The following is a 57,671-nucleotide window of genomic DNA, read 5'->3' on the forward strand; positions in this document are numbered from 1 at the left end:
CCGGATAGTCTGGCCTGATTCTGATCTTCTGTTGGCGCCGATGGCCTCTTCGCGGGCAAGCCTCGCTCCTACAGGAGTATGCGATCAACTGTAGGAGCGAGGCTTGCCCGCGAAGGGAGCAACTCGGTCTCACGCCGATTCCTTGCATTCCCCGCAACACAGAATTGCCGTCAAACACATTGATCGCGTTCCAACCCGAGGTGCATGCTAGAGGGCTCGCCCGGCGCTTATATCATTCCGAATGATAGTTACCTTCGCTTCATTCGATTCGTGCGATACCACCCCCGCCGAGCATCATCCGCCCATCTCAATACATTGGCGGATGCATCCATGGAACAGTCACTCAAACATTTGCGCTTCCCGTTGGCCCTGCTGGCCGTAGTGGTGATGAGCGCTTGCGGCAAGGCTCCGGAGTCTGCCGCGACCATGCCTGCGGCGAAAGTCAGTGTCGCCAAGGTGCTGGAACAACCGGTCAATGAGTGGGACGAATTCACCGGGCGCCTTGAAGCGCCGGAAACGGTAGAGATTCGTCCACGGGTCTCCGGTCAGATCGATGACGTTGCCTTCACCGAAGGCGCGCTGGTCAAGAAAGGCGACTTGCTGTTCCAGATCGATCCGCGTCCCTTCCAGGCCGAAGTCCGCCGTCTCGAAGCGCTGGTCGCTCAGTCGCGCGCCAATGCGACCCGCAGCGAAAACGAAGCCCAGCGCGGTGAGCGTCTGCGTACCAGCAACGCGATTTCCGCCGAGCTGGCCGATTCGCGCACGAGTGCCGCACAAGAAGCCCGCGCTGCAGTCGGTGCCCTTCAGGCACAACTGGACCTGGCGAAACTGAACCTGAGCTTCACCCGCGTCACCGCACCGATCAGCGGCCGTGTCAGCCGTGCCGAAATCACCGCCGGCAACCTGGTGACCGCCGATACCACTGCGCTGACCAGCGTCGTGTCTACCGACAAGGTCTACGCCTACTTCGACGCTGACGAGCGTGTGTTCCTCAAATACACCCAACTCGCTCGCCAGGGCAAACGTGGTGCAACCACTCCCGTTTACCTCGGCCTGTCCAACGAAGACGGCAACCCGCACCAGGGCGTGATGAACTTCGTCGACAACCAGGTCAACCCGAAAACCGGCACCATCCGTGGCCGCGCCGTGTTCGACAACAGCGACGGCGCTTACACCCCGGGCCTTTATGCGCGTCTGAAACTGGTCGGCAGCGGCACCTACTCCGCCGTTTTGATCAACGATGAAGCGGTCGGTACCGACCTCGGTAAAAAGTTCGTGCTGGTGATGGATGCCGACAACAAAACCGCCTACCGCGCGGTCGAGCTGGGTCCGAAAATCGAAGGGCTGCGCATCGTGCGCAACGGCCTGAACAAGGACGACACGATCATCGTCAAGGGCCTGCAACGGGTACGTCCCGGTTCGCCAGTCACCCCTGAAGTGATCCCGATGGCCAGCGAGCAAACCCTCGCGGCACTCGCACAACAACGACAAGCGCTGGAAGCCAGCAACCTGCCCCAAGTCGCACCTGCCAAGGTCGCGCCGGGTTCGGTTGTGAAACTGGCTGCTGCAACCCCACGCGGTTAAGGGATAACGACTCCGATGAATTTTTCCCAATTCTTCATTTCAAGGCCGATCTTTGCAGCGGTGCTGTCGCTGCTGATCCTGATCGCCGGTGCCATCTCGCTGTTCCAGTTGCCGATCAGCGAATACCCGGAAGTCGTGCCGCCGACCGTTGTGGTCCGTGCCAACTTCCCGGGCGCCAACCCAAAAGTCATCGGTGAAACCGTGGCCGCTCCTCTGGAGCAAGCCATCACCGGCGTCGAGAACATGTTGTACATGTCCTCGCAGTCCACCGCTGACGGCAAGATCACCCTGACCATCACCTTCGCGCTGGGCACCGACCTGGACAACGCCCAGGTGCAGGTGCAGAACCGCGTGACCCGGACCGAGCCGAAACTTCCAGAAGAAGTGACGCGCATTGGTATCACCGTGGACAAGGCATCGCCCGACCTGACCATGGTCGTGCACTTGACCTCGCCGGACAAACGCTACGACATGCTCTACCTGTCCAACTACGCCTTGCTCAACATCAAGGATGAGCTGGCGCGTCTGGGCGGTGTCGGTGATGTGCAGCTGTTTGGTATGGGCGACTACTCGCTGCGGGTATGGCTCGATCCGAACAAGACCGCTTCGCGCAATCTGACCGCGACCGATGTCGTAACCGCGATCCGCGAACAAAACCGTCAAGTCGCTGCCGGTGCCTTGGGTGCCCCGCCTGCGCCGAATGCCACCGCGTTCCAGCTGTCGGTCAACACTCAGGGTCGTCTGGTTTCCGAAGAAGAGTTCGAGAACATCATCATTCGCTCCGGCGACAACGGTGAAATCACCCGTCTGAAAGACATCGCGCGCGTCGAGCTGGGTTCCAGCCAATACGCCCTGCGTTCCTTGCTGAACAACCAGCCGGCGGTGGCGATCCCGATCTTCCAGCGTCCAGGTTCCAACGCGATCGAAATCTCCAACGAAGTGCGCGACAAGATGGCGGAGCTGAAGAAGAGCTTCCCGGAAGGCATGGATTTCAGCATCGTTTATGACCCGACGATCTTCGTGCGCGGTTCCATCGAAGCGGTGGTACACACCCTCTTCGAAGCACTGATCCTCGTGGTTCTGGTCGTGATCCTGTTCCTGCAAACCTGGCGTGCCTCGATCATTCCGTTGGTGGCGGTTCCGGTTTCGCTGATCGGTACGTTTGCAGTGATGCACTTGTTCGGCTTCTCGCTGAACGCCTTGTCATTGTTCGGCCTGGTATTGGCCATCGGTATCGTGGTGGACGACGCCATCGTGGTGGTGGAAAACGTCGAGCGAAACATCGGACTCGGGCTGACGCCGGTCGAAGCGACCAAGCGCGCTATGCGTGAAGTAACGGGCCCGATCATCGCCACGGCGCTGGTGCTGTGTGCGGTGTTTATCCCGGCGGCGTTTATCTCCGGGTTGACCGGGCAGTTCTACAAACAGTTCGCCCTGACTATCGCGATCTCGACAGTGATCTCGGCCTTCAACTCGCTGACCCTGTCGCCGGCACTGGCCGCCGTGTTGCTCAAAAGCCACGACGCGCCGAAAGACCGTTTCTCCAAGGTGCTGGACAAGATCTTCGGTGGCTGGCTGTTCCGTCCGTTCAACCGCTTCTTTGACAAAGCCAGCCACAGTTATGTCGGCACCGTCGGCCGGGTTATCCGCAGCAGCGGTATTGCCCTGCTGTTGTATGCAGGCTTGATGGTACTGACGTTCTTCGGTTTCTCCAGTACCCCGACCGGTTTCGTACCTGGCCAGGACAAGCAATACCTGGTGGCCTTCGCGCAATTGCCGGACGCATCGAGTCTGGACCGTACCGAAGACGTGATCAAACGCATGTCCGACCTGGCCCTGAAACAGCCTGGTGTAGAAAGTGCGGTAGCGTTCCCGGGCCTGTCCATCAACGGCTTCACCAACAGCCCTAACGCCGGCATCGTGTTCGTGACCCTGAAACCGTTCGACGAGCGTAAAGACCCGAGCATGTCCGCCGGTGCGATTGCCGGTGCATTGAACGGCCAGTTCGCCGGGATTCAGGAAGCCTACATGGCGATCTTCCCGCCGCCGCCGGTACAAGGCCTTGGCACCATCGGTGGTTTCCGCCTGCAGATCGAAGACCGGGGCAACCTGGGCTACGACGAGCTGTACAAAGAAACCATGAACATCATCACCAAGAGCCACGGTGTGCCGGAACTGGCAGGCCTGTTCACCAGCTACACGGTGAACGTGCCGCAAGTCGATGCTGCCATCGACCGGGAAAAAGCCAAGACTCACGGCGTGGCCGTCAGCGACATCTTCGACACCCTGCAGATTTACCTGGGTTCGCTGTATGCCAACGACTTCAACCGCTTCGGTCGTACCTATCAGGTCAACGTCCAGGCCGAGCAGCAGTTCCGCCTCGAACCGGACCAGATCGGTCAGCTGAAAGTGCGTAACAACAAAGGCGAGATGATCCCGCTGGCGACCTTTATCAAGGTCAGCGACACCTCGGGCCCGGACCGCGTGATGCACTACAACGGCTTCATCACCGCTGAAATCAACGGTGCGGCAGCCCCAGGCTACAGCTCCGGCCAGGCCGAAAAAGCCATCGAGAAATTGCTCAAGGAAGAACTTCCGAACGGCATGACCTACGAATGGACCGACCTGACCTACCAGCAGATTCTGTCCGGCAACACCGCACTGTTCGTGTTCCCGCTCTGCGTATTGCTGGCGTTCCTGGTACTCGCGGCGCAGTACGAAAGCTGGAGCCTGCCACTGGCGGTAATCCTGATCGTACCGATGACCCTGCTGTCGGCCATCACCGGTGTGATTGCTTCGGGAGGCGACAACAACATCTTCACTCAGATCGGCTTGATCGTACTGGTGGGACTTGCCTGCAAGAACGCGATTCTGATCGTCGAGTTTGCCAAGGACAAACAGGAAGAAGGCATGAACCCGCTGGCTGCGGTGCTTGAAGCTTGCCGCCTGCGTCTGCGGCCGATCCTGATGACCTCCTTCGCGTTCATCATGGGTGTGGTGCCACTGGTGTTCTCCAGCGGTGCTGGTGCCGAAATGCGTCACGCCATGGGTGTGGCCGTGTTCTCCGGGATGCTCGGGGTGACCTTCTTCGGTCTGTTGCTGACGCCAGTGTTCTACGTGTTGATTCGTAACTTTGTGGAGCGCGGTGAACAACGCAAAGCGGCCAAGGCCCTGAAACTGGAGGCGCAACAATGAGCCTGAAAGCCTTCCTGCCGAGCCTGCTGGTACTGGCCCTGAGTGCCTGTGCCGTCGGCCCGGACTACAAGACCCCGGCCACCGAACCGGCGAACATCACCACCGCTACCGATGGCGCTGCCGGTCAGAAAAACTTCGACCGCTCGCGTTTCGAAGGCATCTGGTGGCAGCAGTTTGAAGACCCGACCCTCAACCAGTTGGTGACGCAATCGCTGCAAGGCAACCGTGACTTGCGCGTCGCCTTCGCTCGCTGGAAGGCGGCCCGGGCGATCCGCGATGACGTCAGCAATGACGCCATGCCGACCATCACCAGCCGCGTCAGCAGTGATCTGGGCAAAGGCCAGATTCCGGGCGAGACCACCAAACGGGTCAATAGCGAACGCTATGACCTGGGTCTGGACATGGCCTGGGAACTGGACCTGTTTGGTCGCATCCAGCGCAACCTGGAATCCAGCGACGCCGAACAGCAAGCGGCCGAAGCGGATCTGTACCAACTGCAAGTCACCATGATTGCCGAACTGGTGGACGCCTACGGTCAGCTGCGCGGTGCGCAACTGCGGGAAAAAATCGCCCTGGCCAACCTGAACAACCAGCAGGAGTCGCGCAAGATCACCGAAAGCCTGCGCGATGCCGGCGTCGGTGATCAGCTCGATGTGGTCCGCGCCGACGCACGCCTGGCGTCTGTCGAAGCCAGCGTGCCGCAATTGCAGGCCGAACAGGTTCGGCAGAAAAACCGTATCGCCACCTTGTTGGGTGAACGTCCGGACAAACTGACCGTTGACTTGAGCCCGAAAGACTTGCCGGCGATTGCCAAGGCACTGCCGATCGGTAATCCGGGCGAACTGCTGCAACGTCGCCCGGACGTTCTCAGCGCCGAGCGCAAACTGGCTTCGGCCACGGCGCGTATCGGTGTGGCCAAGGCGGACCTGTTCCCGCGGGTCAGCCTCAGCGGCTTCCTCGGCTGGACCGCCGGACGTGGTTCGCAGATCGGTTCCTCGGCGGCCAACGCCTGGGCGCTGGGCCCAAGTATCACTTGGGCGGCGTTTGACCTGGGCAGTGTTCGAGCCCGTATCCGCGGTGCCGACGCGGATGCCGAAGGCGCCTTGGCGACCTACGAGCAACAAGTGCTGCTGGCCCTGGAAGAATCGGAAAACGCCTTCAGTGATTACGGCAAACGCCAGCAACGCCTGATTTCGCTGATTCGTCAGAGTGAATCAAGCCGCGCGGCAGCCGACCTCGCTGAAATTCGCTACCGCGAAGGCACGGCGGACTTCCTTGTCCTGCTCGATGCCCAACGCGAACGTCTAGCGGCGGAAGACACTCAGGCCCAGGCCGAAGTCGATCTTTATCGCGGCATCGTCGCGATCTACAAGGCTCTGGGTGGCGGTTGGCAACCAGAGACGGTCGCCAGCAAGTAACACGTTATAGAGCTCTTTTGGCTGGTCGCAACCAACCACTTTTTTAGCCCTGCGCCTCATTCGGTCGCGGGGCTTTTTTTGGGGGGGCTTAAGGATTACTTCATTTTCAGCCTCAACACAGTCCATTGTAGGAGCCGGCTTGCTGGCGATGGTCTCAAGTGCGCCGCAGTGAAACAATCCGTACGCATTATCGTTAACGACCATCGCCAGCAAGCCGGCTCCTACGGGGGATCAGGGGTGATTTTGGGAGGTGCGGGTTTCCTGCACGGTCACAGTGGCCGTTGTCCCCGCACGCAGTTTGTCCTTGCCGGCATAGTCAGCGTCGATTTTTATCCGCACCGGCACCCGTTGCGCCAGTTTGACCCAGGTGTAACTGGGGTTGATGTTGGCCAGCAGGCGGCCGCCGGGCAGGTTCTCGCGGTCGGCGATGGCGAAGGCAATGCTTTGCACCGTGCCGCCGAAGGTTTCGCCGCTCATCAATTCGATCCTGACCCGATCACCCTCCCCGATTCTCGGCAGCTTGGTTTCTTCGAAATAACCGCTGACATAAAACGAATCGCTGTCCACCAACGCCAACAATGCGCCCCCGGCCGCGGCATAGTCGCCCTGTCGGGTCAGCAGGTTGGTGACGTAACCGCTGACGGGCGCTTCGACCCGGGTACGCTGCAAATCCAGTTCCGCCTGGGTCAAGGCCGCGACGGCCAATTGCACATTGGCCTGCGCCAGCCCCAGGTTGGCCTGGTTACGCAGCAACTCGGCCTGTGCTACCGCCACCTCTGTGCTGGACTTTTCCCATTCTTCGCCCGAAATCGCGAAGCGTTGCTTGAGCGTGCGCCGCCGGCGCTCTTCACTCTGACGCTGGCGCAGCAGCGCTTCGCTGGCGACAATCGCTGCTTCGGATTGGCCGAGAGTGGCCTTCGAAACCTCCACCGAACGCTTGGCATGCTCCACTGCGAGGACGTAGCGAGCCGGGTCGATCTCCAGCAGTAACTGGCCCTTGTCGACATGCTGATTGTCCTGAACCCTCAACGTGACAATGCGCCCCGAGACATCGGCGGACAAGGTCACCACATCAGCCCGCACCCGTGCATCGCGAGTCCAGGGGGCGCGGGTGTAATGCTCCCAGGCGAACCAGCCGAGCACAAAGGCCAGCAGCACCACCGCCACTGTTGTGAGCCGGGCAAGGATCTTCTTCAAGGCATCAGGCTCCCATCACCAGAATCAGCGTCGCGCAAACGCAGGCGTACAACGCACCTTCAAACAAGGCTTCGTGCCAGACGAACCGCAACACACCGAGACGGCGCAAGGTCCAGTCCAGTAGCAGGAAAATCGGCAAGGCCAGCAACAGCGCCTGCGCGATCGGCGGCAAATAGACGCCGCCTACTTCCAGGTCAATGGGCAAGGATGGGGTCTCCTTCCTGTTCGGCGGGTTGAAACCAGGCGCGATATCGCTCCAGAAACGACACCACAATCAATAGCGCCACGCGCATCCTGAAGACCGACCACAGGTGTTCATGAACGTCCAGATGCAAATCGTCCATTTCATCACCCAGGACATGCAGGTTCTCCAGCAACCGTTCAAGGTCGATCCCGGCGCGCCCGGCAATCAATCGCCCTGTCTCGCGGACCGCCGCCAGCAAACGGTTCAATTGATCGGTACTGAGCAACGTGTTGTCTTGCGCCTGTTGCCTGAGCTGATTCAACGCCACGCCCAGTGCCATGCACCCGAGGCTGACTTCAAACAGGTCTCTGGAATGCTTGTCACTGATCGCCGGCAACAACCCCAACATCATGGTCAGGCGGTCGACCATGCGGCTTTCAAACGCAAATTGTTGCTCGTCGGTGGCCGGGGTCTTCAGCAAAGCGTAGACCTGCTGGCAGTTCTCATTGAACAGCCGACGCATCCGCAAAACGGGTCGGAACGGGAAGATCAACGCATAGACACTGAGTGCAAGTGCGGTGGCACTGATATAGGCACCGGCAAACTCGAACCACTGAATCGCGGTGTTTTGCCCGACGCCGACGTTTTGCGGGCCCAGCAACAGCATCGTCGTCAATCCGAGGCCGATGCCGGTGCCCGTGGTTGGCGGGCTCGACAGCCCCACCGCGACGGCATACAGCAACGGAGCGAGCAGCAAGGCCAGCAGCTCGAAGCCATTGATCATCGGAATCAGCAAGAACAGATAGAGCGCCGACACCACCAACGACAGACCCAACCCCCTGGCAAAGCTTTGGCTGGCCAGTAATGGCCGAGGGAAAGTCGCCATCAGCGAACAGAGAATCCCCACCACAATCATCCCGCCCCGAGCCCCGTCCCAACCGGCATCGATCCAGATGAACCCGGCCACCACCAATGCAGTAAAGGCGCGGATTGCGTTCATTGCCGCCAGCGTATAGTCCAGATGCAACGGATTCTCCTGGCCGCGGAATACGCTACTGGCCGCCCGCTCTTCCTGGATTGCGTCACTCAGTTCCAGCATCTGTCCCAGTTGCTCCAGCATCCGGGCCTGCTCCCAACGCAGTGCCCAGGCCAGGGAGCGCAACGTGGCAGGCATCGTCTCGGTGAGTTGTTCAGCCTTGTAGGCCTGATCATCGAAACGCTGTTGCAGCGCCGCGAAATGGTGCCGCGCCTCGCTCGACAGCGAGCGCCCTTGCAGGGCCAGTTGATCGAGGAAGGCCAGCTCTTCGGCGCGCAAACGCTGGATTTCCTCGGGTAATGCCCCTTGCCAACGCTCGGTCAGCAGTTCTCGCTGGTGACGCAGCGCCGTCAGGCGCGAGGTCAGCAACACGAGCTGATTGCCCAGTAACTGCACGAGACCATTGGCGCTGCGTAACCGTGGCGCGTCGAAATACAAATGCCTGCGCACACCTTCAAGCGCACTGATTTCCCCCAGCAGTTGCATCTGCCGACGGTGAAAGTCAGCCTCGCTTTCTTCGGTACGAATGACCGCCGCGGCATGGGTGGCCAGCAGCTTGATGACTTGATCGATTTTGGCGAAATAGTCCCGGGCCACGGTTTCCGGGCGCGCGGTGAGCAGGCTGACCACACACACGCAGGCCACCGCCAACAAGGTTTCGGTGACGCGGGTCACGGCCAACAGGAACGTGCCGTCCTGATCAGGTACTGCCAGCAGTGCCACGACCACCGCCGTGTAGCCGCTCAAGACAAATGCCTGGGAACTGGTGTAGCGCAACAAGGTGCCGCCGGCGGTACACAACGCCAGCCACAAGGCCAGGGTCACGATGAAAGGCAACGGCGCCTGGGGAAAAATGGCCATGATCACCACCGCGACGACGGCCCCGAGTGTGGTGCCGATGACCTGACCGAAACTGCGGGCCAGGGCCATTCCGCCCAATGGTTGACTGACGATGACCACCGCCATGATCGACCACTTGGGTTGGTCGAGGTCGAACAGGAACGCCAGGTACAGCGTCAACAGCCCGGCCGCAATGGTTCTCAAGGCGAACAACACCACCCCTGGGCCAGGGTTGAATATTGCCTTGAAGTATTGAAGCAGCGGTTGCATGGGAACGCTCATCGGGTCATCTCCAGCAAGCGTAGTCACTGCTTCGGCGGCTCGACAGGGTTTCAGTGTCGACAGCACTTGTAGGAAAAATACTGACTATTCGCCGCGCAATGGCCTCAGGGTTTGACTCACAGCCCGGCCTGACCGAAGCTGGCAACCTTGCAAAAGCTTGCCTGCTACCGGATTCCTGCATGCCCCAGTCCCGCCGTTACCTGATCATCAGCCTCTGTGTCCTGTTTGCCATCGGCCTTGCGTGGCTGTTGCTGCGCAGTACAACGCCCGTGGTGCCGGAGGCGATCAAGCGCGGTTTCAGCGAAGCGCTGGCCCAGGCGCGGGCCGGGCAACCGGGCGCAGCGCGGGTTTTGTACCAGCAATTGGGGCGCCCTGACATTTCGCCCAAACGCCGTGTCTGGCTGCATGCCGAACTGCCCAATTATCCCAGCCCGCTCGCCCTGAAACTGGCAGACGCAGACCTGCAACACCCGGCCGTCGAGGTGCGCATCGCTGCGATCAAAAGCATCAGCGGTTTAGTCCCCAGCGGGCAGCGCAGCCTGCTGTTGGGCCCGTTGCTCGATGACAGCGAACAAAGCGTGCGGTTTGCCGCCGTGAACGCATTGCTGGGACTGTCGCCGGACGACCTTGGTTTGTACTTTGGGCCGTTGCAGCAGGCGATCGACGCGTGGGAGCAAGTGCTCACGAGTGCGCCCGACAGCGCGGACAACCAGTACCAATTGGCCCGGCTGCATCTGCACAACGGCGAATTCAAGGCGGCGCAACAGGCGCTGGAGAACACGTTGCGCCTTGCACCTGACAATCTGCCTGCACTGGTGATGCAGATCGAGGTGCTGGACAAACAGGGCCAAGGCGAAGCCGCCCGGCTGCTATTGGCCAAACAATTGAAGGCTCAACCCGATTCCGCCTACCTGCAACATGCCCTGGGGCTCTGGTTGCTGCATCACGGGCAAAGTGAGTTCGCCCTGCTCGGCCTGTCCAAAGCCGTGGAGCTGGAACCGGACAACAAGGATTACCGCTACGACCTCGCCACCACGCTGCATGGCGAACAAGAGCTGGAAGCGGCGCAGAAACAGTTGCAGGAAATCGTCCAGCGCCATCCGGCCGACCGCAAGGCACGGGTGTTGTTGATCAACTACTGGAAAGAAAGCGGGCAACTGCAAAACGTGCAGATTCTGTTGGCGCAACTCGAACAGCTCAATCCGGATGATCCCGCCCTGCAGCAAGGGCTTTGAATCATCGCTGATCTTGTGGTCGCCATCGCCAGCAAGCTGGCTCCTACAGGATCGGGGCAACACGACGCAGCATTGTAGGAGCGAGGCTCGCCCGCGAAGAACGATAACGCGCAGTGTCAGAACTTACGCCATCGCCGGCAAGCCGGCTCCTACAGGTTCCGGGACAACCTGTCGAGCCATACTCAGGACAGCATGTCCTGCATTATTTCCTGCAACACATCCAGATCAAACGGCTTACCCAGAATCGGCGCCGTGCGCGTGATCGGACTGTCGGTCTCGCGGATTTCCTGCGGGTAGCCGCTGATGAAAATCACCTTGAGCTCCGGTCGCAGTTTCACGGCAGGTTCGGCGATCTGCACGCCGGAGATCCCGCCCGGCAGGCGGAAGTCGGTGATCATCATGTCCAGATGCGGCTTGCTCGCCAGAATCTCGAAGGCCTGCTCGCCGTTTTCGGCCTGCAATACCCGGTAACCCTCACCCGACAGGTAGGCCGACAGCACCATCAGGATCGAAGGGTCATCCTCGACGATCAGTACGACATCTTGTGCATCTTCACTCATGGGTAGCCTTTGTTCGGTCAATAGCTGCTGATACGACCGTGAGGTCGATCAGAGGTTGCGTTTAAATGGCTGTTTTCCTACAGCGGCAGACAAACGCGAAACAAGGCGCCTTCGCCAATCCGGCTCTCGACGGTAATGGTACCGCCATGGGCGGTCACAATCTGTTCTGAAATAAACAACCCCAGGCCCAGCCCGGCGACGGCGTGTTTGGCCGAAACCCGTTCGAACTGCTGAAAAATACGCTTCTGGTTTTCTTCACCAATGCCGATCCCCTGATCGCGTACGTCCACCCGCGCCTGACCGCTCTCACTGTACACCTTCACGGTGATCGGGCTCTTCGCGCCGTATCGCAAGGCGTTGGTCAGCAGGTTGGAAATCACCTGCTCTATGCGAAATTCGTCCCAATTGCCCTCCACCGGATGCTCGGCGTCCAGGGTGACCGAGGATTCGGCGGCATCGATCTGCGGGGCGAAATTTTGTAACAAGTTGCGCACCAGCGCCGACAGATCGAAGCGTGTCGGTCGGATCGACAACTTGCCAGTGCGAATGCGCGACACATCGAGCATGTCTTCGATCAGGCGAATCAGGCTTTTGATCTGCCGCTCGTCGCGGTCGACCATCGCGTGCATCTTTTCCAGGGTGAACGCTGCGGCGTTGTCGCGCGCCAGGTGCATCTTGCGCAGCTGGGTTTCGAGGATCAGGCCGTTGAGCGGCGTACGCACTTCGTGGGCGACGATGGACATGAAGTCATCGCGCATGCGCACCGCCTGCTCCAGTTCCTGCTGGGTGCTCTGCAACTGTTTAAGCAGCGCTTCCTGCTCGCGGCGGCTCTGCTCCAGCGCTTCGACCTGCTGCTTCATGGCCTTGCTCTGGCGGAACAGATCGACGAACACGTTGACCTTGCTCTTGACCGCGTGGATATCCAGCGGCTTGTGCAGGAAGTCCACGGCGCCGCTTTCGTAGCCCTTGAACGCATAGTTCAGCTCACGGCCGGCGGCACTGACGAACACAATCGGGATGTTCTTGGTTTTTTCCGTGCCGCGCATCAACTCGGCCAGTTCGAAGCCATTCATGCCAGGCATCTGCACGTCGAGAATGGCCATGGCGAATTCGTGTTGCAGCAGCAGCGACAAGGCTTCGTCGGCGGACAAGGCTTTGTAGACGATGCGGTCTTCGCGTTTGATCAGCGCTTCGAGCGCCAACAGGTTCTCCGGCAGATCGTCGACAATCAGCAGTTTGGCTTGGATGTTACTTAGCATGCTATTCGTTCCAGCTCGACAAGCAGACGGCCGATGTCGTTGATAGGGAGAACATGGTCTGGCTGGTGAACATCCAGCGCCGCCAGGGGCATGGTCGCGACTTGGGCTTCTTTCGGATCCTGGACGATGGTCAGACCACCACGCTGTTTGACTTCGGCCAGACCGCTGGCGCCATCGCGGTTGGCGCCGGTCAACAGCACGGCGGCCAGGGCGGGACCGTAGGCATCCGCCGCCGACGAGAACAGAAAGTCGATGGCGGGCCGCGAATAATGCACGCGGTCTTCCAGGCTCAGGGAAAAGCTGCGGTCCTGCTCCACCGACAAGTGATAGCCCGGCGTGGCGAAATACAGCGTGCCCGCTTCAATCAGCGTCTTGTCATGGGCCTCGACAACGCGCATGGCGACTCTTCGGGAAAACACGTCGGCGAGATGGCTGCGACGCTCGTCCGGCAGGTGCAGCACCACGATGATCGGCAGCACGAAGCCTTCGCGCAGAGGGCTGAGGATGCTCAGCAACGCCTCCACGCCACCGGCCGAAGCCCCGATCACGATAGCCTCCACAGAAGGCAAATCCGCTGCACTGTTCATGATTTACGGTAGATCCGTTCTTGTTTGACCAACGGCTCGAACTGGTTGCCGAAGGCCGAAAAATCCGGGGTTTCCTTGCTGCCCAGCACCAGAAAACCGCGATGACAAAGGGATTCGTGGAACAACCCGAACGCCCTGTCCTGGAGCTTTTTATTGAAGTAAATCAAAACATTACGGCACGAAATTAATTGAGTTTCTGAAAAGACACTGTCGGTCGCCAGGCTGTGGTCGGCGAAGGTCACGTTCTCACACAAACTCTTGTCGAATATCGCGTAGCCATACGCCGCCGTGTAGTAGTCGGCGAATGAACGCTGGCCACCTGCCTGCTGGTAGTTATGAGTGTAGGCCCGGACATTCTCCATGGAGAAAATCCCCTGCTTGGCCTTGTCCAGGGAGCGCGGATTGATGTCGGTGGCATAGATGATGGTGCGATCGAGCAAACCTTCCTCGCGCAGCAGAATCGCCATCGAGTACACCTCTTCTCCGGTGCTGCAACCGGCGATCCAGATCTTGATCGAGGGGTAGGTCTTGAGCAGCGGCACCACTTCCTGGCGAATGGCGAGGAAGTGCGAAGGGTCGCGGAACATCTCGCTGACCGGGATCGTCAGCAATTGCAGCAACTGCATGAACGCGGTTGGATCGTGCAGCACCTTTTCCTGCAGCGCCGAAATGGTCGCGCACTCGAACTGGCTCAACGCATGCTGGACGCGGCGTTTGATCGACGCGCCGGAATAATCACGAAAGTCGTAGCTGTATTTGAGGTAGATCGCCTCGATCAACAACCGCAATTCGATTTCGCTACTTCGCTCCACTGAATAATTGCGTTCCACTAAATGCGTTCCATCTTCGGTAACCACACGCGAATCAGCGAGAACAGGCGATCCAGGTCGATGGGCTTGGCCAGGTAATCGTTGGAGCCGGCCTGCAGGCAACGCTCCTGATCGTCCTTCATGGCCTTGGCCGTCACCGCAATGATCGGCAGCTTGCGCCAGCGCGGGTCCTGACGGATCAGGCTCGTCGCCTCGAAACCGTCCATCTCCGGCATCATCACGTCCATCAACACCAGATCGATGTCCTCCACTTCATTCAGTCTTTCAATCGCCTCACGACCGTTCCGGCCGATGACCACGATTGCGCCCTTTTGCTCCAGCGCGCTGGTGAGGGCGAAGATGTTGCGCACATCGTCGTCCACCAACAGCACTTTGCGACCCTCGAAGACCTTGTCGCGGCTGCGCGCGGTCTTGAGCATCGTCTGCCGTTCATGGGACAACCGCGATTCGACTTTGTGCAAAAAGAGTGTGACCTCATCCAGCAGACGCTCCGGTGAGCGTGCACCCTTGATGATGATCGAGCGCGAATACTTGCGCAGTTCGGTCTCTTCGTCGCGAGTGAGGTTGCGCCCGGTGTAGACGATCACCGGCGGGAACGAACAGATGTCCTCGGTGGACATGCGCTTGAGCAGATCATTGCCCAACATGTCGGGCAGTTTCAGGTCGATGATCATGCAGTCGAAAACGGTGGTGCGCAGCAGGTCCAGCGCATCCTGCGCGAGGCCGACAGCAGTAATCTCGATGTCATCGTCGCCGATCAACCGGGCAATGCTGTCGCGCTGCAAGTCATCGTCTTCCACCAACAGCACGCGTTTGACCTTCTGGGTCAGCTTGGCTTCGAGGCGGGCAAACACGTCCTTGAGTTCTTCACGGGTGGTCGGCTTGACCGCGTAACCAATGGCGCCCATGTGCATCGCGGCTTCGACCCGGTCTTCGACCGAGATGACGTGCACCGGGATGTGTCGGGTTTCGGCGTGTTCCTTCAGGCGCTGCAACACGGTCAGGCCAGAGTGGTCCGGCAGGCGCATGTCCAGCAGGATGGCGTCGGGAATGTATTCCTTCGCCAGGTCATAACCTTCGTCGGCGCCGTGGGCCACCAGGCACTGATAACCCAGTTCGTGGGCCAGATCGTAGAGGATGTGCGCGAAGTTTGACTCATCTTCCACCACCAGAATGCAGCGAGTGGTGAAAGGTGCCTTGCCTCGATCATCGTCGAAACGCGGGATATCGACTTCGGCGATCAGCGGCACCAGGGCAGGTGCCGGTGCTCTCGGCGTCAGCGCAACCGGTGAGGCCTGCATCGGCTCGAGCGGTGTCTCGCCCGGTTCAACGTATTGCTGCGGCAAGACCAGGGTGAACACACTGCCCTGCCCCGGTTCGCTGGTGACGCTGATGGAACCGCCGAGCAGTGCCGCCAGATCGCGGGAAATCGACAGGCCCAGCCCGGTGCCGCCGTAACGGCGATTGGTGGTGCCATCGGCCTGGCGGAACGCTTCGAAAATGCTTTCCTGCTGCTCTTGTGCGATACCGATCCCGGAATCGCGGACGATAAAGGCAATGCCGTCGCCGGGCTGGCTGGCGACGGTCAGGCTGACCGCGCCTTTCTCGGTGAACTTCACCGCGTTGGACAGCAGATTCTTCACCACCTGCTCCAGACGCTGGCGGTCGGTGAAAATCATCATCGGTGCGCCGGGCTGCACATCGACCTGGAAATCCAGCTGCTTGTCCGTCGCCAGTGGCTGGAACATCCCGCGCAAACCGTCCACCAGACGGGCGACGCTGGTGTTTTCCGGACGCATATCCAGCTTGCCGGCCTCGACCTTGGAGATGTCGAGAATGTCGTTGATCAAGTTCAGCAAATCGTTACCGGCCGAATAGATCGACTCGGCGAATTTGACCTGTTCGGCGCTGAGGTTTTCCTGCGGGTTTTCCGCCAGTAACTTGGCCAGGATCAACGAACTGTTCAGCGGCGTGCGCAATTCGTGGGACATGTTGGCGAGGAATTCGGACTTGTACTTGCTAGAGCGCTGCAACTCTTCTGCGCGCTCTTCGAGCTGGGCCTGGGCCTGATTGAGTTCGGTGTTCTTCAGGTCCATGGCATCGCGTTGCTCGGCCAGAGTCAGGGCCTGTTCGGCAAGCTGTTCGTTGGTCTGCTCCAGCTCGACCTGTTGGGTTTCCAGGTGCGCCTGGGATTCCTTGAGAACCCTCGATTGTTCTTCAAGCTCTTCATTGGCGGTCTTGAGTTCTTCCTGCTGGACTTGCAGTTCTTCGTTGAGTTGCTGGGTTTCGGCCAGCACTTCCTGCAAGCGTTGACGATAGCGCGCGGCCTCGATGGAAGTGCCGATGTTGCCGGCAATCAGTTCGAGCAGTTCGATGTCGCGGTCGTTCAACGGGCGCAGGAAGCCGAGTTCGATGACCCCGTTGACCCGATCGTCATCGCTGGTCGGCACCACCAGCACGCTGTGCGGCAAGCCTTCACCAAGGCCGGAACTGACCTTGAAATAGTTGCTTGGCACATTGTCGAGGCGTATCAGCTTCGCCTGTTGCGCCACTTGCCCGACAATCCCTTCGTCGCTGTAAATCTGTTGTTCAAGGGCTTCCTGCTCACGGGAAAAACCGTAAGAGGCAATGCGCTTGAGGCCGCCATGTTCTTCACGTACATAAATAGCCGCCACCGCCGTGCCGAGGTATTGCGCGCAAAACTGCAGAATGTTGCGCCCCAGCAGATTGAGCGACAGTTGCCCCAGCACTTGCTCGGCCAGCTCGGTCTGGCCATTGCGCAGCCAGGCCTGCTGTTCCAGTCGATGAGCACTGGCCTGCTGCGCGGCCAGGTTGGCGCTGTAGCTTTGCGAAAGGTTGAGCAGATCCCGACGGCCAATGTAGGCGAGCAACCCGCTGATGCCGACAATGAACAGCAGATAAAGGCTGATGCTCCAGATCGTGCTGCGGCGCACTTCTTCGTTACGCGTGGCGCGTAACTGCTGCTCCATGTCGATCACGTCTTCGAATTGCTTGCGGATTTCATCGGTCAGGCGTTTGCCGCGTCCGGCCTTGATGACGCTGCGGTAGTCACCGCCCGCATGCTGCAAGTCGATCATGTTCTGCGCGTAAGCCGCCCATTCATTCTGCAGGGCCTGGAGCCGTTGCAGGCGGTCGGTTTGCACCGGGTTGTCCGCCGTCAGTTCGAGCAAGGTCTTGACCGCTACCGCGACTCTCGGCTTGGCGGTTTCGTAGGGTTCAAGAAATCTCTCGTCGCCACTGAGCAGGAAACCGCGCATGCCGGTCTCCAGATCGACGGTCAGCTTGACCGCTTCATTGGCGTTATTGATCACCCGGTCGGTGTGCTGGACCCACTGGATCACCGACAGCAGATAGGTGATCAGCGAGACAAAGAACACCGCGCTGAGCACACCGACACCCAACGGCAGGCTGACGTTGCGGCTCAGGAGTTTACGAAATCGTTGCTCGTCAACCGAAGACGCAGTGGTCATGGGAGGGCCTTGTCGAACTGTTGGAATGCAGGGAGTCTGCCTCAAATCTGCCGCTTTGATCCAATTTTCTGACGTGATTGTGCGCTAAATCCTACATTCAACTGCCCCAGCGCAAAGGAGCGGTTATCCTTGTCCGCCCTGGTACGGCTATTCTTTTTCCAGTGGGGTCGGGAACTTGTCGGGGTCCGTTACTTACTCATGCTAGAGCCCGGCGTTTTTGATCGGCCGGTCACTGCGAATTCAACTGTTGAGAACCCCCATTATGTCCGCTGAAACATCCATCATCCTGGTCGTTGAAGACGACGACATTGTGCGCATGCTGATCGTCGATGTGCTGGAGGAGCTGGAATTCAAGGTTCTGGAGGCGAACGGATGCGAGCAGGCGCTGGAATTTCTCAATGATGAAGATCAATACATCGATCTGATGATGACCGACGTCGGTTTGCCGGTCATGGATGGCCGCGAACTGGCCACGCAGGCGCGCATGGTTCGCCCGGAACTGCCCGTCCTGTTTGCCAGCGGCTACGCAGAAAATATTGAGGTGCCCGCCGGAATGCATGTGATCGGCAAACCGTTTTCCATTGATCAATTGCGCGACAAGGTCAAAGGCATTCTCGGTAATGCCTAGCCGTCGTTGAGCGGGCTGAGGAATCGTCCTCGGCTGTGGTTTAATTGCGCCCCGCTTTTATTCCCCTGCCCGCTTCAAGGAATCTCCCTGCATGAGTCTGCCCCGCGCCACCAAAGTCCTGGTTATCGGCTACGTCTGGCCCGAGCCACGCTCTTCCGCGGCGGGTGGGTATGTGATGCAACTGCTCGGGACGTTTCTGCAACAAGGCTGGGACGTGACCTTCAGCAGCCCCGCCGGTGCTGGCGAACATCAGGAAGACCTGACGGCGCTGGGCATTCGTGAAGTGCCGATCGAACTGAACAACAGCAGTTTCGATGTGTTTGTCCGCGAACTGGCGCCGGACATCGTGCTGTTCGAGCAATTCATGATGGAAGAACAGTTCGGCTGGCGTGTCGAGAAGCACTGCCCCGATGCCTTGCGCGTGCTCGGAACGCAGGATTTGCAAAGCCTGCGCCATGCCCGGCATCAACGGCTCAAGGACCGGTTGAAGGCCAGCGACGACGACAATGACTTCAGCGGGCTGTTCGCACCGGCCTTGCGTGAAGAGTTCGAACTGATGGCCGACACCGACCTGGCGAAACGGGAAATCGCTGCGCTGTATCGCTGCGACTTGAACCTGATGATTTCCGAAACGGAAATCGAGTTGCTGGTCGAGCAGTTCAAGGTGCCGCGCAGCCTGCTGCACTGGTGCCCGTTGATGGTCGATCCACCGAGCGCGCCGCCGGCGGGTTTTGAGGAGCGCGCGGACTTCCTCAGTATCGGCAACTTCCGTCACGCGCCCAACTGGGATGCGGTGCTCTGGATGAAAACCACCATTTGGCCATTGATTCGCGAGCAATTGCCCACCGCTCGTTTGCTCATCTACGGAGCCTACACGCCACCCAAGGCGACCGCGCTGCACAATGCGGCGCAAGGTTTCCATGTAATGAACTGGGCAGAAGACGCGTTGCAAGTGATGTCGGCCGCTCGCGTGTGCCTGGCGCCGTTGCGTTTCGGTGCGGGCATCAAGGGCAAAATCGTCGATGCGATGATTTGCGGTACGCCGAATGTCACCACGCCGATCGGTGCCGAAGCGATGTATGGCCAAGGCCCCTGGCCGGGCGCCGTGACCCGCACGGCACGCGAGTTTGCCGATAGCGCGGTGCAACTCTATAAAGACCAGGCCCAATGGTTGAACGCCCAGGCTGTTGGCCTGGAACTGCTGGCCGAACGTTATCAGCTGCACACCCACGGCCCGGCGTTGATTGCAAAACTCGAGTATTGCCAACAGCACCTGTCGACACTAAGACGGGACAACTTTACCGGCAGCATGTTGCGCCACCACCAACATAAAAGCACTCAATACATGGCGCAATGGATTGAAGCGAAAAACAGAACTAAAGATGACACTTGATCGTTAGAATCGTCTCCTCTGACGATTAACCTACTGTGCAAGGACGCACAATGAATAACGATCTAACAGCAACTAAGCTTAATTTCATCTACAACAACCAATCATTTACAACCAATAGTTGGATGACCCAACTTCCGGTCATTGATTCACTCTCGCTTGCGGAACTGGTTTTACCTGGCGCGCATAATGCCGGCGTGGACAAAAAGGCCTCGTATGCGGCGCCGGGCATCAGTCACTGGGCCGCTTGCCAGACTCATACGTTCTATTATCAATTGACCCAAGGCGCCCGCGCGCTCGATGTCAGGCTGGAGTATGAAATCGGTCGCAATGGCGTCGGAACCTTCTGGTGCCAGCACAACGGTTTTCGCTCCTCCCGCTCCCTGGAAGACCTGATCACGAGCGTGATCCGGTTTCTGCAGGAAAACCCCGATGAATTCATCGTGCTGGATTTTCATCAGTTGAATGCAGGCAACCAGGCCTTTGACCATCGGGAGTTCAACCGCCTGCTGATGACTCATTTGGGTGACCGGATAATTCCTTACAGGAATGCGGACCTGACACTCGGTCAATTGAAACGGGCCAGTCATGCCCGGCGCGTGCTGGTTGCCGCCGAATATCACCCGAGCTTCGATGCCACCTTGTTTTGCCGGTACATTCCGCACGAATGGAGCGGAATCGGGACGACCAGCATCAGTGATCTCAACGCGCATATCACGCAGGTCATGCGATACCCGCCAACCAGCGACATGCCATGGTCGCTCTCCGCCACCAGTTACCACGCCGTAGGCGGTCCGGTGAACATCGGCGAAGAGCTTGATCAATGGTTTGACCCGGCCGTCAGCGAGTGGATTCTAAGGTGCAGCATTATCAATGCAGACTTTTTTGAAACATCGAATCTGGTCAGCCATTGCCGGATGGCCAATCTGATCAAAGCCAACGCCTGACACTATTAATTTGTGCAGATGTTTCCGTCACTGGCAATGCTGGAACGCACCCCTATGCTTGAAACTACATATATCCACTTCATCCCACGGATGGGCTGAAGCCACTATCAGGAATGACAATGACCCAATCTTTACAAGGTACGTTCGACAAAAAGAAATGGATGAGTAATGTGCTCGACATCGATCGCCTGAAGTTGACTGACTTGATCTGGCCAGGCACTCACAACAGCGGCATGGACAAAAAAGCCCCCAACTATGATGTTGTCATTGGTAACTGGACCACGTGCCAAAACGATTCATTTGCGTGGCAACTGGCCAATGGTGCACGGGCATTTGATATCCGACTTGGTTACACCGAGGGGCGCGATCAATCGATCTTCTACTTTCATCACAATGGCTTTCAGTCTCATCGTGTCCTTGATGAGCTGATCGACGCGACAACCGCGTTCCTTGATCAAAACCCGGACGAGTTCATCGTCTTCGACTTCCACCAAATGGGCGACGGTGCCAAGCGTTTTGACCACAAGAAACTCAATGACCTGCTGGTGAGTCGACTCGGGCACCGAGTCATACCGTCCTACGACGCGTCGAAAACGGTGGGCCAACTCAAACGCATGAGCACCCGCCGCAGGCTGGTGCTGGCAGCGCACGTTGTGGCGGGGCTGGAGGATGATTACTTCTGGCCACGCATCCCGCACAAATGGAGCGGCGAAACCTTCACCGACACGGCGGAACTGGAACGGCACATTGCCAACGGGCTGCAAGACGCACCATTCGAGAGCTTTCTCTGGTCGTTATCGGCCACCAGCTACGGTTTTCTGGGCGGGCCTCAGGACATCAAGAACCAGATCAACGCCTGGTTCAACCCGACCCGGGACTGGGTGACGCGATGCAGCATTGTCAGCACCGACTTTTTCGATGAGTCAGACATCGTGCGTTACTGCTGGAGCGCGTCGAGCATGAAGGCGGTTTATGGCGGCGACCTGCATCCGTAACCGGGCGCATGACGTCGGTCGACATGCCCCAGGCTGGCAATGTCGGCCGGTAAAGAGGCATGATCAGGGCGCAATAACAATAAAAGCGCCCTGATATGACCCGGACTGCCAGAGTCACCGATCCTTCCTACGAACTGATGGACGACCATAACGGGTTGTCGATCATCTATCGCCAGCACGGTTTCCCCTGCCCCTTGGTACGCTGGCATTTTCACAAGGAATACGAACTGCACCTGATCGTCGCCAGCTCCGGCAAGGTGTTCATTGGCGACTACATCGGCAACTTCTATCCGGAAACTCTCTTCCTCACCGGCCCCAACCTGCCCCACAACTGGATCAGCCAGGTCGCCGAGGACGAAGTGGTGCCCAAGCGGGACATGCTGGTCAATTTCACCGACGAGTTGTTCGAGAGCGGCCATCAGGTGTTTGCCGAACTCAAGACACTGGCGCCCTTGCTGGAGCGCGCGCAGTACGGCATCGAATTTCGCTGCAAACACACCATCCGCCAGGCGATGACCTTGATGCAGCGGATCGCCGACACCAAAGGCATGACCCGCCTCGGGCACTTTTTCATTTTGCTGGAGCTGCTCGCAGCCACCGACGACTACCAACTGCTGTCCGGTGCCACAACGCCGCAACTGGCGGATGAACACAATATCGATCGCACCAACCGCGCGGTGGATTACATCTTTGCCCACTACGCCCGTGAACTGCCGCTGGAGGAAGTCGCCGAGCACCTGGGCATGAAGCCGACCTATTTCAGTCGCGTGTTCAAGCAAGCCACCGGGCGCTGCTTCATCGAGTTCGTCAACCGGCTGCGCATCAGCAAATCCTGTGAACTGCTGGCCGACGGCGACAAACCGGTGACCGATGTGTGCTTCGAGTCGGGCTTCAACAATATCTCCAATTTCAATCGGCGTTTTCAGCAGTTGAAAGGCATGACGCCATCGCATTATCGGCGGTTGGCGGTGCAGCGGTTGACTGAGCAGAATCTGGGTTAATCCATTCGGGTCATGCGTTGATTTCCAGATCGCCTTCGCGGGCAAGCCTCGCTCCTACAGGTTCTTGTAGGAGCGAGGCTTGCCCGCGAATGGGCCCTCAAAACCTGTACAAATTCTATCCCCGCACACCGCTGTGATGCCTGTCCCTGCATCCCCCACCCCTGACAGCAGTGCAAAATAGTATCGATTCAAGTGCGATGGATGATTTGTCTCATCCTCAATTGAAGGCTGTAATCAGCGCACATTCTTCCTGCCCCGGAAGACACAAAAACAATAACCGTCCTTCTGTCCCCTCCGGGTGCAGAAAAGGAGTGCACGATGCAACCTTCTGTAAAAGCTCTGCTAGCCCTCACCTGCATGACCCTCAGCAGCGTCAGCCTCGGCGCTCAGACCCTGACCATCGCCACCGTCAACAACAGCGACATGATCCGCATGCAAAAGCTCTCGAAAACCTTCGAAGCCGAGCACCCGGACATCAAGCTCAATTGGGTGGTGCTCGAAGAAAACGTCCTGCGTCAGCGCCTGACCACCGACATCGCCACTCAGGGCGGGCAGTTCGACGTGCTGACCATCGGCATGTACGAAGCTGCACTCTGGGGCGCCAAGGGCTGGCTGGAACCGATGAAGGATTTGCCGGCCACTTATGACCTCGACGACGTGTTCCCTTCGGTACGTGAGGGCCTGTCAGTCAAGGGTTCGCTGTATGCCTTGCCGTTCTACGCCGAAAGCTCCATCACCTATTACCGCACCGACCTGTTCAAGGACGCCGGGCTGACCATGCCGGAACATCCGACCTGGGAACAGATCGGCGAATTCGCCAGCAAACTCACCAACAAGGATAAAGAGCAGTACGGCATCTGCCTGCGCGGCAAGGCCGGCTGGGGCGAGAACATGGCGCTGATCACCACCGTCGCCAATGCTTATGGCGCGCGCTGGTTCGATGAGAAGTGGCAACCGGAATTCACCGGCCCCGAGTGGAAAAACGCCCTGAATTTCTACGTCGACACCATGAAGAAGTCAGGCCCACCGGGCGCGTCGAGCAACGGCTTCAACGAAAACCTGGCGCTGTTCAACAGCGGCAAATGCGCGATCTGGGTCGATGCCAGCGTCGCCGGCTCGTTCGTCACCGACAAAACCCAGAGCAAGGTCAGCGAGCACGTGGGCTTCACCTACGCGCCGCACCAGACCACTGACAAAGGCTCGGCCTGGCTCTATTCATGGGCGCTGGCGATTCCAACCAGCTCCAAAGCCAAGGACGCGGCGAAGACCTTCAGTGCCTGGGCAACCTCCAAGGAATACGGCGCACTGGTCGCGGAAAAGGACGGCATTGCCAACGTACCGCCAGGCACGCGGGCCTCGACTTACAGCGAGGCGTACATGAGCGCCGCGCCATTTGCCAAGGTCACGCTCGAGTCGCTGAAAACGGCGGACCCAAGCAAGCCGACGCTCAAGCCTGTGCCTTACATCGGCATTCAGCTGGTGACCATCCCCGAGTTCCAGGGCATTGGCACTCAGGTAGGCAAGTCGTTTTCGGCGGCACTGATCGGTCAGACCACGGTCGACCAGGCCCTGACCGCCGCCCAGCAAACCACAGAGCGTGAGATGAAGCGCGCGGGTTACCCCAAGTAACCCCGCAAAGCCCCCTGTAGGAGCGAGGCTTGCCCGCGAAAGCGTCGGTACATCCGACAAATATCTTTCGCCAGAACCATCGCTTTCGCGGGCAAGCCTCGCTCCTACAGGGGATCTTCATTGCTTGTTCTTAAGGTTTTAACGCCATGAATATTTCAACTGCCAAAGCTCACATGGACATTCCCCAGCCGGTGCGTAAAAGCCGGTTGGCCAACCCCGGCTGGTTTCTGGTCAGCCCCTCGGTGGCCTTGTTGCTGCTGTGGATGATCGTGCCGCTGGGCATGACTGTTTACTTCTCGATGATCCGCTACAACCTGCTCAACCCGGGCGAGAACGAGTTCGTGGGGCTTGAGAACTTCACCTACTTCCTGACGGACTCCGGGTTCATGCCCGGCGCCACCAACACCTTGTTGCTGGTGGGCAGCGTATTGCTGATCAGTGTGGTGCTCGGGGTGTTGATCAGTGCGTTGCTGGAGGCCAGTGATTTTCTCGGTCGCGGCGTCGTGCGGGTGATGTTGATCTCGCCGTTTTTCATCATGCCCACCGTCGGTGCGCTGATCTGGAAGAACCTGATTTTCCACCCGGTGTCGGGGATTCTCGCCTACGTCTGGAAACTGTTCGGCGCGCAACCGGTGGACTGGCTGGCGCACTACCCGCTGCTGTCGATCATCATCATTGTGTCCTGGCAATGGCTGCCCTTCGCGATCCTGATCCTGATGACCGCCATGCAGTCCCTCGATCAGGAACAGAAAGAAGCCGCGCGCCTCGACGGTGCCGGGCCGATTGCGATCTTCTGGCACCTGACCCTGCCGCACCTGGCGCGACCGATTGCCGTCGTGGTGATGATCGAAACCATCTTCCTGCTCTCGGTGTTCGCCGAAATCTTCACCACCACCAACGGCGGCCCCGGCTACGCCTCGACCAACCTCGCCTACCTGATCTACAACCAGGCGCTGGTGCAGTTCGACGTCGGCATGGCGTCCGCCGGCGGTTTGATTGCGGTGGTGATCGCCAACATCGCGGCCATTGTGCTGGTGCGCATGATCGGCAAAAACCTGACAGACAAAGCCTGAGGCCCGCGCCATGACCCTTCAACAATCCCGTCGTCTGCAAAGTGTGCTGCTCGGCACGCTGGCCTGGGCCATCGCGATCCTGATCTTCTTCCCGATTTTCTGGATGGTGCTGACCAGTTTCAAAACCGAAATCGATGCGTTCGCCACGCCGCCGCAATTCATCTTCACACCGACGCTGGAGAACTACCTGCACATCAACGAGCGCAGCGATTACTTCAGTTTTGCCTGGAACTCGGTGGTGATTTCCTTCAGCGCCACGGCGCTGTGCCTGCTGATCGCGGTGCCGGCGGCCTACTCGATGGCGTTCTACGAAACCCAGCGCACCAAAGGCACGCTGCTGTGGATGCTCTCGACCAAGATGCTGCCACCAGTGGGCGTGCTGATGCCGATCTACCTGTTGGCCAAGAGCTTTGGCCTGCTCGACACGCGCATCGCACTGATCGTGATCTACACGCTGATCAACCTGCCCATCGTGGTCTGGATGATTTACACCTACTTCAAGGACATCCCCAAAGACATCCTCGAAGCCGCACGTCTGGACGGTGCCACGCTGTGGCAGGAAATGGTTCGCGTGTTGTTGCCAATCGCCAAGGGCGGCCTGGCTTCCACAGTGCTGCTGTCGCTGATCCTGTGCTGGAACGAAGCCTTCTGGTCGCTGAACCTGACCTCGTCGAAAGCCGCGCCACTGACCGCGCTGATCGCTTCGTACTCAAGCCCCGAGGGGTTGTTCTGGGCCAAGTTGTCGGCGGTGTCGACCCTGGCGTGCGCGCCGATCCTGATCTTCGGCTGGATCAGCCAGAAACAACTGGTCCGCGGCCTGTCGTTTGGCGCGGTGAAATAATCCGGTAACCGATCCCTGTAGGAGCACGGCTTGCCGGCGAAGGCGTCCGTGAGATCGCTTTCGCCGGCAAGTCGGATCGCCGCATCGCTGGCTCCTACAAAAAAAGCCCGATCACGGTTCAACTGAATAAAAACAAGCGGAGGCCCATCACCATGGCCAACCTGAAAATCAAGAATCTGCAAAAAGGCTTCGAAGGCTTTTCCATCATCAAAGGCATCGACCTGGAAGTGAACGACAAGGAATTCGTGGTCTTCGTCGGCCCGTCCGGCTGCGGCAAGTCCACCCTGCTGCGCCTGATCGCAGGCCTGGAAGAAGTCAGCGGCGGCAGCATCGAACTCGACGGCCGCGACATCACCGAAGTCAGCCCGGCCAAGCGTGACCTGGCGATGGTGTTCCAGACCTACGCCCTGTACCCGCACATGAGCGTGCGCAAAAACATGTCGTTTGCCCTCGATCTGGCCGGCGTACCGAAAGCCGAAGTAGAGAAGAAAGTCGGCGAGGCGGCGCGCATCCTTGAGCTCGGGCCGATGCTGGAGCGCAAGCCGAAGCAACTGTCGGGCGGTCAGCGTCAACGCGTGGCCATCGGCCGCGCCATCGTGCGCAACCCGAAAATTTTCCTGTTCGACGAACCGCTGTCCAACCTCGACGCGGCGCTGCGCGTACAGATGCGCCTGGAACTGTTGCGCCTGCACAAAGAACTGCAAGCCACGATGATCTACGTGACCCACGACCAGGTGGAAGCCATGACCATGGCCGACAAAGTCGTCGTGCTCAATGGTGGCAAGATCGAGCAGGTCGGCTCGCCGCTGGACCTGTATCACCAGCCCGCCAACCTGTTTGTCGCAGGCTTTCTCGGCACACCAAAGATGGGCTTCCTCAAAGGCAAAGTCACCCGTGTCGACAGCCAAAGCTGCGAAGTGGCGCTCGATGCCGGCACCCGCATCACGCTGCCGCTGAGCGGCGCCAGCCTGAGCGTCGGTGGTGCGGTGACGCTGGGCATTCGCCCGGAACATCTGGAACTGGCACGAACCGGCGACTGCACTTTGCAGGTCACCGCCGACGTCAGCGAACGACTGGGCAGCGACACCTTCTGCCACGTCCGGACCGCCTCCGGTGAAGCGCTGACCATGCGGGTTCGTGGCGATCTGGCCAGCCGTTATGGCGAGGCGCTGAGCCTGCACCTGGACGCCGAACACTGCCATTTATTCGATGCCGACGGCGTGGCGCTGACCCGCCCGTTGCGCGCAGCGGCCTGATTTCAGAGAGCGTGTGATGAAACTGAATAAACAGAACCTGCACCACCTCGCACCCGAAGTGGTCCCGCCCGCCTACGCCCTGAGCGACACCCGCCAAGGCATCGCGCACATTGGCGTCGGCGGTTTCCACCGCGCCCATCAGGCGTATTACACCGACGCCTTGATGAACACTGGCGAAGGCCTGGACTGGGCAATTTGCGGCGTCGGCCTGCGCGCCGAAGACCGCCGCGCCCGGGACGACCTGAAGGAGCAGGATTACCTGTTCACCCTGTTTGAACTCGGCGACACCGATGACACCGAAGTCCGGGTCATCGGCGCGATCCGCGACATGCTGCTGGCCGAGGACGGCGCGCAAGCGTTGATCGACAAACTGTCGAGTCCCGAGATCCGCATCGTCTCGCTGACCATCACCGAGGGCGGTTACTGCATCGACGACAGCAACGGCGAATTCATGGCCCACCTGCCGCAGATCCAGCACGACCTCGCGCACCCGGATTCGCCGAAAACCGTGTTCGGTTTTCTCTGCGCCGCGTTGGCCAAACGCCGCGCTGCGGGTACGCCGGCGTTCACCTTGATGTCCTGCGATAACCTGCCGCACAACGGCGCGGTCACTCGCAAAGCGCTGCTGGCCTTCGCCGCATTGCGCGATGCAGACCTGCACGACTGGATCGCCGAAAACGTCAGTTTCCCGAATGCGATGGTCGACCGCATCACACCAATGACCAGCATCGAACATCGCCTGCAACTGGCCGACAAACACGCGGTCGACGATGCCTGGCCGGTGGTCTGCGAACCGTTTGTGCAGTGGGTACTGGAGGACAAGTTCGTCAACGGTCGCCCGGCCTGGGAAAAGGTCGGCGTACAGTTCACCGACGACGTCACGCCGTACGAAGAGATGAAAATCAAACTGCTCAACGGCAGTCACCTGGCGCTGACGTACCTGGGTTTTTTGAAGGGTTACCGCTTCGTCCACGAGACCATGAACGACCCGCTGTTCGTGCGTTACATGCGCGCCTACATGGACCTGGACGTGACGCCGCAACTGTCGCCCGTGCCGGGGATTGATCTGACTGATTACAAGAACACCCTGGTGGAACGCTTTTCCAATCAGGCGATTGCCGATCAGCTGGAGCGTGTGTGCTCGGACGGTTCGTCGAAGTTTCCCAAGTTCACCATTCCGACCATCAACCGCTTGATTGCCGATGGCCGGGAGACCAAGCGTGCGGCACTGGTGGTGGCGGCGTGGGCGTTGTATTTGAAGGGTGTGGACGAGAATGGTGATACCTACGCCATTCCCGATCCTCGGGCGGCGTTTTGTCAGGCGCTGGTGGCCGATGATGCGTTGATGGCCCAGCGGCTGCTGGGGGTGGAGGAGATTTTTGGTACGGCGATTGCGCATTCGCCGGAGTTTGTCGCGGCGTTTGAGTGGTGTTGCAACAGTTTGCGCGAGGTTGGGGTTTCGCGGACGTTGGAGCGGGTGTTGGCATAAGTTTGTAGTGGATTTGAGGCCGCCTTCGCGGGCAAGCCTCGCTCCTACAGGTCTTGCGCAACCCCTGTAGGAGCGAGGCTTGCCCGCGAATGGCTTCACCCCGATAGACCTGACACACCAAGGATTTACCATGCCAAACCAACAACTATTCCTCGGCATCGACTGCGGCACCCAAGGCACCAAAGCCATCATCCTCGATGCCGCAAGCGGTCAGGTCCTCGGCCAAGGCGCCGCCGCGCACACGTTGATCAGCGGCGCCAATGGCCGTCGCGAGCAGGACACATCGCAATGGCTGGAAGCATTCACTGCTGCCACGCGTCGTGCGCTGATCGCGGCAAACGTCGACGGTCAGGACATCCTCGGCATCGGCGTTTCCGGTCAGCAACACGGCCTGGTCCTGCTCGACGATCAAGGCCAGGTACTGCGCCCCGCCAAGCTCTGGTGCGACACCGAATCCACTCCAGAGAACGACCGTCTGCTGGTGCATATTGGCGGTGAAAAAGGCTCGCTCGAACGCCTCGGCGTGGTCATCGCACCGGGCTACACCGTTTCAAAACTGCTCTGGACCAAAGAACAGCACCCGGAGGTTTTTTCCCGGATCGCACGCATCCTGCTGCCCCACGACTACCTCAACTATTGGCTGACCGGCCGCAGCTGCAGCGAATACGGCGATGCCTCGGGCACCGGTTATTTCAACGTGCGCACCCGCCAGTGGGACTTGCAGCTGCTGCGCGACATTGATCCCAGCGGTCGCTTGCAAGCGGCGCTGCCGGAGCTGATCGACGCCCATCAAGCGGTGGGTACGATCCTGCCCGGCATCGCCGAGCACCTGGGCATCAACCCCAAGGCGCTGGTGTCCAGCGGCGGTGGCGACAACATGATGGGCGCTATCGGCACCGGCAACATCCGGCCCGGCGCGATCACCATGAGCCTCGGTTCCTCGGGCACGGTGTACGCCTATGCCGATCAACCGACCGTCAGCGCTGACGCGTCGGTCGCGACGTTCTGTTCCTCCAGCGGTGGCTGGTTGCCGCTGATCTGCACCATGAACCTGACCAACGCCACCGGGGTGATTCGCGACCTGTTCGAGCTGGATATCGAGCAGTTCAACGCCCTCGTCGCGCAAGCACCGATCGGCGCCGAAGGTGTGAGCATGCTGCCGTTTCTCAACGGCGAGCGCGTCCCCGCCCTGCCCCACGCCACCGGCAGCCTGCTGGGCTTGAGCATGACCAACCTGACGCAAGCCAATTTGTGCCGCGCCGTGGTCGAAGGCACGACCTTCGGTTTGCGTTATGGGCTGGACCTGCTGCGCCACAATGGCTTACAAAGCCGCACCATCTGCCTGATCGGCGGCGGCTCGAAAAGCCAGGTGTGGCGCCAGATTGTCGCCGACATCATGAACACCAAGGTGATCTGCACCGAACAAAGCGAAGCCGCCGCCCTCGGCGCGGCGATTCAGGCGGCATGGTGCAAATCCTGGGCAAACGGCCACGAAGACAGCCTCGCGGACTTGTGCGAGCGTTGCGTGAAGCTCGATCCGGCCAGCGAATCCCTGCCGATTGCAGAAAATGTAACGGCCTGTCAGCAGGCCTATGAACGCTATCAACAGCATGTCGCAACCCTTTAAAGAGTGAACAACTATGTATCTGGTGTGTGGCGAAGCGCTGTTCGATTTCTTCAGTGAAGACGACGCCAGCGGCCTGGCTTCAAAAGTGAATTTCAAGGCGATTGCCGGCGGCTCGCCCTTCAACGTGGCGGTCGGTTTGCGCCGCTTGGGCGTGGACGCGGCGCTGTTTGCCGGGTTGTCGACGGACTATCTGGGCCGGCGTTTGCAACAAGTGCTGCAAGATGAAGGCGTACGCCCGGATTATCTGGTGGATTTCGCCGCACCGACCACCCTGGCGATGGTCGCGGTCGGTGCCAATGGTTCACCGCAGTACAGTTTTCGGGGCGAAGGTTGCGCGGATCGGCAGTTGAAACCGGAGCATTTGCCGGAACTGGGGCCAGAGGTGCGCGGCTTGCACATTGGCTCGTTCTCGCTGGTGGTGCAGCCGATTGCCGACACGCTGCTGGCCCTGGTGCAGCGGGAAAGTGGCAAGCGCCTGATCAGCCTTGATCCGAACGTACGGCTCAACCCTGAACCGAACATCGAGCTATGGCGTTCGCGGGTTGCGACGCTGGTGGAGCTGGCCGACCTGATCAAAGTCAGTGATGAGGACCTGAGCCTGTTGTATCCCGGGCAGGATCCGCAGCAGGTGATTGAAGCCTGGTTGCAGCATCCCAGTCAGGTGGTGTTCCTGACCCGTGGCGGCGAAGGGGCGACGGTGTTTAGCCGCAATCACGGCTCGTGGTCGGTGCCGGCCTGTCCGGTGAAGATTGCCGACACCGTTGGGGCTGGCGATACGTTCCAGGCGGCGTTGATTACCTGGCTGACCGAGCAGCAGCTGGATTCGGTCGAGGGCGTGCAATCGCTGGCGCGCGAGCAGATCGACGAGATGTTGAAGTTTGCGGTGCGGGCAGCGGCGCTGACGTGCAGCAAGACCGGGCCGGATTTGCCGTATCGGCAGCAGTTGGATCTTGGCTGAATCAGAGGGCCCCATCGCGGGCAAGCCTCGCTCCTACAGGTTCTATGGCGCGACGCCAACCTTGTAGGAGCGAGGCTTGCCCGCGAAGGCGGCCTCCCTGTCACAACACCGAAAAGTTGTAACTCACAATCAACCGCGTCTCATCCACATCCCGCGCAAACTTCTCGTAGTTGGTCCGATACGTCGCATTACGCAGCCGCAGGCTGACATCCTTGAACGTCCCGCTTTGCACCACGTACTTGAGCTCGCTGTCGCGCTCCCATTCCTTGCCCTCCTGATCGCTGCCAAGCACCTTGATGTGGTCGCCGTTCACATAACGGGTCAGGAAACTCAGGCCGTTGATGCCGATCGACTTGAAGTCATAGTCATAACGCAGTTGCCACGAACGCTCCTGCGCGGCGGCGAAGTCATTGACCTGCACGTAGTTCACCAGGTACGGATTGGTGCCATCCAGGTACGGCATCGAGTTGTCGCCGTTCATGCGCTGCCAACCGGCGCTGAAGGTGTGGCCGCTGATGGCGTACGCGAGCATGCCGCTCAGTGCGCGGTTGTCGATGGAACCGGCACGCTCGGCGCCGCTGTCGGCACTCTTGAGCACGCGCAGATCAGCCTTGAGCACGCCCTCACCCAACGGCTGACTGGCCAGCAAACCCACGAAGTGCTGGCGATAGATGTCTTCCAGCTCGGCGTAGTGATACTGCGCAGTCAGGCGCTCATTGATCTTGTAGTCGAAACCATACATGTCGAAGTGATCGGCGGTGACGTTGCAGGCGTAGCGCTTGTTCTTGCAGTGCACGCGGATGTCCTGGGCGTCGGTCGAGTCCCGGGCGGTGTACTGGTCCAGGCGCGCGGCCATGAACGTCAGGTCCTTGATCTCTTTAGAGGTGAGCTGCGCGCCGTTGAACATGGTCGGCAGCAAACGCCCGTCGTTGTACTTGAGCAGCGGCACGTCCGGCAGCAGCGCGCCGTACTTCAATACGCTATCGGAGACGCGCACCTTGGCGGTCAGGCCAAGTTTGGCGTACTGGTCTTTCGAGCCACGCGGGTTTTCACCCGACGATGGCAGCAAGCCGCTGTTGCTGCTGTCGGCGCTGGAATCGAGCTTGAACCCGAGCATGCCCAGCGCATCGATACCGAAGCCGACGGTGCCTTCGGTGTACCCCGATTGCAGGTTGAGAATGAAGCCCTGCGCCGACTCTTCGCGCTTGGACGCGCCCTGTTCGGTGGACGTATGACCATCACGAAAATCACGGTTGAAATACACCGTGCGCGATTCGATCTTCGCCGTGGTGTCATCGAGAAAACCGCTCGCCTGAGCCTGGACGGTAAAACCGGCGCACAGGACTAAAGCGCCGAAGCCAAGTGACTGGCGCGCGGTGATGAGTTGAAAAGGGGGACGCATGAAAAAGCTCCAACAGTGCAGCGTTTGCGCAAGGCGCAATAAGCCAGAAAATAGCTTCGCCCCGGACCAGGAACTGGCCAGGATGAAGGCGACACACGGGGGTGAGCGGCAATGATGGCAGAAGGCTTTTACCGGCTACAGACGACTTTAGTCGGAAAATGACTCCCTGTTCTGGCACGGCGCTGACCAGCGGGGGGCAATTGATCGATGAACCCGCAGGCGAAGAGCCCCCGTGTTTATTGGTCGAAACCGTGCCATTAGGGGTTTTCCCGATGCCGGGGTACGCCCTCATCTACGGCATTTGCGCCTTGAACGAGGCGGTTTAATCCTGCACCATCCGCTCCTGCTTATCCAAAGGACGGAATTCAAGGCATGCTGGACGCAAACGCAATCCATATTTCCCTCACGCTGGAAGGCGTTTCCGCTGACCTTCAGGTACTCAGTTTCGTCGGTCGCGAAGCCCTCAATCAGCCCTTCTGTTTTGACATCGAACTGGTCAGCGCACGCCCCGACCTGAAACTCGAAGAATTGCTGCACAAGCCCGGCTGCCTGACCTTCGGCGCCACCGGCGAAGGCATCATTCACGGCCTGGTCTATCGCATCGAGCAAGGCGACTCCGGCAAAAGCCTGACCCGCTACAGCATCAGCCTGGTGCCGCAACTGGCCTACCTGCGCCACAACCATGACCAGCAGATTTTCCAGCATTTGACGGTGCCGAAGATCATCGCCCAAGTCCTTGAGGCCCGCGGCATTCTGGCCGACGCCTATGACTTCCAGCTCGGCGCGATCTACCCCGAGCGTGTCTACTGCGTGCAGTACGACGAATCCGACCTGCATTTCATCCAGCGCCTGTGCGAAGAAGAAGGCATTCACTTCCACTTCCAGCACAGCAGCAGCGGCCACAAACTGGTGTTCGGCGATGACCAGACGGTGTTCCGCAAACTCGCGCCCGTGGCCTATCAGCAAGACTCCGGCATGGCCGCCGAGAAACCGGTGATCAAGCGCTTCAACCTGCGCCTGGAAACCCGCACCAGCCGTGTCAGCCGCCGCGATTACGACTTCGAAAAACCGCGCATCCTGCCTGAAAGCGCCGCTTCCAGTGCGTTCGCTCCGGACCTGGAAGACTACGACTACCCCGGCCGTTTCACCGACCGTGCCCGTGGCAAGCAACTGGCAACCCGCGCCCTCGAACGCCACCGCAGCGACTACAAACTCGCGGAAGGCAAAGGCGACCAGCCGACGCTGGTCAGCGGTCACTTCATGGCCCTTAGCGAACACCCGCGCGCCGAATGGAACGACCTGTGGCTGCTGCTGGAAGTGGTCCACGAAGGCAAGCAACCGCAAGTGCTCGGCGCCAACGTCACCAGCGACGTCACCCACAACAAAGACGATTTCCACCAGGGCTACCGCAACCGCTTCCTCGCCACTCCGTGGGACGCGCACTACCGCCCTGCCCTCGAACACCCGAAACCGCAAGTCCTCGGCAGCCAGACCGCCATCGTCACCGGCCCACCCGGCTCGGAAATCCACTGCGACGAGTACGGCCGCGTCAAAGTGCAATTCCACTGGGACCGCGACGGCCAGGCCAACGACAACACCAGTTGCTGGCTGCGCGTCGCCACCGGCTGGGCCGGCAGCGCCTATGGCGGCATCGCTATCCCGCGTGTCGGCATGGAAGTGCTCGTCACCTTCCTCGAAGGCGACCCCGACCAACCGCTGGTCACCGGCTGCCTGTACCACAAGGAAAACGTCGTCCCCTACGACCTGCCGGCGAACAAAACCCGCAGCACCTTCAAGACCCTCAGCTCACCGGGCGGCAAGGGCTACAACGAATTCCGCATCGAAGACAAAAAAGGCGCGGAACAGATCTACCTGCATGCCCAGCGCGACTGGGACGAAAACATCGAACACGACCAGAAAATCCGCATCGGCAACGAGCGGCACGACACGGTTGAGGCGAAGGTGTTTAGCGAGTTCAAGGTTGAGGAGCATCGGATCACGCATCTGGATCGCAAGACTGAAGCGCGGGCGGATGATCACCTTACGGTGGGTGTAACCCAGCATGTGAAGGTCGGGACGGCGCAGTTTGTTGAGGCGGGTGAAGAGATTCACTACCACGCGGGTAATAAAGTGGTGGTTGAAGGCGGGATGGAACTGACGGCGAAGGCTGGCGGGAGTTTCGTCAAGGTGGATGCGGGTGGTGTGACGATTAGCGGGGCGGAGGTGAAGGCCAACTCGGGCGGTGCGCCGGGTGCGGGCACGGGGATTGCTCAGTTGCCGCCGGTGGTGCCGACGCCTGCCGATCAGGATCGTGCGGGGAATGTGGTGCAGGCGAAGACGGTTCACTGACAACTTGAAAGCCGCAAGAAGCCATTCAAGTTGCGTCGCCCCCATAAAAAATCCAGCGCCTACGGGCGCTGGATTTGTCAGTACAGATCAAACGTCAGGCTGGTGCCTTCCAGCCCAGCATCCGTTGCTGCGCAACCTTGAGCAAGTCGCAACCGTCCTGCGTCAGCAGGTAAAGGGCGTGCGTGATGTGCGGAATGTCCTGCACGTCGCCGTCCTTGAAACATTGGAGGTGGAGTGTTTCAAGTAGCTCGCTGGAGGCGCGGATGCGCTGGAGGGCGGCTTCGAGGATGTCTTGGGGGTTGGCTTCGGTGTCGATGACCAGAGGAGATGTTTCGGTGACGCTGCTTTTGATTGAACGGTGACGATCGGGGAACGGATTAATCGTTGTCATAGTTAGTTACTCGCCTGTTTTGAAGTAACCGCCAGCACCGTGACCAAACGATGGGAGGCGGACCGTGTACAGGTTTGGTCAACTGAGAACAGTAACTCAGCTCGCCCGAAGGCGTCCTGCACACAGCCGCCACAGCATTGCGCCATGCGAACAGAGATGTCCGCAAAGCGAATGATGTCACACTTGTATGCACTGTTTAATTTTCAGGTGACCAAACCTGTTCGCTGATTTTGCAGCGAGCCCAAACAGTAATCGCTACGCCCCATCAGCCGAAAGTCGACAAAGCATCCACTCTTGTAGGACGAAGCCGAAGCTACCGAAGATTTTCACCCCAACGAAACGCCTGACAGAAACGCCCCTCACGACAGGCGGCATTCAGCCGGGTTAACCATTGCTTAACCCTGCGGTCCAAGACTTTACTGGACCGCACGCCCTCAGGTTCCTCTGACGCCCAGTGCGGCAGGTTCGACGTTCACTACGTCGAACTCTCGTTCCGTCCGCACCGGAGATTGCTCATGAATACGCGCATATTGCTGGTTACCGCTGCCCTCGCCTGCACCGGGTTTACCGGGCTTGCCCAGGCCGACGACACCACTTCCTCACAAGCCGTGCCCTACGAATACGGGATGCCGCTGCACGTGGCCAAGGTGGTTGCGCTGACCGAACCTACGACGCTGGACTGCAAAGTCATTACGGCTGAGATGAAGTACATCGATACGTCGGGAAAACCCGCAGAGATCTCGTATCGCAAATGGTCGGATGCGTGCAGTTATCAGAATTGATCGGAAACAACAAACACGGGTCTGGCTTCCTGGCCAGACCCGTGATGTGACGACGGCGAATTAAAGCGCTTGCCGATCGGGGTGCAGCGTCTGGAGTTCTGCCCGATGCTGGATTTCGGTGCGCAGCCCGGCAATCAGGTCATTGATTTCACGACACCCATTGAGCGACTTGGCATTGATGCCAGTCTTCAATAGATCCACTTGATCGGTTTCAAGATCTGAATACACCTTGATCGTCATCGACAGGTCGGGCGTCAGCGTGCATTGACAACGTTTCGGCAGAAAACTGCTTTCGATGATGTTGCGAAGTTCCAAGGCAGAAAGAAACATGGCGACCCTCTCCTTATGTGAGATTGCCAATCAGCTATCAATGCCGACTCAACTCATTCGCGGCCAGCTTCAGGACCAGATGAAGCATAAAACATGCCCCGGATTTCGCCGTGCAGCTCATCGGTAATTCAAAGGTTTAATGTGTCTTCAAGTAAATGCACTCATGCAGTCTGCATGAACGCAGGTTCTCGCCCCTGCAAATTGCAACCTGATGAGTCCGGGTTTGCATTGGCCGCCCATGGCAGTAAAAATGCGGCCACTCCCTTTAACATCCGCTGACCCTACTCACACGCAAGGAGGCATCATGGGTTCATTGACCCGAATCACTACCGTCGGCCTGATTGTTGCCGGGCTATCGACCGTTGTTCACGCAGCCAAACTCGAAGACGTTGCACCGTTTCCCAAAGCCGAAAACGGCTTCACCCGCCAGGTCATTCACCTAGCCCCGCAAGCCGGTGAAGACAACTACCAGGTCGAAATTCTCGCCGGAAAGACCTTGACCGTTGACTGCAATCGCCAACGCCTGGGCGGCATGCTCGAGGAGAAAAACCTCGAAGGCTGGGGCTACCCGTTCTACCGACTGGAAAAAGTGATCGGCCCGATGAGCACGCTGATGGCCTGCCCGGATGGGAAAAGCAAACAGGACTTCGTCCCGGTGGTCGGTGACGGCTTCAGGTTGCGTTACAACAGCAAGCTGCCGATCGTGCTGTATGTGCCCAAGGATGTTGAAGTGCGTTATCGGATCTGGTCGGCGTCGAGCACGGTTGAAAAAGCTGTTCAGGAATAACTTCGATCCAGAACCTGTGGGAGCGGGCTTGCTCGCGAAAGCGGTCTATCAGTCAACATTAATGTTGAATTTGAAGACGCCTTCGCGAGCAAGCCCGCTCCCACAGGGGATTGGGCGGCGGCATTTCAAGCGTGCTCACGCCGGGGCTTCGCTCAGCGCAGCGCGCTCGGCGACATGGCGCAAGCTGTCGAAGTTGATGTTGGCGCCGGAGTCGATGGCCACCAGCGTCTGACCACGCACGCCAGTCTGCGCCACGTACTTCTTGATTCCCGCCACGGCCAACGCACCGGAAGGTTCGGTGATCGAGCGGGTATCGTCGTAGATGTTCTTGATGGCGGCGCAGAGTTCGTCATTGCTGACGGTCAGCACCTCATCCACGCAAAATCGGCAGACCTCGAAACCATAAGCGCCGATCTGAGCGACGGCGACGCCATCGGCGAACGTACCGACGTTGGGCAGGACAACACGCTCGTCTGCCTGTAAGGCGGCGCGCAGACACGCGGAATGTTCCGACTCGACGCCAATGATGCGGATTTCAGGTCGCAGGTATTTGACGTACGCGGCGATGCCCGCGATCAGGCCGCCACCGCCCACCGGCACGAAGATCGCGTCGAGCGATCCTTGGTGCTGACGGAGGATTTCCATGGCGACGGTGCCCTGCCCCGCGATCACGTCCGGGTCGTCGAAGGGCGAAACGAAGGTGCGGCCGGTTTGTTCTGCCAGGTTCAAGGCGTACGCCAGGGCAAACGGAAAACTCTCCCCGTGCAGCACGGCATCGGCACCGCGGCTGCGCACTCCAAGCACCTTCAATTCCGGCGTTGTGGCGGGCATGACGATGGTCGCGGCAATCCCCAATTCACGCGCCGCCAGCGCCACGCCCTGGGCATGGTTGCCTGCCGAGGCGGAGATCACACCGCGCGCCTTCTGCTCATCGCTGAGCTGTACCAACTTGTTGTAGGCGCCACGGATCTTGAAGGAAAAAGTCGGCTGCAAGTCTTCGCGTTTCAGCAGGATCTGATTGCCGAGGGCTTCGGACAGCGCCGGCGCGGCTTGCAACGGCGTGCGTACCGCCAGTTCGTACACCGGCGCGGCGAGGATCTTTTTGACGTAATGCTCAAGCAAGCTCTGCTGGGCGGGTGTGCTGTTCATGGTCGTCTCCTGACGTTGATCAGAACCCAAGAGACAGAAAGTAAAAACCCGCCTCTAGGGCGGGTTGGGTGCTGCAGTCGTGAGCTAGCCCGCCAAATAAGGAATGGCGGTAATAATGCTTGGCTGGCAGCGCAATACGGTGGAAGTCATGGCTGGAAATTAGCCGGGCATGACAGGCAAGTCAATGGCCAAATTTTCCCGGCCTGTGTAGGCTCGCTGTTCTGCTCATCGTCCAAGGAAGGAAACCATGAAGTCCATCGCCCTGCCCCTGATTGCCCTGCTCGCCTTCGCTGGCTACACCGTTGCGGTGATGCTCCAGGCGGAACAATCGTTGATCGAATTTGGCATCAGCCTGATGTCGCGACCTGATACGGCGCAGGTGGTGATTGATCTTTACCTGCTGGCGACGCTGGCCGGGGTGTGGATGTACAGCGATGCGCGCAAGCGTGGGCTGTCGGCATTGTCCGTCATTCCCTATCTATTGCTCACCGCGATTTTTGTGTCGATTGGGCCGTTGTTGTATCTGGTGGTTCGCGGGTTGCAGGAGCGGAAGAGGTCTGTGGGTGCCACGCAAGAAGTCTGATCCTGAGTGTGTGGTGGTGTTGAGGCCGCCATCGCCAGCAAGCCGGCTCCTACAGGAGATTTGTGTTGAACAGGAAACCTGAGTTCAACCCGGACCATTGTGGGAGCGAGCCTGCTCGCGATTACGGCCTGACATTCACCACATCATTTGGCCAACCGCCTGAGCCCCAACACCATCACTCCCGCCCCTAGCATCATCGCCGTCAAAAACAATGGATACGACACCCACCACGGCGTCCCCGCCGTCATCATGCTGAACTCGGACATGCCGCCGATGCTCGCAATCAGGTTCAGCGGCAGGAACACCACGTTGATCAGCGTCAGTTTGCGCAGCAGGTTGTTCATGCTGTTGTTCATCAGATTGCCCCGGGCGTCGATCAGCCCGGAGAACACCGTGGAATAGATTTCCGCCTGTTTGTAGCACTGGTTGTTTTCAATGATCAGGTCGTCGATCAGGCCGATGGCCTCGGCGCCGAAGTGCTCCTTTTCCGCGTGGTTGCGCAGCCGGGTCAGGACCGCGCCGTTGCTGTGTATCGCGTTGATGTAATAGATCAGGCTTTCGCTGAGGTTGAACATCTGGATGAGGTGCTGGTTCTGCATCGACGCGTTGAATTTCTGCTGCAACTCCCGCGCAACCAGCTTGATCACCTTGAGGTGGCCCAGGTAGTGATGGATGTTGTTGAACAGCAGATCCAGCAACACATCCAACGGCGTGTTCAGTTTCTGCCGGGTGCCGAGCCCATGCAGCGGCGAGTCGTCGGTGGCGATCACCAGCAAACGCTGGGTAGAAAACAGCAAGCCGCAGGACGACACTTCAAAAGCCAGGCTGCCGGCGCCGGAGTAGTTCTCCGGGCGCTTCCAGATCAGAAACAGGTTGTCGGGGTGAAACTCGATGCGCGATACCTCGTCCGGGTCCAGCGCCGACGCCAGGGCGTGTTCATCGAGTTTGAAATGGCTGTGCAGCAAGTCGCGCTCGGCCGCATCGGGGTTGCTGAACAGCATCACTTCGGCGTCCAGCCGTTCGACCGCATGCAGCACGCCGTGGGTCAGTTGAAAGCTCTTGATCATCGGCCGCTCACCAGGCCTGGCCGCGGCGTTTGAGTTCCAGTCGGCGGACGAATTCTTCCAGCACCAACGAGTACAAATCGTCCTGCAGATACGCGTCTTCGATGCCGGCGTCCATGTTCGGGTTGTCGTTGACCTCGATGACCACCACCTTGTCGCCGGACTGCTTGAGGTCGACGCCGTAGAGGCCGTCACCGATGAGGTTCGCGGTTTTCACCGCCAGTTCCACCACCGCACGCGGTGCTTCGTGAACCGCCAGGGTACGGCATTCGCCGTTGATGTCTTGCCCCTTGGCCTTGTGGTTGTAGATCTGCCAATGGCCCTTGGACATGAAGTACTGGCAGGCAAAGATCGGTTTGCGGTTGAGCACGCCGATGCGCCAGTCGTACTCGGTGTAGAAGAACTCCTGAGCCAGCAACAGCACTGAGTGTTCGAACAGTTCGGCGGTCGCTTCGAGCAAGGCTTGCTGGCTTTCGACCTTGATCACGCCACGGGAGAAACAGCCGTCGGGAATCTTCAACACCAGCGGAAAACCCAGGCGCTCGCCGACCCGTTCGAAGTCTTCCGGTCGTTCCTTGTAGAGGATTTCGGTGGCGGGCATACCCAATTGATGGCTATTGAGCAGGTCGGTCAGGTAGACCTTGTTGGTGCAGCGCAGGATCGATGCCGGGTCATCCATCACCACCAGCCCTTCGCTCTCGGCTTTTTTCGCGAAACGGTAGGTATGGTTGTCGACGCTTGTAGTCTCGCGGATCAATAGCCCGTCGTATTCGGCGATGCGCGCGTAGTCCTTGCGCTCGATCAGCTCCACATCAATGCCCAAGGTCTTGCCCACGCGTACGAAATTTTCCAGCGCCTTGGGGTTGGACGGCGGCAACGCTTCCTGCGGATCGTGCAGGATCGCCAGGTCATAACGGGCCAGGCGTCGCGACCGTGGCACACGCCAGATCTTGCGACTGAACGTATCGAGTGAGTGGGCGAACTGATCTTCCTGATCTTCGCGCAACTTGTGCAAGGCGCCAGACTTTATCCCTTCGATGTGCCAGCCGTTAGTTCGACGAAACTCAACTAACAATATCGGACACGGAAATACTTCAAACAACTGTCGCGCCAAATCCTGCAACGGCTCTATATGCGTTTTTCCAAAATACAGGGTCAGGGTAAAACCTTCGGTGTCACTGTAAAGGTGATGACTGAGGGCTTTTTCCAGGGTTTTATCCAGGTCATCCAGCGCCAGGCCGTACAGGGCTTTGCGCGTCAGTTCGCTGATGGTGCGCACCGATGGAATAACCTTGTGCCCCCGCGCCTCTGCCAGCAGCGAGCAGTAATAACCGTGCCCCAGGTACTTGTAGCTGCGACACAGGTTGATCACCTGGACCCGTTTGCCCTGCTCGTTGTCGCGGGTCTGCTCGAGGTATTCCTGAGCCGTGACGATGTCTTCGCTGGGAAAGTAGGACGCCCAGTCTTCCTTGCGTTCGACGATGATAATCAACTGACTTGAAGTTCTAACCGTGTCATTTAAATAAGTTGCTGCCGGCAAACTTTGCTCGGATACTTCGCGCCAATGACCTTGTACCGCTGACATAGTGATTGATCCGTTGGAGAACAAGACCTTTCCTATTAAGCACGAACTTTTTCGAAAGTCCCGTTTCGTTACGCAACTTTTACGGCGGTCATATGAATCCTGTCTTTCGCTTGGCGGTAGTTGAAGACTTACCCGCGTTGCTGGCACTTGAACAGCAATGTTTCACCACGGACCGGCTCACCAGCCGCAGCTTTCAATGGATGATCAGCCGCGCTCACGGACGACTGCTGGTGGCCCAGCGTGGCGAGCAATTGCTGGGTTACGCGGTGGTGTTGTTTCACCGGGGCACATCGCTGGCGCGGCTCTACTCGATTGCCATCGCCGAACAGGCTCGCGGCAGTGGGCTCGGCAAGCAATTGCTGGAACGCATCGAGGCCTGCGCCCTGGAACACGACTGCGCGTACCTGCGGCTGGAAGTGCGCATCGACAACCCCGCCGCCATCGCCCTGTATGAGCGCAACGGTTACCGGCGCTTCGCGCTGATCCATGATTATTACCAGGACCATGCCGATGCGCTGCGCCTGGAGAAACGCATCCTTCAGCACCATGACTCGCGCAACATCAACGTGCCCTGGTACGCCCAGACCACCGATTTCACCTGCGGCCCCGCGTGCCTGTTGATGGCCATGGGCGCACTGCAAACCGGTCGAGTGCTGGAGCGCCGCGAAGAACTGCAGATCTGGCGCGAAGCAACCACCGTGTTCATGACCTCTGGCCACGGCGGGTGCAGCCCTCAAGGTCTGGCATTGGCGGCGGCGCGACGCGGGTTTCGTGTGCGCCTGCAAGTGAGCATGGCCGGGCCGTTGTTTCTCGATGGCGTGCGCGATGAGCATAAAAAAGACGTCATGCGCCTGGTGCACGAGGAGTTCATGGCTCAGTTGGGAACGATTGACGTCGAACAGGTGCTCGGTGGTCCGCTGGACCTGCCACGGTTACTGAACGACGGCGGACAGCCGCTGGTGCTGATCAGCAGTTATCGGCTGACCCGCTCCAAGTCGCCGCACTGGGTGATCGTCACTGATTGCGATGAGGAATTTGTGTACCTGCACGACCCGGATGTCGACCATAGCCAGCATCGTCAGCCCATGGACTGCCAGCATTTGCCGGTCAGCCATGGGGAGTTCGAGAAGATGTGCAGTTTCGGGCGTGGCAAGTTGCGGGCGGCGGTGATTCTTTATCGCCGGGGGTAATCACTGCATTTTGTGTCGAGTCTACCGCTGCCTTCGCGAGCAAGCCCGCTCCCACATTGGATCGCAGTCAAATGTGGGAGCGGGCTTGCTCGCGAAGGCTTACTTCAGACCAACCTTATATAAGGCTCCATCCGTCTCATCGGTGAGCACATACAAATACCCATCCGGCCCCTGCCGCACGTCGCGGATGCGTTTGTTCAGCTCGCCCATCAAGCGCTCTTCGTGAACCACCCGGTCGCCGTCCAACTGCAGGCGTATCAACTCCTGACTGACCAGCGCACCGATGAACACGTTGTGCTGCCACGCCTTGAAGCGGTCAGCGTCGTAAAACGCCATGCCGCTCAGGCCGGGAGACTTTTCCCAGACGTGGCGCGGCGCAACAGTGCCTTCGGCGGTCTTGCCCGTGGCTTCCGGGATCGGTTGACCGGAGTAGTTGATGCCATGGGTCGCCAGCGGCCAGCCGTAATTCTTGCCACGTTCGATGATGTTGATCTCGTCACCGCCACGCGGGCCGTGTTCGTTTTCCCAGAGCACGCCGGTCCAGGGATTGAGCGCCGCGCCTTGTGGATTGCGCTGGCCGTACGACCAGATTTCCGGACGCACGCCCGCCTGGCCGACAAAGGGGTTGTCGTCGGGCACCGTGCCGTCCGGGTAGATCCGCACGACCTTGCCTTGCAGCTTGTCCAGATCCTGCGCGGTTGGCCGGTCATTGTTCTCGCCGAGGGTGATGAACAGGTAGCCGTCACGGTCGAACACCAGTCGCGAACCAAAGTGATTGCCGACCGAGAGTTTGGGCTCCTGACGGAAGATCACTTTGAAATTCCTGATCGCCGTCAGGTCTTGCGACAGTTGCCCGCGACCGACCGCCGTGCCGGCCTTGTTTCCCTCGCCGCCACCTTCGGCGTAGGACAGATAGACCGTGCGGTCCTGTTTGAAATCGGGCGACAGCACCACGTCGAGCAGGCCACCCTGCCCTTTGGCCCAGACCTTCGGTACGCCACTGAGCGGTGCCGAAAGTTTGCCGTCGACGCTGACCACGCGCAGGTTGCCGGGCCGTTCGGTCACCAGCATCCCTTGCCTATCCGGCAGAAACGCCAAGGCCCACGGATGATCCAGCCCCTTGGCGATGGCCGTGACCTCAAGGGTGCCCTGTTCACTTTTCAGCGCTTGCACGGACGCCGCGAAAACCGGCGCGGCGGTGCTGATCAGGGCGCTGGCGCAAACGGTAGCCAGGAGGGTTTTACGCAACATGCACGATTCCTTTTGTCGACTGAATGGCTGGCAAGACGTGCGTCCTGCTGCTCAACGATTGCTGGTGCCTGTGTCCCGAGGGGGTGGATTAGGGATGAATTTCGGTGGGCTGACAGGCGCCGATCGATCCTGGGGATAGCGGTTGCCAATGCCGCCGTTGTCCAGCGTTGGCGGCCGAGGAACAGGCACGGTATTGGGCCCGCGAATAACCGGCGCACTGGGTTGTGTGCCTTGCATGCTATTGGGGTTGGCCCGGCGAATCGGGCTGTTGTAAGGATTGCTGGCGGCGCCCGTCGGGCTCTGGGCCAACAGCATCGGGAATGCGGATAACCGGGTGTCGGCCTGGGCCAGTTGGCTCAGCACGCCCGTCAATGCCATCGTGATGATGCCAAACGCTAATCGGTTCATGGCCAGCCTCTCGAGGTGATACAGCCTTCGATAGCACGCTACGCCGAGGGTTCGGATTTGTTAACCAAAACCATGTAACACGAAGTTGATCCCCTGCCAGGACTGGCTTGTACGCCGCTGAAAACTTTGCGCCGGGCCATGGGCAGCCGCGACGCGTCAATCAGATCCAGACAAAAATCGCCAGCAACCCGGCAAAAATCGCCCACTTCTCCAGGTAATAGAGTGTGCGGTTGCGCTTCTTCAACGCTTTGCCGCGCAGGCGAATCTTGTAGATTCTGGTGAACAGTCGATTGATGCCACCCGTCTTGTCGCCCACTTCGTTCGGTGCACCGGCCGCCGACATCACGTTGCGGCTGAACCAGCCATTGAACGCCGCTGCCCAGCGATACTTCATGGGGCGCTCGATGTCGCAGAACAAAATGATGCGGTTCTGCTGCGTAGTGTTTTCGGCGTAATGAATGAAGGTCTCGTCGAACATCACCGCTTCACCGTCACGCCAGTGATAGTTCTCGCCATCGACGTTGATGTAGCAACCGGCGTCGTTCGGAGTCTCCAGGCCCAGGTGATAACGGTAGGAACCGGCATACGGGTCCCGGTGACGTACCAGTTTCGAACCGGGCGGCAGTTCGGCGAACATCGCCGCCTTGATCGAACCGATGCTCTGCACCAGTTCGGTGGTGCGCGGGCAAAGCTTCATTGCCGAAGGATGACTGTCGCCGTACCACTTCAAGTAGAAGCGCTTCCAGCCGGTTTTGAAGAACGAGTTGAAGCCGACGTCGTCGTACTGGTTCGAGCGCTTGATCTCACCCGCCTTGAGCAGGTTCTGACCTTCGGCGCGGATTTCTTCCCAATGGGTCTGCAAGGGGCTCAGGTCCGGGAAGTCGGCCGGATCGAGATACGGTTTGTTGGGAATTTTCGAGAACAGGTACAGGAAGCAATTGATCGGCGCGAGAAACGTCGAGTGATCGCTCAGTTGGCGGCCCAGCTTGTGGCGCACCCGACCGCGCAGGTGGACGTACGCAATCGATACAACATAAATAGCGGCAATGATGAGTTTCACGGAAATCGTCACACGTCAGAAGTGAACAAACTGCGTCCCCTGACAGGCCCGACGGCCCAAGGGTCTTGTGCAGCGTCTGAATACGAAACAGCGTCCCTGAGGCGCGTCCTTGAGCATGCCGGCGGTCGGCATCCGGTTGAAAGATGGCATTTTAGCCACGAGTTGTAACAAATAGTTAGCGTTCAACTGTGAAAATCTGTCCACTTGTACCGCCAAAGCATCCGTGCGGCCTAAACGCCCTATCGTTTAAAGAGCCAGACCAGTACAATCGCCGCCAAACATTACGCGCCCCCCTTGGTTGATGACGGGAATGAACCCCGTCTCAGCGCACTTCGACTCGGGCCAAGCGCTCCAACTGCTGCTGTCCACTTATTGCCAGATGGACCTTCCGCTTCTGATCGGGATGTATTTCCCGTGGTTTGAATACCGGAAACGGGTACTGAATCGGTACTGCCGCAACCCTAGCTACTCTGAATGCTTCGCAGGAAAAACCTTTGATCTCTACAGCTAACATCACGATGCAGTTCGGCGCCAAGCCGCTATTCGAAAACGTTTCGGTCAAATTCGGCGCGGGCAACCGCTACGGCTTGATCGGCGCCAACGGCTGCGGCAAGTCGACTTTCATGAAAATCCTCGGTGGCGACCTCGAGCCTTCCGGCGGTCAGGTCATGCTCGAGCCGAACGTGCGTCTGGGTAAATTGCGCCAGGACCAGTTCGCCTACGAAGAATTCACCGTGATCGACACCGTGATCATGGGTCACGAAGAACTGTGGAAGGTTAAAGCCGAGCGCGACCGCATCTACTCGCTGCCGGAAATGACCGAAGAAGACGGCATGGCCGTGGCCGAGCTGGAAACCGAATTCGCCGAAATGGACGGCTACACCGCCGAGTCCCGTGCCGGCGAACTGTTGCTGGGCCTGGGTATCGGCATCGAGCAGCACTTTGGCCCGATGAGCGAGGTTTCCCCAGGCTGGAAACTCCGTGTATTGCTGGCGCAGGCGCTGTTCTCCGATCCTGAAGTACTGTTGCTCGACGAACCGACCAACCACCTGGACATCAACACCATCCGCTGGCTGGAAAACGTGCTGACCCAGCGCTCCAGCCTGATGATCATCATCTCTCACGACCGTCACTTCCTGAACAGCGTGTGCACCCACATGGCTGACCTGGATTACGGCGAGCTGCGCCTGTTCCCGGGCAACTACGACGAGTACATGACCGTGGCGACCCAGTCCCGCGAGCAACTGCTGTCGGACAACGCCAAGAAGAAGGCTCAGATTTCCGAGCTGCAATCGTTCGTCAGCCGCTTCTCGGCCAACGCCTCGAAAGCCAAGCAGGCCACTTCCCGCGCCAAGGCGATCGACAAGATCCAGCTGGCCGAGGTCAAGCCTTCGAGCCGTGTGAGCCCGTTCATCCGCTTCGAACAAACAAAGAAGCTGCACCGTCAAGCGGTCATCGTCGAGGGCATGGCCAAAGGCTTCGACGGCAAGACACTCTTCAAGGACTTCAGCTTCCAGGTTGAAGCTGGCGAGCGCGTTGCGATCATCGGCCCGAACGGTATCGGTAAAACCACCCTGCTGCGCACCCTGGTCAACGAATTGACCCCGGATGCCGGCACCGTGAAGTGGACCGACGCCGCGGAACTGGGCTACTACGCCCAGGACCACGCGCACGACTTCGAAGACGACTGCAACCTGTTCGACTGGATGGGCCAGTGGACCCAGGGCGGCGAGCAACTGGTTCGCGGCACCCTCGGCCGCATGCTGTTCTCCAACGACGAGATTCTGAAGTCGGTCAAAGTCATCTCCGGTGGTGAGCAAGGTCGCATGCTGTTCGGCAAGCTGATCCTGCAAAAACCGAACGTGCTGATCATGGACGAACCGACCAACCACTTGGACATGGAATCCATCGAGGCGCTGAACCTGGCGCTGGAGAACTATCCGGGCACGCTGATCTTCGTCAGCCACGACCGTGAGTTCGTATCGTCGCTGGCCACCCGCATCATCGAGTTGAGCCCTAGCGGCGTGATCGACTTCAGCGGTACTTATGATGATTACCTGCGTAGCCAAGGCGTTGTGTTCTAAGCGTTCGCTATAAATGAAAAGCCCTGTCCATGTGACGGGGCTTTTTGCATTTCATGGCCAATGAAATTGCTGGTGCACAAGACCTCTTCGCGGGCAAGCCTCGCTCCTACAGTATCGAGTCGTACGCGAATTTCGGGATCGACAAAAAACACTGTAGGAGCGAGCGGTGCGGCGATCCGACTTGCCCGCGAAGAGGCCCTCGGGCTCAACGAATATAGTTAGCCTGCTTTCTTTTATTCCACACCCACGCCATGATGGACCTCTCCCACCGCCGCCCGCGAACGAGCCCTCATGTCTGCGCAGCAACTGCCACCGCAAAGCTCCATGGCGATCACCCTGCAGATCGTCTCCATCGTTTTCTATACCTTTATTGCCTTCCTTTGCATCGGCCTGCCGATTGCTGTGTTGCCGGGTTATGTCCACGAACAACTCGGGTTCAGCGCTGTCGTCGCAGGGCTGACCATCGGTTCGCAATACCTCGCCACCCTGCTCAGCCGCCCGATGGCCGGGCGCATGTCGGACAGCATCGGCACGAAACGATCGATTGTTTACGGGCTGGCGGGGATTGTCTTGAGCGGCGCGCTGACGTTGCTGTCGACGCTGCTGCAAAGCTTTCCGCTGACGAGCCTGTTGATTCTGATCGCCGGTCGTTTGTTGCTGGGCATCGCTCAGGGCTTGATCGGCGTCGGCACCATCAGTTGGTGCATGGGCCAGGTCGGCGCGGAACACACCGCGCGCTCGATCTCGTGGAATGGCATCGCGTCCTACGGCGCCATCGCGATTGGTGCACCATTGGGCGTCGTGATGGTGGCCGCGTATGGTTTTGCCAGCCTGGGCATTGCGCTGTCATTGTTGGCTGCGTTGGCGCTGCTGCTGATCCGCAATAAACCGTCGGTGCCAGTGGTTCGCGGTGAACGCCTGCCGTTCTGGGCGGTGTTCGGGCGTATTGCGCCGTTCGGCGCGAGTTTGAGCCTGGCGTCGATCGGCTACGGCACGTTGACCACCTTTATTACCCTGTATTACGTCAACCGTGGCTGGACCGGCGCCGCGTACTGCCTGACGGTGTTCGGTGTCTGCTTCATTCTGGCGCGACTGCTGTTCATTTCCAGCATCAGTCGTTTTGGTGGATTCACCTCGGCGATTGTCTGCATGAGCATTGAAACAGTGGGCCTGGTGCTGCTGTGGCTCGCGCCGTCGACCGGTTTCGCCCTGATTGGCGCGGGTCTGGCCGGGTTTGGCCTGTCGCTGGTGTACCCGGCGCTGGGGGTAGAAGCCATTAAACAGGTGCCCAATTCCAGTCGCGGCGCGGGTTTGAGTGCTTACGCGGTGTTTTTCGATCTGGCGCTGGCGATTGCCGGACCGCTGATGGGCGCGGTGGCGTTGAACATGGGGTACTCGTGGATTTTCTTCAGTGCGGCAATGTTGTCGATCACCGGCCTGGCCCTGACTCTGCTACTGAAACGCCGCGCTACAGCCTGATCAACACAAACCTTGCTGGCGATGGCGATTCCGAGGACGCCATCGCCAGCAAGCCGGCTCCTACGGATTCGGGGGTGCCGGGGTTTGTGGGGGCGCCGCAGACCTGTAGGAGCCCGGCTTGCTGGCGATGGCGATTTCATGGGCGCCATCGCCGGCAAGCCGGCTCCTACAGTGGTGTGTGGATCCTATTGATCGGCGGTTTGCATGCCGGCGCGGGTCGGTTTGCCCAGTGCGTGGGAGAAGAAGCGCCCCGCTTCGGAGATCATGTTGCGATGGATGTCCTCGCGATCGACACCGTCGGCATCGGTGCACAGCGCCGGCATCGCCTTGATCTGTTCTTCGTTGCACGGTGCCATGAACACGAAGTGCCCTGCCCCCGCCAGTAGCTTGAAGTCCGGTGCGGTCGGCAGTTTGCGCGCCAACGCGGCGGCGTTTTTGTCGAAGGCCACCAGTTTGTCGCCGTCACCGCTGTACAGCAGCACCGGCACATGCACGTCGGCCAGGGTATGACGGCCGAATTTCAGGCTCAACGGCGCCATCAGCAGCAGCGCGTGCACCCGTGGATCCGCCACCGGTTGCAGGTCATCACGGTCGACAATCAGTTCACCCTGGGTGTTGCAGGCATCGTGGTCGTCCGGACGTTCCTGGCAATAGCGACGCAGACGATCCAGATCCGGCGTCGCCCCCGACAGAATCAGCGCCGTCTCCCCGCCGGCCGAATAACCGATCACCCCCACCTGATCGGCATTGACGAACGGCGCGAGCATGCGGTCGCCCAAGGTCGCGGTAATGGCTTCGGAAATCTGGATCGGCCGCCCATACAGGTTGCTCAAGGTGCCGAGGCGGCTGTGGTCTTTCGAGTTGTCGCCGGGATGAATCACCGCCACCACCACAAAACCCTTGCGCGCCAGCGATGTGGCGAGGTCGTGCAGGGCCATCGGGGTTCCGGTGTTGCCGTGGGACAGCATCAGCATCGGGAAGCGGCCAATGGCGACGCGGGTGTCTTCGCCCGCTTCGACCGTGTAGCCCTCGAGTTTACTGGAGTGTTCGCGGTCGCTGGAGGGGTAGAACGCGATGGCGCGCATCGGTTGCAGGTCCAGTGGGTCGAGAAAACTCATCTCATGGAAACCGACGCTCCAGTGAGGATGTGGCGCAGGCGCGGCGTGCACTGAATTCAGGCTGCTGAGCAGGCAAATCAGTAACGTTGCCCAAAGACGCACCATGGGATGCCCCACCTTTGTTACTTGACCGGGAAGCCCGTTCTCCATCGATTACCGAGGAAGCGGCCTTGTACCAGCAATTGCGGCCACCAAGGTCGTTACAGAACGGGGACGTTAAACCCTCGACTGCATAACCTGGGCCACAACATGAAAGATTACGCAATGATCAGAAACAAAAAACTCCGTATCTGACCTTGCGGGATCAGAATACAGAGTTTTTTGGGGTGTTGCCCGAGCTGATTTACAACTTTACGCAAGCCTTACGCGGCGGCGAACAGTTGCTCGCTGATCTGAGTGCGAGCAGCGCTCATGGCTTTGGTGCGGACTTCATCACCGTACGCCAGGCCTTCGGCACGGACGAATTCAATGTCGGTGATGCCGAGGAAACCGAACAGCAACTTCAAATACTCTTCGTGCGCAACGCCACTCGCCTGACCTGCGTGCAAACCGCCGGCAGTCGACACGATCACGACTTTCTTGCCACCGCACAGGCCTTCAGGGCCGGCTTCGGTGTAGCGGAAGGTCTGACCGGCAACGGCGATGCGGTCGATCCAGGCCTTGAGTTGGGTCGGGATGGTGAAGTTGTACATAGGTGCTGCGATGACGACGGCATCGGCGGCGAGGAATTCGGCCAGTGTCGAGGCGCTCAGTTCGGCTTCGTGCTGCTGGGCGGCGTTGCGCAGTTCAGCGGAGGTGCCGGCGGCGACCAGGGTCGTGGCGGAGAAGTGGCTGATGGCATCGCTGGCCAGGTCGCGGTAGGTCACGACGGCGGTCGGCTCGGCAGCTTGCCAGGCGCTGACGACTTCGCGGCTCAGCTGACGGGAAGCCGAGTTGTCACCAAGAATGCTCGAATCGATATGCAGCAGTTTCATATGGGATCTCCAGGTGAGGACCGCCACGAGGCGATCTGATGGAGACAATCCTACAGACGAAACCAATAGCTGATTAGACTGCAACAATGCGATAGTTCGTCTCACTGATAGAACAATCGAGTTAACACCATGCAAGACCTCAATGACCTCTATTACTTCGCCAAAGTGGTCGAAGCCGGCGGTTTCGCGGCAGCCGGGCGTTTGCTGGGGATTCCCAAATCACGATTGTCGCGCCGCATCGCCGAACTGGAAGAACGCCTGGGTGCGCGCCTGCTGCAACGCACCACCCGGCAGCTTAAGTTAACCGCTGTGGGCGAGCGCTATTTGCGCCACTGTCAGGCCATGTTGCTGGAAGCCGAGATGGCCGATGAGGCCGTGGCCAGCATGTCCAGCGAACCGCGCGGACGCTTGCGGGTGTCCGCACCCGTCGGGCTGGCTCACGAAATGTTGCCAACGGTGATCAGCAAATTCCTCGAGAAATACCCTCATGTCCAGCTGGAGGTCATGCTGGTAAACCGCCGGGTCGATCTGGTGACCGAGGGCGTCGACGTCGCGTTGCGAGTTCGCGAACCGGGTGATGAAGACCCGCTGCTGGTGACCCGGCGCCTGCGTCAGGCGCAGATGCTGATGGTGGCCAGTCCGGGTTTTCTTCATGGACGAGCAATCAATCATCCCGAAGACCTCAAGGGCTTGCCGGTGCTCGGCGCTCTGGAAGCGGACCGTATGGTGCACATCCGCATGCTCGACCAACAGGGTAAAAGTCATGAACTCGCGCTCGAAGCGCGACTGGGCATCGATGACTTTATCGTGCGCAGGGCCTGCACCCTCGCCGGCCAGGGTTTTACCATGCTGCCGATGATGTATTGCGAGCAGGAACTGGAAAGCGGCGCGCTGGTGCAGTTACTGCCCGACTGGTCTTTGCCTGGCGGCTGGCTGCAAGCGGTCTACCCTCATCGGCGCGGAGTGATGCCGGCCGTTCGCGCCTGGCTCGACCATTTGATCGAATCATTCAATGCCTGTGGGGACCGACTGATATGAAGGCTGGGCGTATGAGCGAAGAGGATGTCGCGCAATTCTGTCTCGCGCTGCCGGGTGCGCGGGAAGATTACAAGTGGGGTGGCGTGCGGGTGTTTTCGATTGCCGGAAACAAGATGTTCGCCCTGCAGAACCTGCGGGGCGACTCTTTGGCGTTCAAGGTCGACAAGGACTTGTTTCTGGGGCATTGCGACCGCCCGGGCATTCATCCGGCGCCGTATCTGGCCCGGGCCCAGTGGATCATCATGCAAACGCCCTACCCGCTGGGCAGCGAAGAACTGCAAGGGCTGCTGCAACGTTCCCATCAACTGGTGGTGAGCAAACTGCCCAAACGCACGCAGGTCGGGCTGCTGCTTTAAAGCAGTGCCAGATTGGCGCCCAGGAACAGTTGATCGATCCAGAACACTTGATGCAGCAGCACGATCACCCAGAACAGCAACTGAAACGACACTTTGCGGGTCTTGTGCCGAAACACCTGCTGGGCCAGCAACGCGCCCGGCCAGCCGCCGGCGAGTTCCACCGCATGCAACACGTTTTCCGGCGTGCGCCAGCGGTCGGTCCGGGCCTTGCGCTTGTCGCTCCAATAAAGGAAGAACGCCAGCACGCTGACGATGCCATAGGCCGCAAGGGGAATCAGCGAAACCCCTCGCAGCCAGAACGACATCGAGCCGAACAACGGCAGCGCACACACCATCGCGAACACCAGCAGTTTCAGCCGTGGGTTCTGGATTCCGCCCCCGGACTGGCGTCCGGGATTGTTGCGTGCGCGGGTGTCATTCATGGCTTGACCGCTGTCCAGTCAACCCAGCCAAACTGCCAGGTGGCGAGAATGACCAGGCCAAATGCAATACGGTACCAGGCGAACACCGCATAGCTGTGGCTGGCGATGAACTTGAGCAAGCCCCGTACGGCAATCATTGCGAAAATGAACGCAGTGACAAAGCCGATGGCGAACACCGGGAAATCGGCCGGGACGAACAGGTCGCGGTATTTGTAGCCCGAGTACACCGCCGCAGCGACCATGGTCGGCATTGCCAGGAAGAAGGAGAACTCGGTAGCGGTCTTGCGCGACAGGCCAAACAGCAACCCGCCAATGATGGTCGAGCCGGAACGCGATGTACCGGGAATCATTGCCAGGCACTGGGCGAAACCGACTTTAAGCGCATCTTGCCAGGTGATTTCATCGACCGTTTCAGCATGCACTTCATGCTGACGCTTTTCAGCCCACAACATGATGATCCCGCCCACCACCAACGCCGACGCGACCGTAATCGGGTTGAACAGGTAGTGGTGAATCAAGTCGGAAAAAATCACCCCCAACACCACGGCCGGCATGAAGGCAATCAACAGGTTGGCGGTAAAGCGTCGGGCGCCGGGCTGCGTTGGCAAACCGGTCACCACATCGAGAATCTTGCGACGAAACTCCCACACCACCGCCAGAATCGCACCCAGTTGAATAATGATGTTGAAGGCAATGGCCCGTTCACCACCGAAATTGAGCAAGTCGGCCACGATGATCTGGTGTCCGGTACTGGAAATGGGCAAAAACTCCGTCAGCCCTTCTATAACGCCAAGTATCAATGCCTGAAAGGCGGTCCAAAGATCCATCAATCCCCCAAGAAGCGATGCGCCACGGCATGCCCCGTTAATATTTTTCAAAACATTGACTGCGATCAGCGCAGCTGCAGCCAGACGCGCACAGAATCCAGACGAAACCGTAAAAATTCCGTGAAAAATCAACTTGGATTCAGGTTTTTCCGTGCGGGGCCGAAATCCTATCAGACAAGGCTGAATAACGCTGCCACGTTATTGGACTTGGGTCGGATATGCCCGATCGGCAAAATGTGGTTGGATGCTGGCGGTCGTTTATTACAAGAAAAAGAAACAGGAGTGACAGCGTTATGAACAGCTTGCGCAATATGTCGATCAGCCGGCGTTTGTGGTTGATTTTGATCGTGGCCGTCATGATGCTTTTGACGTTGGGCGTGTTGATGCTCAAGCAGATTCACGAGGACCTGTATCACGCCAAGGCGCAGAAAACCCAGCACGTCGTGCAGACGGCCAGCGGCATTCTGACCTATTACCACGGGCTCGAAACTGCCGGCACGCTGACCCGCGAAGCTGCGCAGAAACAGGCGCTGACCGCCGTTCGCGGCCTGCGCTATGACCAGAACGACTACTTCTGGATCAACGACCTGACGCCGGTGATGATCATGCACCCGGCCAACCCCAAACTCGATGGCCAGAACCTCTCGGCGATCCGCGACCCGGACGGCTTTGCGGTGTTCAATGAAATGGTCGCCCTCGCCAAGGCCAAGGGCGCCGGCCCGATCGACTATCGGTGGCCGAAACCGGGCGCCAGCGAGCCGGTCGCAAAAACCTCCTACGTCAAACTCTTCGAACCGTGGGGCTGGGTGATCGGCTCGGGCGTGTATATAGATGACATGCAAGCCGAGTTCATGGGCCAGGTCTGGAAAGCGACAGTGGTCGGGTTGGTGATCGCCGCCTTCATGGCGCTGCTGGTGATCCTGATTGCCCGCAGCATCGTCCGTCCGCTGCAGGACACCGTGAACGCCATGGCCAACATTGCCAGCGGCGAGAGCGATCTGACTCGCAGCCTCGACACCCACGGTCAGGACGAAGTCACGCAGTTGGCACACCACTTCAATGCGTTCACCGCCAAGCTACGGTTGGTGATCAGCGAATTGCAGGTGTCCGCCAGCGCCCTGGGCCAGTCGTCCAGCGAACTGGGCAACGACGCCGTCCAGGCCCAGCAACGCAGCCAGCAGCAATCGCAACAGATGGAACTGGTGGCCACGGCCATCAATGAAGTGACCTATGGCGTGCAGGACGTGGCGAAGAACGCCGAGCACGCCGCCAGCGAGATGCGCGATGCCGAGTCTCAGGCGCAGCAGGGCCAGGTCAACATCGACAGCAGCCTGCAACAAATCGACAAGCTGTCTTCAACGATTGATCAGGCCGTGGAGGTCATCCGTACCCTCGCCGCCGAAAGCACTCAGATCGGCAGCGTGCTGGAAGTGATCCGCTCAATCGCCGAGCAAACCAACCTGCTGGCCCTCAACGCGGCCATCGAAGCCGCTCGTGCCGGTGAACAAGGTCGCGGGTTTGCCGTCGTCGCCGATGAGGTGCGCCTGCTGGCCCAGCGCACGCAGAAGTCCACCGCCGAGATCCAGGCAATGATCGAACGCCTGCAAAGCCATTCCGAAGCGGCGGTCAAGGTCATCGGCGACAGCAGCCGCGCCTCGCAACTGACCATCGAACAGGCCGGCCTCGCCGGTGCAAGCCTGAATGCCATTGGCCAGGCACTGCGCAACCTCAACGGGTTGAACGCTTCCATTGCCAGCGCCACCCTGCAACAGGCCCATGTGGTCGAAGACATCAACCAGAACGTGACCCAGGCAGCCGGTTTGTCCCACAGCACGGCGCTGGCGGCGGAACAGTCGAGCGTGGCCAGCGTCCACCTCAAGGAACTGAGTGAGCAGTTGAATGGATTGCTCAAACAATTCCGCGTGTAGGCGCCTGGCTTGTAGGCGATAGCGCCCATGAAATCGCCATCGCCAGCAAGCCGGCTCCTACAAGTTTCGGGTGAACCCACAATCCCAACACCCTCGCGACCTGTAGGAGCCAGCTTGCTGGCGATAGCGCCCATGAAATCGCCATCGCCGGCAAGCCGGCTCCTACAAGTTTCGGGTGAACCCACAATCCCCAACACCCACGCGATCCGTAGGAGCCAGCTTGCTGGCGATAGCGCCCATGACATCGCCATCGCCGGCAAGCCGGACTCCTACAGGTTTGGGGTGAACCCACAATCCCCAACACCCCCGCGACCTGTAGGAGCCAGCTTGCTGGCGATAGCGCCCATGAAATCGCCATCGCCGGCAAGCCGGGCTCCCACAGGTTTGGGGTGAACCCACAATCCCCAACACCCACGCGATCCGTAGGAGCCAGCTTGCTGGCGATGGCGTCCGTGAAACCGTCATCGCCAGCAAGCCGGGCTCCTACAGGTTTTGGGTGAACCCACAATCCCCAACACCCCCGCGATCCGTAGGAGCCAGCTTGCTGGCGATAGCGCCCATGAAATCGCCATCGCCAGCAAGCCGGACTCCTACAGGTCAACGGGTGTTTTCTCCCTCGCCAGCACAGCCTCATCCGCTGCAATCCGGGTACAATTCGCTCCCCTCTTCGTCTGCTCCAAGGAACCTCCATGTCCGGGCTTGAACTGTTTGCCGCCGCCCTCGGTGTCATTGCCGTCTGGTTGACGGTCAAACAGAACCCCTGGTGCTGGCCGATCGGTCTGGTCATGGTGTCGCTGTACAGTTGGGTCTTTTTTGAAGTGAAGCTGTATTCGGACATGCTGTTGCAGGTGATCTACGCCGCGTTGCAGCTCTATGGCTGGTGGCAGTGGACCCGCGCGGGGGTTGCGCGGCAAGGGCGGCAGGTTAGCCAACTCAAGGGCAAATCGATCGCGACAGGTCTGGCCATCGGTGCCATCGGCAGTCTGTTGCTCGGCGCGGCCATGGCGCACTGGACCGATGCCGCGCAGCCCTGGCTCGATGCGGCACTGACGGGGTTCAGCCTGGTGGCGCAGGTCTGGATGGCGCAAAAGCGCGTTCAATGCTGGCCACTGTGGATCACCCTGGATGTGATTTTCGTCGGGCTCTTCGTCTACAAGGGCATGTACTTGACCGCCGGGCTCTATGCGTTGTTTGCCGTGATCGCGGTTCAAGGCTGGCGGGAATGGCGCACTGACCCGGCATTGCGCACATGAAAGTCCTGGTACTCACCGGCCCTGAATCCAGCGGCAAGAGCTGGCTCGCGGCCGAGTTGCAAGCGCATTTCGGCGGGATGCTGGTCGACGAATATGTCCGCTGGTTCATCGAACAAAACCCGCGTGATACCTGCCTGGCCGACATTCCGGAGATCGCCCGCGGGCAATTGCAATGGGAAGACGAGGCCCGCGCCCGACAGCCATCGTTGCTGATTCTCGACACCCACCTGCTGAGTAACATCCTCTGGAGCCAGACCCTGTTTGGCGATTGCCCCGCGTGGATCGAGCAGGCGCTGCTGGCTCGCCAGTACGACTTGCATCTGTTGCTG

Annotated in this window: 49 protein-coding genes and 1 pseudogene (2 of these 50 running past the window's edge); 29 read left to right on the forward strand and 21 right to left on the reverse strand. The window is 59.4% G+C overall.

What is annotated here, in order from left to right; all coding sequences use genetic code 11:
* The 4 genes from ACM6IO_RS24585 to ACM6IO_RS24600 all read left to right on the forward strand — a co-directional run.
* Positions 1-18 carry the final stretch of a LysR family transcriptional regulator gene (locus ACM6IO_RS24585; protein ID WP_008026287.1) on the forward strand. 900 nt of this gene lie to the left of the window's left edge, so 18 of the gene's 918 nt are visible here — the last part of the coding sequence; its start codon lies beyond the left edge, outside the window; its stop codon occupies positions 16-18.
* 312 nt (positions 19-330) lie between these two features.
* Complete coding sequence (gene mexE / locus ACM6IO_RS24590) at positions 331-1,584, forward strand: multidrug efflux RND transporter periplasmic adaptor subunit MexE (RefSeq protein ID WP_008026285.1); 1,254 nt, start codon at positions 331-333, stop codon at positions 1,582-1,584.
* 15 nt (positions 1,585-1,599) lie between these two features.
* On the forward strand, positions 1,600-4,779 hold the full coding sequence (locus tag ACM6IO_RS24595; protein WP_008026283.1) for an efflux RND transporter permease subunit: 3,180 nt from the start codon (positions 1,600-1,602) through the stop codon (positions 4,777-4,779).
* Complete coding sequence (locus ACM6IO_RS24600) at positions 4,776-6,197, forward strand: efflux transporter outer membrane subunit (protein WP_207284355.1); 1,422 nt, start codon at positions 4,776-4,778, stop codon at positions 6,195-6,197. The genes ACM6IO_RS24595 and ACM6IO_RS24600 overlap by 4 nt, the downstream gene beginning before the upstream one ends.
* A 231-nt stretch (positions 6,198-6,428) precedes the next feature.
* Here the strand turns inward: ACM6IO_RS24600 and ACM6IO_RS24605 are convergent, their stop codons facing one another.
* The 3 genes from ACM6IO_RS24605 to ACM6IO_RS24615 are packed head-to-tail and all read right to left on the reverse strand — an operon-like array spanning position 6,429 to position 9,736.
* Positions 6,429-7,394, reverse strand: coding sequence for a biotin/lipoyl-binding protein (locus tag ACM6IO_RS24605; RefSeq protein WP_414912408.1), 966 nt, complete (start codon positions 7,392-7,394; stop codon positions 6,429-6,431).
* A 4-nt stretch (positions 7,395-7,398) separates the two neighbouring features.
* Positions 7,399-7,599 carry a DUF1656 domain-containing protein gene (locus ACM6IO_RS24610; RefSeq protein ID WP_008026537.1) on the reverse strand — a complete coding sequence of 67 codons (201 nt, stop codon included), beginning with the start codon at positions 7,597-7,599 and terminating at the stop codon, positions 7,399-7,401.
* Positions 7,589-9,736 (reverse strand): FUSC family protein, encoded by a 2,148-nt coding sequence (locus tag ACM6IO_RS24615; protein WP_414912409.1) that lies wholly within the window; start codon positions 9,734-9,736, stop codon positions 7,589-7,591. The genes ACM6IO_RS24610 and ACM6IO_RS24615 overlap by 11 nt, the downstream gene beginning before the upstream one ends.
* Positions 9,737-9,915: 179 nt before the next feature.
* Between ACM6IO_RS24615 and ACM6IO_RS24620 the strand changes: the two genes are divergently transcribed.
* Positions 9,916-10,971, forward strand: a complete 1,056-nt coding sequence (locus ACM6IO_RS24620; protein ID WP_414912410.1) for a tetratricopeptide repeat protein — start codon at positions 9,916-9,918, stop codon at positions 10,969-10,971.
* Positions 10,972-11,153: 182 nt separating this feature from the next.
* Here the strand turns inward: ACM6IO_RS24620 and ACM6IO_RS24625 are convergent, their stop codons facing one another.
* From ACM6IO_RS24625 to ACM6IO_RS24645, 5 genes are all read right to left on the reverse strand, one after another.
* Positions 11,154-11,531 carry a response regulator gene (locus ACM6IO_RS24625; protein WP_008026542.1) on the reverse strand — a complete coding sequence of 126 codons (378 nt, stop codon included), beginning with the start codon at positions 11,529-11,531 and terminating at the stop codon, positions 11,154-11,156.
* Positions 11,532-11,608: 77 nt separating this feature from the next.
* A complete protein-coding gene (locus ACM6IO_RS24630; RefSeq protein WP_192227134.1) occupies positions 11,609-12,790 on the reverse strand; it encodes a hybrid sensor histidine kinase/response regulator in 1,182 nt (393 codons plus the stop codon).
* Positions 12,784-13,377: a chemotaxis protein CheB gene (locus tag ACM6IO_RS24635; RefSeq protein ID WP_192227133.1), complete on the reverse strand. Its 594-nt coding sequence runs from the start codon at positions 13,375-13,377 to the stop codon at positions 12,784-12,786. The genes ACM6IO_RS24630 and ACM6IO_RS24635 overlap by 7 nt, the downstream gene beginning before the upstream one ends.
* Entirely contained in the window at positions 13,374-14,207 is an 834-nt protein-coding gene (locus ACM6IO_RS24640; RefSeq protein WP_008044275.1) for a CheR family methyltransferase, read from the reverse strand. Before ACM6IO_RS24640 ends, ACM6IO_RS24635 begins: the two co-directional genes overlap by 4 nt.
* Positions 14,207-17,698, reverse strand: coding sequence for a response regulator (locus tag ACM6IO_RS24645; RefSeq protein ID WP_414912411.1), 3,492 nt, complete (start codon positions 17,696-17,698; stop codon positions 14,207-14,209). Before ACM6IO_RS24645 ends, ACM6IO_RS24640 begins: the two co-directional genes overlap by 1 nt.
* A 262-nt stretch (positions 17,699-17,960) precedes the next feature.
* Here ACM6IO_RS24645 and ACM6IO_RS24650 point away from each other — a divergent pair, with 262 nt between their 5' ends.
* From ACM6IO_RS24650 to ACM6IO_RS24705, 12 genes are all read left to right on the forward strand, one after another.
* Positions 17,961-18,326 (forward strand): response regulator, encoded by a 366-nt coding sequence (locus tag ACM6IO_RS24650; RefSeq protein ID WP_414912412.1) that lies wholly within the window; start codon positions 17,961-17,963, stop codon positions 18,324-18,326.
* 91 nt (positions 18,327-18,417) lie between these two features.
* The gene (locus ACM6IO_RS24655; protein WP_414912413.1) at positions 18,418-19,719 is read left to right on the forward strand and encodes a glycosyltransferase; all 1,302 of its coding nucleotides are present in this window, start codon (positions 18,418-18,420) and stop codon (positions 19,717-19,719) included.
* A gap of 50 nt (positions 19,720-19,769) precedes the next feature.
* Entirely contained in the window at positions 19,770-20,663 is an 894-nt protein-coding gene (locus ACM6IO_RS24660; protein ID WP_414912414.1) for a phospholipase, read from the forward strand.
* 119 nt (positions 20,664-20,782) lie between these two features.
* Positions 20,783-21,658, forward strand: coding sequence for a phospholipase (locus ACM6IO_RS24665; RefSeq protein WP_414912415.1), 876 nt, complete (start codon positions 20,783-20,785; stop codon positions 21,656-21,658).
* A gap of 95 nt (positions 21,659-21,753) precedes the next feature.
* Positions 21,754-22,659 carry an AraC family transcriptional regulator gene (locus ACM6IO_RS24670; RefSeq protein ID WP_008026553.1) on the forward strand — a complete coding sequence of 302 codons (906 nt, stop codon included), beginning with the start codon at positions 21,754-21,756 and terminating at the stop codon, positions 22,657-22,659.
* Between the two features lie 318 nt (positions 22,660-22,977).
* Complete coding sequence (locus ACM6IO_RS24675) at positions 22,978-24,288, forward strand: ABC transporter substrate-binding protein (RefSeq protein ID WP_008044262.1); 1,311 nt, start codon at positions 22,978-22,980, stop codon at positions 24,286-24,288.
* Between the two features lie 146 nt (positions 24,289-24,434).
* A complete protein-coding gene (locus ACM6IO_RS24680) occupies positions 24,435-25,361 on the forward strand; it encodes a carbohydrate ABC transporter permease (protein WP_032828623.1) in 927 nt (308 codons plus the stop codon).
* Positions 25,362-25,371: 10 nt separating this feature from the next.
* A complete protein-coding gene (locus ACM6IO_RS24685) occupies positions 25,372-26,202 on the forward strand; it encodes a carbohydrate ABC transporter permease (protein WP_008026557.1) in 831 nt (276 codons plus the stop codon).
* A 152-nt stretch (positions 26,203-26,354) separates the two neighbouring features.
* Positions 26,355-27,458 carry an ABC transporter ATP-binding protein gene (locus tag ACM6IO_RS24690; RefSeq protein ID WP_414912416.1) on the forward strand — a complete coding sequence of 368 codons (1,104 nt, stop codon included), beginning with the start codon at positions 26,355-26,357 and terminating at the stop codon, positions 27,456-27,458.
* 16 nt (positions 27,459-27,474) lie between these two features.
* Positions 27,475-28,947 (forward strand): mannitol dehydrogenase family protein, encoded by a 1,473-nt coding sequence (locus tag ACM6IO_RS24695; protein ID WP_414912417.1) that lies wholly within the window; start codon positions 27,475-27,477, stop codon positions 28,945-28,947.
* A gap of 130 nt (positions 28,948-29,077) precedes the next feature.
* Entirely contained in the window at positions 29,078-30,574 is a 1,497-nt protein-coding gene (gene xylB, locus ACM6IO_RS24700; protein WP_414912418.1) for a xylulokinase, read from the forward strand.
* A gap of 13 nt (positions 30,575-30,587) precedes the next feature.
* Positions 30,588-31,532, forward strand: a complete 945-nt coding sequence (locus ACM6IO_RS24705; protein ID WP_414912419.1) for a carbohydrate kinase family protein — start codon at positions 30,588-30,590, stop codon at positions 31,530-31,532.
* Positions 31,533-31,632: 100 nt separating this feature from the next.
* On the opposite strand, the gene ACM6IO_RS24710 is transcribed toward ACM6IO_RS24705, so the two are convergent.
* Positions 31,633-32,934, reverse strand: coding sequence for an OprD family porin (locus ACM6IO_RS24710; RefSeq protein WP_192227123.1), 1,302 nt, complete (start codon positions 32,932-32,934; stop codon positions 31,633-31,635).
* Positions 32,935-33,306: 372 nt separating this feature from the next.
* Between ACM6IO_RS24710 and ACM6IO_RS24715 the strand changes: the two genes are divergently transcribed.
* The gene (locus ACM6IO_RS24715; protein WP_192227122.1) at positions 33,307-35,283 is read left to right on the forward strand and encodes a type VI secretion system tip protein VgrG; all 1,977 of its coding nucleotides are present in this window, start codon (positions 33,307-33,309) and stop codon (positions 35,281-35,283) included.
* Between the two features lie 94 nt (positions 35,284-35,377).
* On the opposite strand, the gene ACM6IO_RS24720 is transcribed toward ACM6IO_RS24715, so the two are convergent.
* Positions 35,378-35,674, reverse strand: coding sequence for a hypothetical protein (locus ACM6IO_RS24720; protein ID WP_192227121.1), 297 nt, complete (start codon positions 35,672-35,674; stop codon positions 35,378-35,380).
* A gap of 515 nt (positions 35,675-36,189) precedes the next feature.
* On the opposite strand from ACM6IO_RS24720, the gene ACM6IO_RS24725 reads away from it, so the two are divergent.
* Positions 36,190-36,456: a DUF2790 domain-containing protein gene (locus ACM6IO_RS24725; RefSeq protein ID WP_008044241.1), complete on the forward strand. Its 267-nt coding sequence runs from the start codon at positions 36,190-36,192 to the stop codon at positions 36,454-36,456.
* Positions 36,457-36,516: 60 nt separating this feature from the next.
* Here the strand turns inward: ACM6IO_RS24725 and ACM6IO_RS24730 are convergent, their stop codons facing one another.
* Positions 36,517-36,786: a DUF1652 domain-containing protein gene (locus ACM6IO_RS24730; RefSeq protein ID WP_192227120.1), complete on the reverse strand. Its 270-nt coding sequence runs from the start codon at positions 36,784-36,786 to the stop codon at positions 36,517-36,519.
* A gap of 304 nt (positions 36,787-37,090) precedes the next feature.
* Between ACM6IO_RS24730 and eco the strand changes: the two genes are divergently transcribed.
* On the forward strand, positions 37,091-37,573 hold the full coding sequence (gene eco / locus ACM6IO_RS24735) for a serine protease inhibitor ecotin (protein ID WP_192227119.1): 483 nt from the start codon (positions 37,091-37,093) through the stop codon (positions 37,571-37,573).
* 147 nt (positions 37,574-37,720) lie between these two features.
* On the opposite strand, the pseudogene ilvA reads toward eco, so the two are convergent.
* Positions 37,721-38,722, reverse strand: a pseudogene (gene ilvA / locus ACM6IO_RS24740) (threonine ammonia-lyase, biosynthetic); the annotation flags it as partial.
* Positions 38,723-38,969: 247 nt separating this feature from the next.
* On the opposite strand from ilvA, the gene ACM6IO_RS24745 reads away from it, so the two are divergent.
* Complete coding sequence (locus ACM6IO_RS24745) at positions 38,970-39,305, forward strand: DUF2834 domain-containing protein (protein WP_192227117.1); 336 nt, start codon at positions 38,970-38,972, stop codon at positions 39,303-39,305.
* A gap of 143 nt (positions 39,306-39,448) precedes the next feature.
* Here ACM6IO_RS24745 and ACM6IO_RS24750 read toward each other — a convergent pair whose 3' ends face one another.
* Positions 39,449-40,372, reverse strand: a complete 924-nt coding sequence (locus ACM6IO_RS24750; protein ID WP_008044231.1) for a magnesium transporter CorA family protein — start codon at positions 40,370-40,372, stop codon at positions 39,449-39,451.
* A gap of 7 nt (positions 40,373-40,379) precedes the next feature.
* Positions 40,380-41,954 (reverse strand): RimK family protein, encoded by a 1,575-nt coding sequence (locus ACM6IO_RS24755; protein WP_223434350.1) that lies wholly within the window; start codon positions 41,952-41,954, stop codon positions 40,380-40,382.
* 92 nt (positions 41,955-42,046) lie between these two features.
* Here ACM6IO_RS24755 and rimI point away from each other — a divergent pair, with 92 nt between their 5' ends.
* On the forward strand, positions 42,047-43,144 hold the full coding sequence (gene rimI, locus ACM6IO_RS24760; protein WP_414912420.1) for a ribosomal protein S18-alanine N-acetyltransferase: 1,098 nt from the start codon (positions 42,047-42,049) through the stop codon (positions 43,142-43,144).
* A 99-nt stretch (positions 43,145-43,243) separates the two neighbouring features.
* On the opposite strand, the gene ACM6IO_RS24765 is transcribed toward rimI, so the two are convergent.
* From ACM6IO_RS24765 to lpxO, 3 genes are all read right to left on the reverse strand, one after another.
* Positions 43,244-44,395: a PQQ-dependent sugar dehydrogenase gene (locus tag ACM6IO_RS24765; protein ID WP_414912421.1), complete on the reverse strand. Its 1,152-nt coding sequence runs from the start codon at positions 44,393-44,395 to the stop codon at positions 43,244-43,246.
* A 51-nt stretch (positions 44,396-44,446) separates the two neighbouring features.
* Positions 44,447-44,803, reverse strand: a complete 357-nt coding sequence (locus tag ACM6IO_RS24770; protein WP_414912422.1) for a hypothetical protein — start codon at positions 44,801-44,803, stop codon at positions 44,447-44,449.
* A 160-nt stretch (positions 44,804-44,963) separates the two neighbouring features.
* On the reverse strand, positions 44,964-45,863 hold the full coding sequence (lpxO, locus tag ACM6IO_RS24775) for a lipid A hydroxylase LpxO (RefSeq protein ID WP_192227113.1): 900 nt from the start codon (positions 45,861-45,863) through the stop codon (positions 44,964-44,966).
* A 494-nt stretch (positions 45,864-46,357) separates the two neighbouring features.
* Here lpxO and ACM6IO_RS24780 point away from each other — a divergent pair, with 494 nt between their 5' ends.
* On the forward strand, positions 46,358-47,947 hold the full coding sequence (locus ACM6IO_RS24780; protein ID WP_008026595.1) for an ABC-F family ATPase: 1,590 nt from the start codon (positions 46,358-46,360) through the stop codon (positions 47,945-47,947).
* Positions 47,948-48,238: 291 nt separating this feature from the next.
* Positions 48,239-49,426, forward strand: a complete 1,188-nt coding sequence (locus ACM6IO_RS24785; protein ID WP_192227112.1) for an MFS transporter — start codon at positions 48,239-48,241, stop codon at positions 49,424-49,426.
* Between the two features lie 185 nt (positions 49,427-49,611).
* Here ACM6IO_RS24785 and ACM6IO_RS24790 read toward each other — a convergent pair whose 3' ends face one another.
* A complete protein-coding gene (locus ACM6IO_RS24790; protein ID WP_192227111.1) occupies positions 49,612-50,649 on the reverse strand; it encodes an alpha/beta hydrolase family protein in 1,038 nt (345 codons plus the stop codon).
* Between the two features lie 257 nt (positions 50,650-50,906).
* The gene (locus ACM6IO_RS24795; protein WP_008043774.1) at positions 50,907-51,518 is read right to left on the reverse strand and encodes an FMN-dependent NADH-azoreductase; all 612 of its coding nucleotides are present in this window, start codon (positions 51,516-51,518) and stop codon (positions 50,907-50,909) included.
* A 129-nt stretch (positions 51,519-51,647) separates the two neighbouring features.
* On the opposite strand from ACM6IO_RS24795, the gene ACM6IO_RS24800 reads away from it, so the two are divergent.
* Together ACM6IO_RS24800 and ACM6IO_RS24805 are read left to right on the forward strand one after the other, a co-directional pair.
* The gene (locus ACM6IO_RS24800; protein ID WP_008029879.1) at positions 51,648-52,556 is read left to right on the forward strand and encodes a LysR substrate-binding domain-containing protein; all 909 of its coding nucleotides are present in this window, start codon (positions 51,648-51,650) and stop codon (positions 52,554-52,556) included.
* Positions 52,553-52,912 carry an MmcQ/YjbR family DNA-binding protein gene (locus tag ACM6IO_RS24805; RefSeq protein ID WP_008043775.1) on the forward strand — a complete coding sequence of 120 codons (360 nt, stop codon included), beginning with the start codon at positions 52,553-52,555 and terminating at the stop codon, positions 52,910-52,912. Before ACM6IO_RS24800 ends, ACM6IO_RS24805 begins: the two co-directional genes overlap by 4 nt.
* On the opposite strand, the gene ACM6IO_RS24810 is transcribed toward ACM6IO_RS24805, so the two are convergent.
* Positions 52,909-53,334: a DUF1294 domain-containing protein gene (locus ACM6IO_RS24810; RefSeq protein WP_008029882.1), complete on the reverse strand. Its 426-nt coding sequence runs from the start codon at positions 53,332-53,334 to the stop codon at positions 52,909-52,911. The two genes, ACM6IO_RS24805 and ACM6IO_RS24810, sit on opposite strands and share 4 nt — an antisense overlap.
* Entirely contained in the window at positions 53,331-54,161 is an 831-nt protein-coding gene (locus tag ACM6IO_RS24815; RefSeq protein ID WP_008043777.1) for an undecaprenyl-diphosphate phosphatase, read from the reverse strand. Before ACM6IO_RS24815 ends, ACM6IO_RS24810 begins: the two co-directional genes overlap by 4 nt.
* 293 nt (positions 54,162-54,454) lie before the next feature.
* Here ACM6IO_RS24815 and ACM6IO_RS24820 point away from each other — a divergent pair, with 293 nt between their 5' ends.
* From ACM6IO_RS24820 to ACM6IO_RS24830, 3 genes are all read left to right on the forward strand, one after another.
* Positions 54,455-56,089: a methyl-accepting chemotaxis protein gene (locus ACM6IO_RS24820; RefSeq protein ID WP_008043778.1), complete on the forward strand. Its 1,635-nt coding sequence runs from the start codon at positions 54,455-54,457 to the stop codon at positions 56,087-56,089.
* 689 nt (positions 56,090-56,778) lie between these two features.
* Positions 56,779-57,342, forward strand: coding sequence for a nicotinamide riboside transporter PnuC (pnuC, locus tag ACM6IO_RS24825; RefSeq protein WP_008040283.1), 564 nt, complete (start codon positions 56,779-56,781; stop codon positions 57,340-57,342).
* Positions 57,339-57,671, forward strand: partial view of an AAA family ATPase gene (locus tag ACM6IO_RS24830; RefSeq protein WP_008040281.1) — the 5' portion only. It continues 192 nt past the right edge of the window; 333 of the gene's 525 nt are visible here — the first part of the coding sequence; the start codon lies at positions 57,339-57,341; its stop codon lies beyond the right edge, outside the window. Before pnuC ends, ACM6IO_RS24830 begins: the two co-directional genes overlap by 4 nt.

It is taken from the genome of Pseudomonas sp. IT-P44 (genome assembly GCF_949768225.1).
In the GTDB taxonomy this organism is placed as follows: Bacteria; Pseudomonadota; Gammaproteobacteria; order Pseudomonadales; family Pseudomonadaceae; genus Aquipseudomonas; species Aquipseudomonas migulae.

Bases quoted from the DNA above. Each gene is read 5' to 3' on its own strand.
- pnuC (WP_008040283.1), top strand. From the start codon at position 56,779: ATGTCCGGGCTTGAACTGTTTGCCGCCGCCCTCGGTGTCATTGCCGTC.
- ACM6IO_RS24685 (WP_008026557.1), top strand. From the start codon at position 25,372: ATGACCCTTCAACAATCCCGTCGTCTGCAAAGTGTGCTGCTCGGCACG.
- ACM6IO_RS24595 (WP_008026283.1), top strand. From the start codon at position 1,600: ATGAATTTTTCCCAATTCTTCATTTCAAGGCCGATCTTTGCAGCGGTG.
- ACM6IO_RS24790 (WP_192227111.1), bottom strand. From the start codon at position 50,649: ATGGTGCGTCTTTGGGCAACGTTACTGATTTGCCTGCTCAGCAGCCTG.
- ACM6IO_RS24795 (WP_008043774.1), bottom strand. From the start codon at position 51,518: ATGAAACTGCTGCATATCGATTCGAGCATTCTTGGTGACAACTCGGCT.
- ACM6IO_RS24660 (WP_414912414.1), top strand. From the start codon at position 19,770: ATGAATAACGATCTAACAGCAACTAAGCTTAATTTCATCTACAACAAC.
- ACM6IO_RS24635 (WP_192227133.1), bottom strand. From the start codon at position 13,377: ATGAACAGTGCAGCGGATTTGCCTTCTGTGGAGGCTATCGTGATCGGG.
- ACM6IO_RS24820 (WP_008043778.1), top strand. From the start codon at position 54,455: ATGAACAGCTTGCGCAATATGTCGATCAGCCGGCGTTTGTGGTTGATT.
- ACM6IO_RS24680 (WP_032828623.1), top strand. From the start codon at position 24,435: ATGAATATTTCAACTGCCAAAGCTCACATGGACATTCCCCAGCCGGTG.
- ACM6IO_RS24750 (WP_008044231.1), bottom strand. From the start codon at position 40,372: ATGATCAAGAGCTTTCAACTGACCCACGGCGTGCTGCATGCGGTCGAA.
- mexE (WP_008026285.1), top strand. From the start codon at position 331: ATGGAACAGTCACTCAAACATTTGCGCTTCCCGTTGGCCCTGCTGGCC.
- ACM6IO_RS24675 (WP_008044262.1), top strand. From the start codon at position 22,978: ATGCAACCTTCTGTAAAAGCTCTGCTAGCCCTCACCTGCATGACCCTC.
- ACM6IO_RS24690 (WP_414912416.1), top strand. From the start codon at position 26,355: ATGGCCAACCTGAAAATCAAGAATCTGCAAAAAGGCTTCGAAGGCTTT.
- ACM6IO_RS24755 (WP_223434350.1), bottom strand. From the start codon at position 41,954: ATGTCAGCGGTACAAGGTCATTGGCGCGAAGTATCCGAGCAAAGTTTG.
- ACM6IO_RS24670 (WP_008026553.1), top strand. From the start codon at position 21,754: ATGACCCGGACTGCCAGAGTCACCGATCCTTCCTACGAACTGATGGAC.
- ACM6IO_RS24720 (WP_192227121.1), bottom strand. From the start codon at position 35,674: ATGACAACGATTAATCCGTTCCCCGATCGTCACCGTTCAATCAAAAGC.
- ACM6IO_RS24800 (WP_008029879.1), top strand. From the start codon at position 51,648: ATGCAAGACCTCAATGACCTCTATTACTTCGCCAAAGTGGTCGAAGCC.
- ACM6IO_RS24625 (WP_008026542.1), bottom strand. From the start codon at position 11,531: ATGAGTGAAGATGCACAAGATGTCGTACTGATCGTCGAGGATGACCCT.
- ACM6IO_RS24810 (WP_008029882.1), bottom strand. From the start codon at position 53,334: ATGAATGACACCCGCGCACGCAACAATCCCGGACGCCAGTCCGGGGGC.
- ACM6IO_RS24715 (WP_192227122.1), top strand. From the start codon at position 33,307: ATGCTGGACGCAAACGCAATCCATATTTCCCTCACGCTGGAAGGCGTT.
- ACM6IO_RS24600 (WP_207284355.1), top strand. From the start codon at position 4,776: ATGAGCCTGAAAGCCTTCCTGCCGAGCCTGCTGGTACTGGCCCTGAGT.
- ACM6IO_RS24745 (WP_192227117.1), top strand. From the start codon at position 38,970: ATGAAGTCCATCGCCCTGCCCCTGATTGCCCTGCTCGCCTTCGCTGGC.
- ACM6IO_RS24710 (WP_192227123.1), bottom strand. From the start codon at position 32,934: ATGCGTCCCCCTTTTCAACTCATCACCGCGCGCCAGTCACTTGGCTTC.
- ACM6IO_RS24815 (WP_008043777.1), bottom strand. From the start codon at position 54,161: ATGGATCTTTGGACCGCCTTTCAGGCATTGATACTTGGCGTTATAGAA.
- ACM6IO_RS24725 (WP_008044241.1), top strand. From the start codon at position 36,190: ATGAATACGCGCATATTGCTGGTTACCGCTGCCCTCGCCTGCACCGGG.
- ACM6IO_RS24645 (WP_414912411.1), bottom strand. From the start codon at position 17,698: ATGACCACTGCGTCTTCGGTTGACGAGCAACGATTTCGTAAACTCCTG.
- xylB (WP_414912418.1), top strand. From the start codon at position 29,078: ATGCCAAACCAACAACTATTCCTCGGCATCGACTGCGGCACCCAAGGC.
- ACM6IO_RS24650 (WP_414912412.1), top strand. From the start codon at position 17,961: ATGTCCGCTGAAACATCCATCATCCTGGTCGTTGAAGACGACGACATT.
- ACM6IO_RS24765 (WP_414912421.1), bottom strand. From the start codon at position 44,395: ATGTTGCGTAAAACCCTCCTGGCTACCGTTTGCGCCAGCGCCCTGATC.
- ACM6IO_RS24665 (WP_414912415.1), top strand. From the start codon at position 20,783: ATGACCCAATCTTTACAAGGTACGTTCGACAAAAAGAAATGGATGAGT.
- eco (WP_192227119.1), top strand. From the start codon at position 37,091: ATGGGTTCATTGACCCGAATCACTACCGTCGGCCTGATTGTTGCCGGG.
- ACM6IO_RS24695 (WP_414912417.1), top strand. From the start codon at position 27,475: ATGAAACTGAATAAACAGAACCTGCACCACCTCGCACCCGAAGTGGTC.
- rimI (WP_414912420.1), top strand. From the start codon at position 42,047: ATGAATCCTGTCTTTCGCTTGGCGGTAGTTGAAGACTTACCCGCGTTG.
- ACM6IO_RS24705 (WP_414912419.1), top strand. From the start codon at position 30,588: ATGTATCTGGTGTGTGGCGAAGCGCTGTTCGATTTCTTCAGTGAAGAC.
- ACM6IO_RS24630 (WP_192227134.1), bottom strand. From the start codon at position 12,790: ATGCTAAGTAACATCCAAGCCAAACTGCTGATTGTCGACGATCTGCCG.
- ACM6IO_RS24730 (WP_192227120.1), bottom strand. From the start codon at position 36,786: ATGTTTCTTTCTGCCTTGGAACTTCGCAACATCATCGAAAGCAGTTTT.
- ACM6IO_RS24770 (WP_414912422.1), bottom strand. From the start codon at position 44,803: ATGAACCGATTAGCGTTTGGCATCATCACGATGGCATTGACGGGCGTG.
- ACM6IO_RS24785 (WP_192227112.1), top strand. From the start codon at position 48,239: ATGTCTGCGCAGCAACTGCCACCGCAAAGCTCCATGGCGATCACCCTG.
- ACM6IO_RS24615 (WP_414912409.1), bottom strand. From the start codon at position 9,736: ATGAGCGTTCCCATGCAACCGCTGCTTCAATACTTCAAGGCAATATTC.
- ACM6IO_RS24805 (WP_008043775.1), top strand. From the start codon at position 52,553: ATGAAGGCTGGGCGTATGAGCGAAGAGGATGTCGCGCAATTCTGTCTC.
- ACM6IO_RS24655 (WP_414912413.1), top strand. From the start codon at position 18,418: ATGAGTCTGCCCCGCGCCACCAAAGTCCTGGTTATCGGCTACGTCTGG.
- ACM6IO_RS24620 (WP_414912410.1), top strand. From the start codon at position 9,916: ATGCCCCAGTCCCGCCGTTACCTGATCATCAGCCTCTGTGTCCTGTTT.